The organism is bacterium (genome assembly GCA_035945995.1).
Lineage (GTDB): Bacteria > Sysuimicrobiota > Sysuimicrobiia > Sysuimicrobiales > Segetimicrobiaceae > DASSJF01.
The window spans coordinates 1-57077 of record DASYZR010000120.1; the positions used below are offsets into that span (position 1 = coordinate 1).

The window sequence follows — 57077 nt, forward strand, 5'->3', positions numbered from 1 at the left end:
CCTGTCGCGCCCGCGGCTGCGGATCGTCGTCCGTGCCGCAGACCGACGCGACGACGGCGAGCGAGCGGCCGGCGGCCTGCGCAGCCGCCCGCGCCTCCGCGATCACAGGCGCGAGCGCTCCGGCGGGGTCGGCATGCACCCCGAGTCCAAGCACGACGTCGAGGAGCACCACCGCCACCTCGGGATCCGCCGCCTCCTGCCGCAGGCGCGCCGCGCGCAGCGTCATGTCCAACATCGGGTGCAGCCTGCCGACCGTGAACACGTCGGCCCCGAGGTCCAAGACCGTGTGGCCGCGGCTCGGGCCGATCCCGTCACGGTGCTCCGCGACGCCGGCTGAGACGTTCGTGGAGAGCGGGCGCAGCGCGTGTTCGAGCAGCGTCACGGCCTCCGCGCACAAACTGCCGCCGCTCATCAAACCGCGCAGGTAGCGCTGCGCCGGCGCGAGGCGCGCGACCGCGTCGCGGGCTCTCGCCGTGATCCGGTCGAGCGCGCGCCGGTCACCGGCAAGCGTGACGCCGGCATCCGGATGGCCGTCCGCCGGCCGGGCCGCGCCGTGTACGTCCCGCGCTCCGAGCGCGACCGCGAGACGCGCCGCGTCTTCCAGCGTGCCGGCCTGACAGACCGGCGTCCCGGCCGCGACCGGGGCCGCGCCGAGGAAGACCGTGACGACCGGCTTGCCGAGGGACGCGGCCTCGGCCGCCAGGGCGGCGGCCACCGACGGCGCCGGCGGCTTGGACACGAGCACGACCACACCCGTGTGCGGATCGCGGCCGAGCATCGCGAGCCCCTGCCGCGCCGTGATGCCGCCCACCTCCGCGGACAGATCCCGCCCCCCGGTGCCGAGCGCCTGCGAAACGCCGCCGCCGAACCGGTGCACGAGCGTCGCGATCTCCTGGATGCCGGTCCCCGACGCGCCGACCAGGCCGACCGCGCCGCGCCGCACGCGGTTCGCGAACCCGAGGGCCGCGCCGCCCAGCACCGCCGTCCCGCAGTCAGGCCCCATCATCAGGCGGTGTTCGCCGGCCGCGGCGTGCTTGAGGCGCACTTCATCGGCAAGCGGCACGTTGTCGCTGAACAGCATGACGTGCAGTCCGGCGCCGAGCGCCTCACGAGCGACGCCGGCCGCAAAGCGGCCGGGCACGGAGACGAGCGCGAGGTTCGCCCCGGCGAGATGGCGCGCGGCCGCAGTCACGGTCCGCGGCCGGTACTGTCCGTCCGCGCCCGCCGGGCGGCGGACGAGCAGTCCGTCCACGGCATCGAGCGCGGCCTGAACCTGCTCCGACCTGGCCCCGCCCACCATGACCACGAGATCGTTCGGACCGGCGGCGGTTCCAGCGGCCGGGGCGGTCACGGCAAGACTCATCGGGTCGAGGCCGGCGTCGCGGAGCATTTCCAGGTTCGCGGGGGTCGCCATGACCACACCCGCCTCCTGAACTCCGGGAAATTCGCGCAGCGCCTGTTGCACCTGCATCAGTGCCGCGGAGTCGAAGTAGGCGCTCCGCCGGATGGTGCCGCGAACGATCATCGGAAAATCGGGCGAACCGGAAGCATGCGCATCGCTCGGGTGTGTTTCGACACGGGTGACACGCAGCCTCCGCCCCTGCTCCCACCCTGTTCGAAACCGGTTGACCAGGGTCAGCGCGTCGTGGCGCGCCGGAGATCGACGCGCCCAAGGCCGGCCGTGGACGCCGGGACGCGGCCGGCGATGGCGATCCCGGAGACGACGAGCAGCGTCCCGCCAATGAGCCGCGGGCTCAGCGGCTCGCCGAGAAGCCCGACGCCGAGCAACAGGCCGAAGAACCCAGGAGGCCAAGCCAGGCAAGGGCCCGCCACGTCACCGGAAGATGTTGGCAGCCGCCGGCGGTGCGACCGCGGGAACAGCGAGCTCCAGCATCGCGTCGGCCATGCATACGGCGAGGGTCGCCTGCAAGATCAGCGGCCGTCCGCGCAGGTGCCTCCGGGCAAACGTCGCGGCAGGCGCATAACTGACGGAGGCGGCGAGAACCGCCGCCTGTCCCCAGAGGCTGTTCCACGGTGTCGCCGCCCCCAGGCTGCCGCTCACGAGGACGACGACGCCCGTGAAGCCGGGCGCGACGCCGCCGGCGCGCCACGGCGTCATCTTCTCGTCACGAAGCCAGAAGTGCGCGATGACAAGGGTGAACCACCCGTTTTCTATCCGGTATCATCCGTCAAACCGGGAATGGGCGTGCGACCGTCTCCATGCGCTCTCCACATCGCCTCCATCGCTGCTCCATACCGCGGCCTCACACTCAACCAGAACCCCGGAACCGAGAGCCGCGATCTTGCGACGGCCAAGGAAGGAGCGTGCCGCTTGTGAAACTCAACCACGTCGATTTGCAGGTATCGGACGTCGACGCCGCGCGCGAGTTCTTCGAGCGATTTTTCGGCCTGCGGTGCACGTACCAGCGGCGCGGAGAGATCGCCATGCTGGAAGACGAAGCCGGATTTTCGCTCGGGGTAAGCAACCTGCGCCACTCGCCTCCGCCGGTGTACCCGCCGGATTTCCACGTGGGCTTCGTGCTGGAGCGCACGAGCGAGGTGCGCGAGGTGTACGATCGCCTGCGGAGGGCGGCGTCGCCATCGCGCGTGACCTGCAGCAGGGCGGGCCCAACGTGTACTTCATGTGCGTCGGACCCGATTCCATCCCGGTGGAAGTCCGGTCGCCACGGGACACCCCGTGAGCAACGGCGGAGGTGGTTGATGAGCGCCTATGTGCTCTTGCAATGGATTCACGTGCTGATGGCGATCACCGCGTTGGGGGCCAACATTACCTACGGTGTCTGGCTCACGAGGGCGGCCCGGGAACCGCAGCACCTCGCCTTCGCGCTCCGCGGCGTCAAGATGCTGGACGATCGGATCGCCAATCCGGCCTACGGCCTCCTGCTGATCACGGGCATGGCCATGGCGGGCATGGGGAGGATCCCGCTGACGACGCCCTGGCTCCTCACGGGCCTCATCCTCTACGTCCTGCTCGTAGTGATCGCGATCGTCGGGTACACACCGACGCTGCGGCGCCAAATCCAGGCGCTCGACGCGGGCGGTCCCAATTCACCCGCGTACCAAGCGCTCGCGGCGCGCGGCACGCGCCTCGGGATCTCACTCGCCATCATCGCCGTGATCATCGTGTACATGATGGTGGCCAAACCGGCGTTGTGGGGATAGGCCTCAATAGCGAGGAGCCCGGTGTGACCCGGACGCCGGTCCGCGGCAGGGCCTACCGGACCTGGATGCCGAGCAGCGTCACCCAATACTGGCACGACTGCAGGGCGAACCCGACGAGCAGAAGCGCAGTCCCCAGCACGCCGAGCCGCTGCGACGGCAGCGTGTCGGCCCACCACTCGACGTACGGGCTGACCGTCGCGACCACGGCGCCGACCGCGGCGACGACGAGCCCGATCTCGAACCCGAACTCGACGCCGCGGGCGCCTTCGTGGGTCAGGCGCCCGGCCACGGTCCCGGCGAGACCGATGACCGCTCCCCGAGATCCAGGACGACTCCACTCAGGCTGATCGCCGCGAGGACGTGGCTGCCGATCATCGCACCGGGAGTCCCGCGCGTGCCGGAGCAGACGTGCGGCGCTCGGCGACGTTACGGCTTTCGCAGGAACTTAAACGCGTTGTTCCAGTTGTGGGAGGCTGACCCCGCGAGCACCCACACCATGCACATGGCTTCGAGGTAGTGGGCGGCGGCGATGCCGCCCACGTCGACCGTCTCCCAGCCAAAATCGCGGCAGATATCCGCCACACGCGCCTTGGCGCGCGCGTCGTCGCCGCAGATGAACATGCTCGGCGGTCCCCCCGGCAGCTCGGGCCGAAACATCAGCTGGTTCCCGACGGTGTTGAAGACCTTGACGACCTGCGCGTCCGGCAGGAGCCGCTGGTGCCGCTCGCCCCCGGAGTCCCCCACCCCGCCGGCGAGCCCCGGGGGCGCCCCCTTCGAAAAGTCCAACGGGTTGGTGACGTCCATCACGAGCTTGCCGCGGAAGTGCTCGGGACCGGCGATGCGGATCGCGTTCTCTGTTGCCGCGCCGAGCGTCGCGAGCAGGACCATCTCGCCGAACTGCGCGGCCGCGGTGAAGGAGCCGGCGGATGCGCGCGCGCCGGCCGCCTTCGCCCACGCCGCCGCCTTGGGATTCTCCGGCTCGCGGGAGCCGAGCATCACCTCATCGCCGAGCGCGAGAAATCCCCGCCCGAGTGCCTGGCCGACCTGGCCGCTCCCTAAGATGCCGACCTTCATGGCCACCCCCCTGGTCACGCGGTGTGCCGTCGGGAGTCCCGCGCCATCACGCGGCCGCGGGCCGGTCTCCGATCGTCACCTGCACGTCCTGAATCTGTCCGGCACGCACGAGCCGGACCGACTCCGTCGCGCCGATCCGGTCTTCCGTAAGGAGCCCCATCAATTCATCCGCCCGGTCCACGGACCGGCCGCCGATGGCGAGCACCAGATCGCCGACCAGCAGTCCGGCGCGCTCCGCGGGGCTGCCCGGCTCGACGCCGTGCACGAGGAGCCCGGCGCGCTGATTGACGGTTTGCGCCAGTGCCGAGGGCACGGGCACTGTTTGCGCGGCGACGCCCAGGTATCCTCGTCTAACACGCCCGTGGGTCAGCAGGGCGTCCATCACGCGGCGCACCGTGGGCGTTGGAATGGTGAGTACGAGCCCCCGCCTGAGTCCCGCGGTATTCACCCCGATCACCCGGCCGTCGGCGTCGAGCAGCGGACCGCCGGAGACGCCGCGGACGGGCTCGATGTCGGGCTCCAGATAGCGATCGACTCGGGTCCCACCCGGAATTTGCCAGTCCTGCCCGGCCGCGCTCAAGATGCCCAACCTCGCCCGGACCGTCCGCCCGGGGCGGCCGAGGGCCAGGACCAACTGACCGACCTTCAGGGCTTCCGGGTCCCGCCACGTGAGAACCGGCAGCGCGCTGGCCTGAACTCTGAGGACGGCGAGATCGGTACTCGGATCCCGGCCGACAACCGTGGCCGCGAGTTCGCGTCCGTCGCCCAAGACGATCGTGATATCCTCGTCGCGGCGTAGCATGTGCTCCGTGGTCAGCACAATTCCATCCGCCGACCAGACAATTCCGGTAGACGGGCGGCGCCCGCCCGAGACGCGGACGACCGACGGAGCGGCCGCCTCCACCGCGCCCGCCAGGGCGTCGGAAAACGTCGTGAGTGCACTCATGACCGTGTCACCTCGTTTGCGTGTGATGTGTCTACAACCTGAGGGTAGCGTGGCACGACAGGCCCGACATCCATCGTTCGATCAGGTCCCGGGGGTCAAATCGTGATAAGACCCAGGCGGGCGGCACGGACAACCGCTTCCGTCCGGCTCTGGGTGCTCAGCTTGCCGAGGATAGTATGGACGTGGAACTTCGCGGTGTGCTCCGTAATGCCGAGGCGCTCGGCAATCGCTTTGTTCGCGAGTCCCTCGGCCATCAACCGCAAGACCTCGCGCTCGCGGCGGGTGAGCGTCTCCACGGGGAAGTCCGCCTCGGGGTCTCGGGCCGCGTCCCCAAACCCGGCGACCGAAGGGTCGAGCGCGAGGAGCCCTCCCGCCACCGTCCCGGCGGCGAGGATCACCCGCTCGGCGTCGGCCGCGCGCGGCAGCAGCCCCGCGGCGCCCAGCGCGAGCGCCCGGAACCCGTCGCGCTCGTCCTGAACCACGGCTACGATCGGCACCCGCAGCTCCTGCGCTTCGGAGAGGCGCAGGAGCGACGTTTCGGGATCGTCGCCCAGATCCCAAATGATCGCGTCGGGGTCCGCGGCCGCCGCGGCCGCGGCGAGATCGTCGTCGGTGCCAAACGGTCCGACGACCGTGCATGCGGGATGCGCGGCCAGGCGCGCGCTCATCTCGGATCGCGCGCCGGGATCGTCGATGACCAGCATCAGCGTGAGGGAAGCAGCGACCATACAGCGACCTCGTCGCTGCGCCGAACGCCGCCGAGAGCAGCGTGATTCCCCGGCTCCTCAATGAAGGTCCGCGACAGGCGCTGCGCCACGCCGCCTACGAGCAGGGGTTGTTCGGGTCTTTGTGCCGGCGCAACGCAGATGCCGGGAACAACGGCGACGTCGCGGCGGACTCAGTGGAGATGCGCCACCGGATGCCATATCTCGGCGAAGACGCCAAGGCCGACCAGCACCACCAAGACCGCCGTGCCCGCCGCCAGCGCGCGCCGCCGGCCTCTCCATCCCGGTCTGCGCTCACGATCCAGGATCGGGACGGCGAGCAGCCAAAGGAAGAACACCAACGCGCCCCACAGGCCCTGCAGCCCAAACAGATTCTCCAGCCCGTACAAGGGCAGGAGGAGCCATGGTGGCTTTGTCACCTCGATGCCCGCGACGGGAGCGGCGCCTTCGCCGGGCGGCATGATGACCCCCAGCGCGAGCGCGAGGCCGAGCATGATGCCGCCGTACCCGGCCGCCTTCTTGAGGTGGTGGGCAAACGTGTACCGGGGCTCCGCCGCCGCGGGCCGGGTCAGGTGCGGCGAGATCCCGTGCTGTCGGACCAGGTAGACGTGAGCCGTGAGCAAGATGAAGAGCACAAGCGGGAGCAGGCTCACGTGCGCCATGTACAATCGGGTCAGGAGCGGGACGTGACTCGAAAATGTAGGCGAAAACCAACCGCCGAATATGCCCAGCAACGCGGTGAACGCGACGTTGTGCTCGAGCGCTTCGGCCGCCTCCTGGTCCCATCGCAGCACGGTCCCGGTGTAGAACAAAGCCAGCATCGTCGCGAGCAGCGCGACGCCCACAACCCAGTTGGCCTCGCGCGGGAACCGGTAGGCGCCGGTTGCGTAGACGCGCATCAGATGCAGGAGCAGCACCACCATGGTCAGATGCGAGGCCCAGATGTGGATGCCGCGGATCGCCTCGCCGCCGGGGACTTGGGCGATAATGATCCGGATGCTCTGGTTCGCGGCGCCGGGATCCGGAGCGTAGAACTGGCCGAGAAGGATACCGCTGGCAACCAGGATCACCAAGCCCGCGAGCGTGACCGCGCCCAGGACGTACGGGAACGTGTTGGCGTAGGCAGGGACTTCGTAGAGGAAGTTGTGGAGCACCAGCCGCGCATCCAGCGCGACCCACAACCGCCTTACACGTGAAGGAGAACTCATCCGCGCACGACGAGTACCCCGGCCAGGGCCAGCAGCGCGGCGGCAGCCAGCAGGGCGCACGCGCTCGGCGTGGCGGCGAAGCGCGGCCGGACGGGGATGAGGAGCGTCATGTCGATTCTCGCGGAGCCGGCTTGCGCGGGGCGCAGAGCGTCCATGAGGTCGGCCGCCGCGCCCGTGGGGTTCTCCTCGCCGAGCGCGTGGGCCGCGTTCTCCACACGGCTCATGTCCACTCCGCGCCGATCGGGTGCGAGCAGCGCCAGAATGACCTGTCGCGTGGCCGCGTCAAGGTCGGGCGGGGTGACCTCCAGGGCGGCCAACGCCCGGCGGACCAGGGTGAGCGCATCCTGAGGATTGGCTCCGGCCTCACCGGACCCAGATCCCGAAAGGGCCGCCAGGCCGAGAATGAGGGCGGCCGCGGCCGCCCCAGCGGCGGCCACTACCGTGGGGCGGCCCGGCGCCGCGTGCATGAAAAGGGACTAGAGGACCACTACGAACCCCTGCATCGCGATCGGAAAGTGAGGGGCGCCCTTCTTGGCCGCCGCCAGTCCGAATTTCGGGTTATACGTCGCGCTGCCCTCGTCGTAGAAAAAGTAGATTCCGGGGGTGGCAAACGTCACCGAGTGGCTCTTCCCGGCCGCGAGATCGAATTTGGGCCGGCCGGCCTGGACGAGTACCGGCGTGTGGGTGCGCGTGTCATCGTTGACCCAAGTCACCTTCCCTCCGGCGCGCACCACGGCGACGTCCGGGCCGTAGGCGCCTCCGGAGATCGTGACGGTTGCGGCGGGTGCGCCCGTGAAGCCGGGACCTTTGACCACAATCAGTCCTTCCATGGCCAAGGGGAACGCATCGGATTCTTTCCTGGCGGCGACCCGCCGGCTCGCGGTGTTGAATGTCGCGTGATCCAGGCAGTAGTACGGGTACACCCCGGGCTTGGTGAATTTGAATGACACCGGCTTCCCGGGCGCATGGACGAGCGTGAACGCCTGGGGCGTCCCGGGGACGGTCGTGGTGACGTGCGGGTCGGAATCTTTGTTGATCCATGTGACGGTCTGCCCCGCCTCGATCATGACGGCCGCGGGGGCATAGTTATCTCCCGGGATTGTGACCAGAACCCCGGCGGCGGCCTGGACCGCCCCGCGGTGGATGAGTGGACTGAGCATCGCCGCGCCCGCAAACAACAGAACCGCGATCGTCGTGTACACTCGCCGCATCCTCTGCGCCTCCCTGGTGTCTCGGACCGACTACAGAACTGCGAACGACAACAGAGACGGGGCCCGTGGCACTACGGGCTCGTCGCCGCACGGCAGTATTACGTCAATGCGTGTTCCCGCTCCTGGAAGGGTGGACGCGCTCACCTGCCCGCCGATGGCGGCGGCTCGCTCCCGCATGGCGAACACCCCGATGGCCCGCCCCTCGCCGCCGTGCGGGCTCATCGCGGGTTCGAACCTTGCGCCGTTGTCGGTGACCATGGCGCGCACGGTCAAACCGGCGCGCGCGATGGTCACCCCGACCCGGGTGGCGCCGGCATGTTTGGCGATGTCCGTGAGGGACTCCTGGAGGATGCGAAAGAGCACCACTTCCACCTTCGGCGGCAGGCGCGTCGCGAGGCCGTCGGTTTCAATGTCGACCGATATCCCGGCCGGTCTCAGTACCCGGTGCGCGTGAGCGGAAATGGCGGCCAGGAGCCCGAGCTCGTCGAGAAGCGTGGGCCGCAGGTCGCTGACGATCGCACGGATCTGGTCCAAGGTCTTCTCAGCCACGCTCCGTATGTACGCGATCTGCCGGGTCGTCTCCGCGGGCGCCTCGGCGAGGAACGGTTCGGTGCCATCCAGCGACATGATGAAGGCGGACAGCATCTGTCCGATCTCCTCGTGGAGCGCCCGGCAGATCCACCGGCGTTCGTCCTCCTGCGTGGTGAACACCCGCGCCAGCAGCGTCCCGCGCACGGTGTTGAGCAACGTCAGTTCGCGAACCCGTTGATTGGCGCGCAACACGATCCCGGTCCCAAAGAGCAGCGTGAACACGCCCGACGCCAGCGCTCCCGGCAGCGGGGCCACCGGCCGCAAGAGCGGGTAATCCAACGCATGCAGACCGGTGAAGACGAGCCCCCAGAAGAGAAGGACCGTTCCCCACTGCCGCACGCCGCGCTCGGCCTGCCGGAGGAAGTACGCCGAGGCGAGGAACGCGGCCGCCGCGAAGACCGACGGGGGCCACACCGTGATCCACCAGGTCCCGGCACCCGCGCCGAGTGCCGACGCCGCAAGCACGAACACGGCGGCTCCGCCCGCACCGGCCAGCAGTTGGCGCCGTGTCAGCCCCCGCCACGCCGCGGCCACGCTCGAGAGCATCACCAGCGAGGCCGCGACGAATGCCGTGTTCCGGGCGAAGAAGAGCCAGGGCTGCGCCGTGCGCATCGCCGCCGCTTCGGCCACGACGTGCAGCGTGAACAGGACATAGGCGCCCGTCCACCACAGCACAATCCGCTCGCGGCTCTCGAGGTAACGCAGGAACAACAACAGCGTCACCGCGGCGTGGGCGCCGATCCCCAGGGCCAGCCAGTCGAGCGTCTCGATCGATACCGTCGGCATCGTCAGGCCCTCAACGCGATGCGAAACGCAGGAGGGGCAGGCGCGCGACCGGCCGGGACCTCTCGTTCCGCCGGCCGATCAGCGGCATGCCCCGTCAACCCCTGAGCCATCGCCCTGTGTGCTGCATTACATTACGTCTGGCTTGTCGCGTACCGGGCCCCCTGCGTTACGGCGGTCGGGCCCGTCGTGGACAGTACCGCAGCCGGTTGCGCGGCGAGGTCGGCCGCCATGCGCATCAGGCAGCAGTAGCGCGGCCGCTGATCGTCCCACAGTTGGTTGACGGCCATGCCGGCGACGCCGCCCGATAGTCCGGGGAACCGCCGCACCAGCTCGGCTTGGTACTCCGCCCGCGCATGCAGCGGCGACCCGCCGAGTTGCGCCGTGCGGCCATCGACGGAGCACGCCCAGAGGAGTTTGAACCGCCGTCGCAGCGTGGGCGTCATGATCAGGTCTTCCGGGACGTGACCGTACGCGAACTCGTCGTCGAGGATATCGGCGACGTGTCCCAGCTCGTGACGGAGGAACCGCGTCAACCCGAGCGGATCGGCAAAGCGCGCCGGAAGAACGGTCAAACTAAGCGTGACGCCATCTGCGCCCACCTCCGCGCCCTCTTCGGCCGCGGCCCAGGCCGGGCTCAGGCGCACCTCGGTGAACCGGTCGGTGAGCACCGAGATGGCCTCCCGTACCGTCGCGTCAAATCTACCGACTCCCTCGCGCCGTGCGAGCGCGCCCTCCAGCTCCGGACTGTAGCTGATCCGCGTTGCAGCCATGACCGCGCCTCCCAACGTTCGCGCAACGAGCGCCTCAGTCTCTACGATAGAGTCGGCGCGGGCGCGGCGGTAGAGCCGTTGGCCCCAAGACTGAGGGCCAAAGGTCCCGGGACCTTTGGCCCTTCGGTAGAGCCGCCGCGCGCGGAGGCTAGGACAGTTTCTGCTTGGCGGCCAGCGCCGCGGCCGCCGCGCGCCGCTGCACGTGCAGCTTGCCGAGCAGGGTGCTGACATAGTTCTTGACCGTCTTCTCGCTCAGGTGCAGCGCGGCGGCGATCTCTCGATTGGTCTTCCCGTCCCCGACCAGCGCCAGCACGCGGCGCTCCTGTTCCGTCAGCGCCGCGACGGGATCGCCGCCGGTCCCGGCCAGGCGCCTGAAGCGCGCGAGGAGTTGATGGGTGACCGTGGGATCGAGCAGCGATTCCCCGGCGGCCACGACCTCAATCGCATGGATCAGCTCCGCGCTGCGGGTCTGCTTCAGCAGGTAGCCCGACGCTCCGGCCATCACGGAGGCATCGACGGCTTCCTCATCCGCAAACGACGTGAGCATCAGCACGCGGGTGTCGGGTCGCGCCGACCGGATCTCCCTGCAGGCTTCGACGCCGCTTCCATCCGGGAGGCGCACGTCCATGATCACCACGTCGGGCGCCGCCCGCGCCGCCTCCTCCACCGCGGCCGCCGCGGTCGAGGCTTCGCCGACGATCGTCATATTGGACCGGTGCCCCAGCAGCATCCGGAGCCCGGCCCGCACCACTTCGTGGTCATCCACCAGCAGGATGCGCAGCGGCTTCTCCATGGTGCACCTCCACCTGCGCGCGGGTCGGCCGTGGGACAGAGACTTCGACCGTTGTCCCCGCGTCCGGGGCGGCCGTAACCCGAAGCCGCCCCCCGATCGCGCGGGCCCGTTCGGCCATACTGCCGAGGCCGAGGCCGTAGCGCGACGACAGCCCGGCAGGATCGAATCCACAACCGTCGTCCCGCACCCGGAGCGTGAGCGTGTCGTCTGCCGCGGACGCGTGGACGGTCACGCGTGCGGCCTGCGCGTGGCGGGCGGCGTTCGCGAGCGCTTCGCGAACGATGAGGATCAGTTGATTCCGCATCTCGTTGGGCAGCGCCGGCACTGCGTCGGCGCCTTCGAGGTCCAGGGTGACGGGGAGCCGGGAGTGCTCCTGGAACTCTCCGGCAACGGCCTCCAGAGCCGTCCGGAAGGTCCGCTCGGCCGTCTCGGGTGGACGAAGGTTGTGAACGTAGCCGCGAATCTCCTGAATGATGCGGGTGTGGATATCCAGCGTCTCGGCCAGCCGCCGCTTGGCGTCACCCGGGTCTTCGTCGATCAGTCCGGCGGCGTATTCCAGCGCAAGGTCGACGCCGTACAGGGCCTGCATCGTATTGTCATGGAGATCACGGCTGATGCGATCCCGCTCGCTGAGCACGGCAAGTTGTTGCACCTGCTGGTGCAGCTCGTTGCTCCGGACGGCCAGGGCGGCCAGGGCGGCGAGCGCGGAGAGCAGATTGGTGTCGTCCGGCGTCACGCGGCGGGGCGTGCTGCTGGCTACGCACAGTGTTCCAAGGGTGCGATCGCCGATTTGCACAGGTGCGACGGCGTGCGCGCGGTTGTAGCGGGCGTCGACAAATGGACACGTGTGGCCCGTGGAGCACACTAACGGGTCTCCCTGCGCCAGGCCGCCGGAGCCGTTGGAATGCTCCGGCAGCCGCGCGTCGGGCGGTCCGCTCAACTCCCCGAGCACGATGGGGCCGCCGTGTTCGGTGAACAGGCATAGCGCGCCGACCTCCATGTGGAGCAAGCGCCGCGCGTGCTCGGCGATGGCCGCGAGGATCGTCTGGAGGTCGGTGAGCGCCAGAATCTCGCGGCTGACGGCGTACAGTGCCTGCGCCTCGTGCTCGCGCCGGGCCCGTTCCGCGAGCGACGTCTTCAGGCGGTCGCGCATCGTATCGTAGGCGTCGGCCAGGCTGCCGATCTCATCGTGTCGATCAACCCGCACCACCGTCTCGAGGTCGCCGCCGGCGATGCGCTGTGCCGCGCCGGCCAGGAGCCGCAGCGGCCGCACTACGGTGCCGGTGTCCCACCACGCGAACAAGAGGGCCAGGATCAGGGCGGTCGTGCCGATCAAGAGATTACGGTTCCGCACCGCGACGATCGGGGCAAAGGTTTCGGCTTGAGTCTGCCCCACACTCACCCCCCACGCCGTCTGATACAGCGGGGCAAAGGCCATGATGTGGTATCCGTGGACCTGCCCTCCTTCGACCACCGCGGCGCGGCCGACCCCCGCCCGATGGCCGGCCATGAGCGCGTGATGGAACAGAGGGTGTTCGTTGGCCTGGAAGGCCTCGGCGTCTTCGGTGGTGGCCAGAACCTCTCCGTGCGCATCGATGATCAGCGCGTGCCACGTGGTGCCCGGCCGGCGCGTCGCGCTGTACTCCGTAATGTAGGGCAAGAGCTGCTGCCGGCGAAGGTCGACGGCGGCGCACAGTCCTCCGGCACGAATCGGCAATGGCACACAGAGCAGGACGGCTGGGACCCGGCCGGCACCCAGGACCTCGAGATTCGATGCCGCCGCGGGCGCGCCGCCGAGAACTTTCCCCAGGGCCGCATCGTTCCGGAAATTGATCGCAAAATCCCCCGGATGGGCGGGTTCCGCGATTCTGAGGCGCCCTGTCGCATCCACGAGGTAGAAGCCGTACGAAGCAAGCGCAATTTGGGACCGCATCTGACGAAGCAGTTCCCGTTGGCGGTCCGCGGCGGCGCCCGAAGCAGCCATTGCCGGCGAAGACGCAAGCGCCTGCAACTGCCGGAAGGATTGAGCCAGCGTTCCGTCCAGGAGCTCCGCCGTAGCCTGCGCTGATCGGAGCCGCTCTTGGAGTAGCTGGTCGGTCAACTGCCGTGCCATCTGGTAGCTGTCAACGCCCATGACGACCAGCAGAACCAGAATGCCGACGGCGACGACCACCATGATTCGCGCCCGCAGGCTTCGCCCAGAAGACCACCCGCGCGCTGTGTCGGCGATCCGCTGTCTCCACGCAAACCCGTGGTGAGGCGCGTCCATCTCTGGTTCCTTTGCCCTGGCTTCGGAGCCGGGCGGGTATTTCTATCAGGATAACGCGAGAATACAGGGAGGGAGTATCGGGCGGCGGCCCGTATGTGGCATCAGACCTTCGCCGTATGGGGGCTGGGGGACCCGGCGAAAGGGGAAAGACCCTATCACGAGGTCCCATGCCACGCATGCGCCCTGCCGCCCGGAACCCCCACCCGTGAACGTCCAAGGCGCCCGCGTCCGCCGCCGGCTCGCACGCGGAGCGCAGGCCGTGCTGGCGTGCGCCATGGTCTTGACGTTGCCCGCATACGCCGGCGCTCAGGCCCCGCCCGACAGCACCGCATTGGCCGTCCCCGTCAGCGGGCGCATCGTGATTACCGACATGGGGAAGGCCCAAACGCATATCGTCCCCACACCGGTGGTCAGCAGCGGCAGCACCAGCCAGCGCGAGGATCTCGACATCAGCCTACCCGTGCTCGGGGTCCCGCTTCGCGGACCGGCGTCGCTGGTGATGGAAGCCCACATGACCTTGGTCGTCGTGAGCGCGACGACGACCGCGCAGGGCAAGGCGGAGCGCGTCGTCCTTCACGGGCCCGCGGGCGACGCGGTCGTGTCGCTCCTCATTAACCAACCCGTGCAAGGTATGGGAGGCTACGATCCGGCCGAGGCCACGGTCCACATCCGCGGCACCGGCGGCACCGGGATGTTCGAAGGCGTGCGAATCCAGGCCGATCTCAAGGGCGCCTTCAAACCCGCCGGCACGCTCTACCTCGGGTACCCGTCGGCCGACGCGGCGCTCGCGGCCGCCGGGCGCGGTCTCGCGCAGAATTCCGCCCTGACCGACCCGCAGCGGGCCGCGATCTTGAACCAGGTGCGACAAGCCCTCGCCGGCGCGACCGTCGACATCTTCCCGCCCGACCAAGGCGCCGGGCCGGCCGGCCGGCCCGGGAAGGCGCCGGCAAAAGCGATCGTGACGTCGGCGGTCCGGCCGGCCGGCCCGCAAACGCAGGTGATTGTGCGGATCGCCGTTCCTCAAGGCGACGCGCACCAACCCGTGAAGGTCCTCGCCGTTCAACCGGACGGAAGCCAGCGCACGGTCTATCTGGCCAACCACGCTCCGGGAGACGTCGTCTCCACGTCGGCCTCCGGGACGCCCCCGTTTGTGGTGCTGGTGTACGTGGCGGGCGAGATGGTACGGCAAATCGACGTCCCGGCCCCGTAGGCCTGTCCGCCCGGCGCGACAGGACGGCCGGCCTGCCCGGTGGAAGGTGGACGGCGTGACTGACGCGGGATCGGCGCTCAGCGGCGTCCGGGTCGTGGACCTGACCCAATTCGAAGCCGGCACCTCCTGTACGGAGACGCTCGCCTGGCTGGGCGCCGACGTCATCAAGGTGGAGCCGCCGGGGAAGGGTGAACAGGGCCGGGCGGCGTCGACCGATGTCCCCGGCCTCGACTCCTACTATTTCCTCCTCCTCAACGCCAACAAACGCTCGGTCACCCTCAATCTCAAACACGCCGAGGGCAAGCGGCTGCTCGGCCGCCTGATCGAACGGGCGGACGTGTTCGTCGAGAACTTCGCTCCGGGCATCATCGAGCGGCTGGGGTTTGGCTACGATGACGTGCGGCGGCTCAATCCGCGCGCCGTCTACGCGCAGGTCAAGGGGTTCGCGCCGGACGGCCCCTTCGGAAATTATCCGGCATTCGACATGATCGCCCAGGCGGCCGGCGGCGCGATGAGCCTCACTGGGCGGCCGCAGGACCCGCCCCTCAAGCCCGGGCCGACCATCGGCGACACCGGGGCCGGCCTTCATCTGGCGGTCGGGGTCCTCGCCGCGCTCGTCCAGCGGCAGCGGACCGGCCTCGGCCAGCGCGTCGAAGTGGCGATGCAGGAAGCGGTGATCAACTACTGCCGGATCTCGTTCGCCCGCCAGTTGCTCACGGGGCACGCGGCGGAGCGGTGGGGCAATCAGAGCCAGCTCGGCATGACGGCGCCGAGCGGCATCTACCCGTGCACGCCGGGCGGCCCCAACGACTACGTGTTCATCTACACCAGCCGGGCGGCCAACCACCAGTGGGAGCGCCTGCTTGATGTGATCGGCCGTCCCGATCTGAGACACGATCCGCGGTTCGCGAACCCGGTGCAGCGGGCCGCCCATGCGGACGTGATCGACGAGGCGATCTCGGCGTGGACCCGCCAGTACACGAAGCGGGAGGCCATGGAGCGTCTGGGCACGGCCGGCGTGCCGGCCGGCGCGACCTTCGATACCTTGGAGTTGACCGGGGACGAGCACCTGAACCGCCGTGAGGCGATCGTGACCGTCGACCATCCGACGCGGGGACGCCTCAAGATGCCGGGCTGGCCGGTAAAGATGGAGCGCTCGCACGTACCGGTCGCGGCGGCGCCCCTGCTGGGCCAGCACAATCGCGAGGTCTACGAGGAGCTTCTCGAACTGAGTGGCGAGGAACTCGCCCGTCTGCGCGAGCAGGGCGTCATCTAAGGGGAGCGAACCGTGACCGGCAACGAGATCCTGGCGCGCTGCCTGAAAGACCACGGGGTGGACGTGATTTTCTTCCTCATGGGCGGCCCCATGATCGACTGCGAGAATGCCTGCCTGCGGCAGGAAATCCGGATGGTCGACGTGCGGCACGAGCAGGCGGCCGCGATGGCGGCCAACGCCTACAGCCGGCTCCGGCGGCGGCCGGCGGTCTGCATGGCCTGCAGCGGTCCTGGTTCGGCGAACCTCGTCACCGGGGTCGCCAACGCGTTCGTCGATTCCGCACCGGTGATCGCCATCGGCGGGTCGAGCCCAGTCTCCCATGCCGGGATGGGCGCCTTCCAGGAGACCGACCAGGTGGCGCTCTTTCGCCCGATCACCCGCTGGGCCGAGCGCTGCTACGATCCGCGGCGCATCCCCGAGCTGGTCGGCACCGCCTTCCGCCACGCCTTCGGCGCCCGGCCCGGACCGGTCTACCTGGACATGCCCGGGGACGTCCTCTACCGCGAAACACCAGATGATCAGGTCCGCAGGGTCCCGGCCGAGGCGGAGCGCCGGCGGCCGCCGGGAGACCCCCGGACCGTGGAGCGCGCCCTCGCGCTCATCGCCGCGTCCGAGCGCCCGATTCTCATCAGCGGCAGCGGCGTGCTGTGGGCGGAAGCGGAGGGCGAGTTGCGGTCGCTCGTGGAGCGGGCTCAAATTCCCTTTTATACGACGCCCCAGGGGCGCGGGGTCATTCCCGAGGATCATCCGCTCTGCTTCTTGGGGGCGCGCGGCGCGGCGTGGCGGGAGACCGACCTGATCGTCTTGGTGGGCACGCGCCAAAACTACGTGATCGGATACGCCCGGCCGCCGCGCGTGAATCCCGAGGCCAAGCTGATCCAGATCGACATCGACCCCGAGGAGATCGGCCGCAACCGGCACGCGCACGCCGGCATCGCCGGAGACGCCAAAGCCGTCCTGGCGCAGATCCTCGACGCCGGCGGCGAGGCGTTCCACCCCGAACGGCGGACCGGCTGGGTCTCATACCTGGCAGGTCAGGACGAAGAAAGGCGGGCCGAGCAAGAGGAGCGGATGTCCTCGGACGCACGCCCCATCCATCCGCTCCGCCTCTGCAAGGAAGTCCGCGACTTCCTGCCGCGGGACGCGATCCTCTGCGTCGACGGGCAGGAAATCCTCAACTACGCCCGGGGCTCGATCCCCTTCTACGCCCCGCACAGCCTCAATTCGGGGCCGTACGGCTGCATGGGGGTGGGCCTGCCGTTCGGGCTGGGCGCGAAGGTGGCGATGCCCGACAACCTCGTCGTGGTCCTCCACGGCGACGGCTCCTTCGGCCTCAACGCCATGGAGATGGACACGGCCCTCCGGCACCGCCTGCCGGTCGTCTGCGTGATCTCGAACAACGGCGGCTGGACCGCCACCGACCGATTCAAGACCGGCCGCGACCTCGGCTTCACGCGCTACGACCTCATGTTCGCGGCCGCCGGCTGCCACGGCGAGTACGTCGAGGACCCGGGCCTCATCAGGCCGGCCCTGGAACGGGCGGCGGCCAGCGGCAGGCCGGCCGTCGTCAATGTGGTCACCGACCCTACCGCGCGGGCCCAGACCGCCCGTTTCGCCGATTACTCGACGTGAACCCGAGGTAGCCGCCCGGCATCCGGTCCCGGCCCGACCTCCACAATCGAATCGGTGCCGTATTGGCGCCTGGCCCGGCGCGCCATCATACTGAAGGGACAAGCAGCAAGAACGCCGACTCGCGCATGGGGGTGTCTGTACGGCCACCGTCCCCGGCACACCGCGCCTGACCCGCAGGCCCCCGGCCCGATCGCTCGGGCTTCAGGCCCGGATCACGCTCAGCGTGGCGGCGGCCACCGCCATCATTCTCACCGTGTTTGCCTTTATCGCGTTCCGGGCCGTTCAAGAGAGCACGTCGACCGTGCTGCAGCAGCGGCTGCAGGTCGGGACCGCGCTTGCCGACCGGATTGCCGCCACCCTTACGGGTTACCGAAACGAGCTGGAAGATCTCGGGTGGGAACTATCTCAGGAAAGTGCGCCCGAACGTCGCGCCGCGGTCCTCGAAGACTCCGAGTGGGCCCGCAGGTTTTCCGCGCTCGCGATCATTGGCCCGGACGGCCGCGTGATCTGGTCCCAGCCGGCATCGTGGTTTGCCTCGATGCGGCGAGGTCTCCCCCTGGCGGTTTTGACGGCAGCGTCCGGTGGCGCGGCCGTGCTTCCTCCCCTCGCCATAGCGCCGAACGTGCATCTGACGGCCCTCGCCGTCCCTCTCGCCGATCGCGGCGTTCTTCTGGGCGCCGTGGACCTCGAACGCCTTGCCCTCAGGGGCATCTTCGACGGCCCAGTGGGGGCATCGTTCGACTTCGAAATCATGGACGCGCAGGGCATCGTCCGCGCGTCGGCCGTCCTCGCCGAGGTCGGGCGGCCGAGCGAGCATCTCCCCATCCTCGCCCCGGTGGTTCGGCCGGGAAGGCAGGCCATTGTGTACCACAACGTTCCACGGCGCCCGCACTACGTCGTGTACACACCGCTCGCCGAGTACCCGGGGTGGTCGGTCAACTTCGAGGAGCCCAGCGACGTTGTGCTCTCGCTGCCGCATGCGCTTCGCAACGGCCTGCTCGCGCTCGGAGCCGTTATCATGGTAGGGATGTCCACTCTGGCCTTTTTCGACACAAAGGGCATGCTGCGGCCGCTCGCCCGGCTGCGGAAGGCGGCGGAGCATATCGCCGGCGGCAATCTGGACGACACCGTGGACGTCGAACGCCGCGACGAGGTCGGCGCGCTCGCGCAGGCTTTCGAGGCGATGCGGGTGAAGCTGCGCGCCTCGCGTGACGAGATCGCCGCCTGGAACCGCGAACTCGAGGACCGGGTCGCCAGCCGCACGCGGGAGCTCAGCGCGGCCCATGCCCTGCGCCGCCAGCTCCTCGAACGGATCGTGCTCGCCCACGAGGAAGAGCGCCGCCGAATTGCCCGAGAGCTGCACGACGAGATCGGCCAGGGCTTGACCGCCCTCGTGATGCAGCTCGGAACGGCGGAGGGCGCCCTGGAGCCCGACGCGGATGGGATCCGGCCGCAGCTCCAGGCCGTCCGCGAACAGACCTCCGAGATGATCGAGAACGTCCGGCGGCTCATGCTGGACCTGCGCCCGGCGGTCCTGGACGATCTCGGGCTCGTCCCGGCCATTCGCTGGTACGCCGAATCCCATCTGCCTGCGGCCGGCATCGACGCCCAAGTGTCGATCTCGGGCCTCGACGAGCACGAGCGGCTCCCGCGGCGCCTCGAACTGGTGGCGTTCCGTCTCGCGCAGGAGGCTGTCACGAACGTGATCCGCCACGCGCAGGCCAGGCGCGCCGTCATTTCCTTGGCGCGCGTGGCGGGCGGGCTCGAGATCTCGGTCGAGGACGACGGCCGCGGCTTCGACCCGGAGGCGGCGCCCCCCACCGGACGCCGCGGGTGGGGCCTCGCCGGGATGCGGGAGCGGGTCGCCCTGCTCGGCGGCACGCTGTCCGTCACGTCCCACCCGGGGTGCGGCACGCGCGTCGCGGCCAGGATCCCCGTCGAGGAGACGCCGGATGCCGATTAGGGTGCTGGTCGCCGACGACCATCGGATCGTCCGCGCGGGAATCCGGTCGTTTCTGGAGGGCCAGCGGGACATCGCCGTCGTGGGGGAAGCCGGCACGGGCGAAGAGGCGTTGGCGATGGCCCAAACGCTGCGGCCGGACGTGACGGTCATGGATCTCAATATGCCGGGAATGGGCGGGCTCGAGGCCATTCGCCGTATCAAAGGCGAAATCGCGGAGGTCCACGTCGTCGCGCTGACCATGCACGCGGACCAGCGGTTCTTTCTCGAGGCCCTCGCCGCCGGCGCCGAAGGCTACGTGCTCAAAGGCGCCGACCCGGCGCAGTTGCTGGCCGCGGTGCGCGCGGCGGCGGCGGGCACCGCGTATCTGACGCCGGAACAGGCAAAGCGCATGCTCACCGAATACCGCCGCGCCGGCGAACGCCAGGCCGAGGGAGCCGGCGCCGGGCTCACCGCGCGCGAGCGCGAAGTGCTCACGCTCATCGCCGAGGGGCTGACCGGCAAGGCGATCGCCGAGCAGCTCTGCCTGAGCCCCAACACGGTCGAGCGCCACCGCACCAACATCATGAACAAGCTCGGCCTGCACAACCGCGCGGAGCTTGTGCGGTTCGCCATCCGCGAGCGGTTGATCGACGACGAGCCGCCGTCCCCGTAACCACCCCCGTCGATACTCGACTCAACCCTGCGGCGGAGCGGGGTCACGGCGCAGGGCCAGCACCAGCCCGCACGCCAGCGCAAGCGCAAGCCCGGCGGCCACAATTCCGGGCAGGCGGTCGACAACCACCGGCAGTCCGTCGACGCGCACCGACACCGCGCCTCCGGCAGACACGGGGCCGCCGGACCACCGCCCGTAGTGGCGCCCGCGTTCCGCAACGATACCGCCGGCACGCAGTGCCGTACCGGACACCCGGATGTTCGGGTCCGCCAGGAGCTCCAGGTCGGTCGCGCCGTAGGGGAACTCCCACCCCAGCGTCGCCGACCGGGAGCGCGGCTCAACCCCGAACGCGTACGCGACCTGTGTGGCGCCGGGCATCACGGGGATCGCATCCGTAATCGTGCGGTCTCGAATGTGCGGATTGCGCCATCCGTCGACGAACTCGACCGGCTCGGCCGCCCGCGGCGCCGGGGACACCAGCGGCAACGGGAACACGAGGGGATCCCGGTCCGTCACCGCCACGACTCGATCGGTCGCGTTGTGGAGCTGCTGGATCACGCTCACGCGAAGTGCGTCGTGCACGAGCTCGAGGACGACGAATACCACCGTCCCGTGCACGGCGGCCCGGTCGGGCGTAGCGGCGAATACGGACAGCGGCACGTTGCGCACGGGGGCGGCGGCGGTCAGGACGATCCGGGCGGTATACGGAACTCCGCCGTATTCCACGTGCACCACGAACACCCGAGGTCCGCCGCCGACCGGTAGGCCGGGGAACGCGAAGCGGCCCTGAGCGTCAGTCGTCGTGACCCGCGTCGAGCTGAAGGCGGGCTCGACGATCTCGAGACGCACCGCCCGCCCCGCCACCGGGTGCGCCGGAGCTGTTTGATCTGCCACGCTGCCCCGGATCTCGCCGACCATACCCGCGGCGTACGCGGTGGTGCCGGTGCCGAGCGCGGCACAGACGATGAACGCGGCCCAGGAGCGCGCGGCCCGGCTAGAACGCCCACCAGGTGAACAAGAGAAGGTTGTTGTTGTCGTTCGCGTTGCGTCCGAACCCATCGTAATTGGTCGTCCCGCCGTTGAACTTCAGATAATAAGTATACTGCAGTGCGATCCGCACATTGAGCCATGGGTAGCCCGCGTGGGTGGTGTCGTTGCCAAAGGGCGTCCAATCGATTTGCGCAACGATCGCCTGCGAATTCGGGTATCCGTTTGCGCTCCCGGTCAGCGACGCGGGCGCGTACAGCGTCGGGTCCGCACTTCCAAAGGTGCTGGCATAGGCCAGCGTGACTCCATAGGTGTTGCGCCAGTAATAGGCCGCGGCGATGCGGAACTGCGTCAGATCGTTGGAAAGATTGCTGGACAGGCCCGCCGCGTTGGACGCCGTCAGTGTTTGCGTCTCAAACAGGATATTGCTGGTAATCGCGAGGGTGTCCGGCCCGAAGGTATGCTGGTACGTGGCGTCGAGACCCCAATCGATGTACCGATTTTGGTCCGACGGGGTTACGGCGCCCGGGACTTGCTGGAGCGGGATGTCCATGTACACCCCGCCGACTTCGAGGAAGTTGCTGCCCCACGAGTGCTGGTAGGCGAGCCGGAAATACGGGGCGGTGCCGGAAATGACTCCCAGGCTCGACGGACTGATGTTCATGGTGCTGAGCGTACTCGCGCTCCATGATTGGTAGAGCCCGCCTTCGATATAGAGCTTGTTGTCGTACAAGGCCGACAGACTCAGGCCATATACCGTCGTACCGAGGGCACTGATCGCCGGGCTCGCGCTCGGCGCAGGCCCGATGAACGGCGTCAAATACGGGAACTGAAAGCCATTGTACAGCGAGTTGTAGGGATCGCTCCCCGACGGCGTATTCGTGAGATCGAACCCCAGCAAGAGCGAGTGATTCCCGATCGTCAACGGTTTCGTGAGCCGAAGATCCGACGTGGCTTCTACCGCGGTGACCGATCCCCCGGGGACGCCGCTGAACCCAATTTGTTCAAATCCGCCGATGCCAAACTTGCCGTTGAACGAATACCCGCCCGTGATAAAGATGCCGCTGCCGCTCCCCAGGAGATTGAAAAAGTTATTCGTGCCGTACCCTGCGGGCGCCGCCGGCAGGGCCTTCGCGTCGATTTGGAGGCTCGGTGTAACGAGGATGTTGATCGGAATATTCGCCCAGGGGCCGGTGCCGCCACGCCAGGTATATCCGTTCGCTCTGAAAGCGATACCGAACGGCGTCAGTTGCGGCCCGAACCCGCCGATGTGGCAGGCGCTGCACGGTGCCCCTGTTTGTCCGGCGAAACTCGGCAGGGCATCGGCGCGCGGAGTCCACCAGAACGCGATGGCGAGCGCCAGGATACCGAAGACCGCGGCGCGCAGGCCGCCAACCACACGCACCACGTCGATGGAAAGCGCGCCCCGCGTCCTCAGGCACAAGCCACGTCCCGACCTGCTCGCCACCCCTGTTCCCCCCTCTTCTCGTCGTGCTCTCACGACCGCGCGCTCTTTTCTCGCCCCGGTCCGCGGCACGCCGAGCCCCGTTCTGAATTTCCGATTTTCGTCCCTGGACTCCTCCGGCCGGCGGGACCCGTCCGGTCTCGGCCGCTAGGGAGGCGTCACGATTAATCGTCCGAACATCGTCGCGTGCCGCACCCCGCAGTAGGTCGTGCACATGTACAGGTATGTGCCGGGTTTGGGAGCGGTCACCGTCAGCTCGATCGATTTCCCCGGAATCAGTTCGGTGACTTGCGCGTCCAGACCCAGGATTTTGAACCCATGCACGACGTCCTCCGACTCGAGCCGGATCCGGAGCGGCACCCCCGCGGTCGCGTGCAGAACGTTCGGCGCGTACTGCCACTGGGTCGCGTGGACCACGACCACGTGACGATCCATCCACCGGCCGTACGCGAACACCGTGGCCGGCCCCACCACGAGCACCGCCGCGGCGACGCCGAGCGCGGCCAGTTCACCCGCTCCGACCGCGCGGACGCGCGCCGCCGCCGCCCGCACCGCGGCCAGCGTGCGTCGTCCCCGTGTCGATAGGGCGTTCACGTGGGTTCGCATCTTGGGCCTCCTATCCCACGAACAGCCAGAGGAATGCCGCCGTAATCCCGCCGAGCAGCACGATCTGCGGCATCACCGCGCGGGCCGCCGCGGCCGGCGCGGGAAACGTCTGCCGGGCGATCTTCCAGGCCACGTCGAGCGAATACACGAACCCGAAGAGGAGGGCCGCGGCCTGCAGCGCCGGCAGCCAGCTCGTGAGGATCGGCGTCCAGGCGAAATGCGCGGTCCCGAAGAGATTCCAGCCCCAGCCGAAGGGGTCGGAGATGATCCGCAGCACGTACGACCCGTTCGGCAGCAGGATCGCGAAGCTGAACCCGATCCACGCCAGCAGCCCGATCGGCACCAGGTGATAGGCGAAGTTCGTGAACACGCGGCGAAACGGCACGGTGCGCCCCGCAAGCCGCCAGGACAACCAGGCGGAGGCGCCGTGCAGCGCCGGCAGCACGCCGGCCAGGACCGTGACGAGCCCCGCGGCAAACAACGCCCACCCGCCGAGCGACCGGAGGTTCGCCCAGTCCTTGAGCGTGCCCCACGGCCCCATCATCGTCGCCGAGTAGACGGCCGCCGCGCCGAGCATGATGAACGCCTTCCACGACTCGTCGAGACCGCGGTGCGACTCCACCAGGAGATCCGTCCCGAACGGGCGGACGTACAGACCCATGTTGTCATGCGAGCAGCAGCGGAAACATTCGAGGCAGAGCCCGCAGTAGGTGTTGCGTTTCAGGCTGGTCGGCTGCTCGAGCCACGGGCAGCCGTGGCCCGCGGCGCTGCCGAGGATGCACTCCTTGGACTTGTGGCCGACGCAGACCGGCGTGCTCTTCGGCCGGATCTCCAGCGCCGCGAAATTAGCGTACAGGCCGAGGAAGCCCCCGACCGGACAGAGGTAGCGGCAGAACGTCCGCCGCTCGTAGACGAGGAAAAGGCCCGTGCCCAGGACCATGATCGAGCCCAGGAGCGCCACGGTCGCCCACGGCCGCGTCGTGATGATCCCGCTGAACGCCGCGACGCCCAGAAACACGCCGTTCACGAGCCACATGCTGCGCAGCTTCTTGGGCCATTTCAGCGACAGGCCGAGCGGCCGGCGCCAGCTGCGCCGGACGAGGGAGAGGCGCTGCAGCCACTCGCCCAGCACGGGCAGGGGGCACATCCCGCACCAGAGGCGGGACGCGAACGGGACGAGCACCAGCATCAGCGCCGACCACCACAGGATCCAAATGAACACGATCGCGATGTTCGCGTTGCCCACAGGCGTGCCGACGATGCCGGCGGCGAGGATGACCAGGAACAGGAAGAGGTTCAGCGCGGTCGGCAGGAAGGTCGTCCAGCGGCTTCGCAGCAGGCGGCGCAGCCACGGCGCCTTCGTCAGCTCGAGACGCGCGTCCACGGGCACGAGGCCGAGGAAGACGTCGCGCGGTCGGGCGTTGCCGGCCGCGGTTCCGCCGGCCACGGCCGTCGCGGTGTCCGCCGCCACCCGATCCACCGCACTCATGGCTTCCGTCCCTCCTCCCACGCGGCGTAGAGCACCGTGGCGCCGATCGTGCCGAGCGCCAGCAGACCCAGCCGCAGCGTGACATTGGGCTGAACGCGCAGCCAGCCGATCATGTACGGATGGAACGGTCCGCACGTGACCGCGCACCGGAACATCCATCGTCCGCTCCGCGTCGCCACGAACCGCGCGGTGACCGTTTGGCCGGGCACCACGGTTTCGGTGACGTTGTAGCCGTCGAGGTAGAATCCATGGGTCACGTCGTCGGCCTTGATGATCAGGGTGACCGGGTCACCCTCGTTCACGGTCACGATGCCCGGCGTATACCGCCACTGCGACGCGGTGAGCGTAATCGTCCGCGGGTGCGGTAGCGGCGACGCGCCCAGGCGCACCACGAAGACGCCGGCCGCGAGGAGCACCGCGCCCGCCACCACGACCAGATATCGTCGGCCTCTTATCATGGTCGCCTCCCGTCGGCCGGATGCGCGAGGCCCGGCCTGCGCCGGGCTCGCGTCGTCGTTCGGCTGCCAACCCTTAGTTCGCACCCGCGACGAGCGACGCGGCGCCCGCCGGAGCGACACTCGGTGCCTGGGCCGTGGGGGAGACGACCAGTTTGTCCCACATCCCGGCGACTGCGTGTCCCGAGACGCCGCAGATCAACTCGTACGTCCCGGCCTTGCTCGCCTCGAAGGTGAATGTCTCCTTGGCGCCCTTGGGGAGTCCCGTTGCGGGATCTTTGGTCGTCGCACCCGAGAATACCGGGGCGGCCGACGGCGCCGGCTGCTGGTTCGCGCCGGAGGGCAACACCGCCAGGCTGTGGGGGAGGTCGTTGGCGTTCACAAAGTGCACGACGACCCGCCAGCCGAGGGGCACGGTAATCGTCATCCCGCCGCGCTGGTACCCGTTGAAATCGAAGCCCCCGCCGGCCGCGTTCTTACCCGCCACGATCGACAGTTCAACCGTGTGCGCCGCCGCGGCCGAGCCCGCCGTCCCCGGCACCATTGCCGCGAGGCCCCCGAGGATCCCGACCGCGAGCGCCCGCCACGCCGCTCTTGTCAGGTTGGATGTCATTGTCTCCCACCTCCGCTTGCGTTTTGTCGGCACCGTCCTTACCCGCACTGTAACCCGGCGCGGCTGCACGACCATCCCCATACGCCGTCATGGGCCAATGGCGATTTCCCGTCATTCGGCCTCGGATCGTTGCCCGATGGCGGGATCGGGCGCGGAGACGAGGCCGCTAGGGCGGGGGAATTCAGGGCCGCATGGAGAGGCGGCCGGCGCACAGAAATACCCGGGTATGGAGACTCAACGGATCGGATTTGTCGGCCTGGGCCGCATGGGGCGCCCGATGGCCCGGCGGCTCGTGCAGGCCGGCTATCGGGTGACCGGATACGACCTCAACGACGACGCCCTCGCGGCGGCGCGGCGCGACGGGGCCGCGTCCGCCTCGAGCGTGGCGGAGGCGGCCGGTGAGGCGGACGTGATCATCACCATGCTGCCGGACGGACCGGCGGTCGAGCACGCCGCCTACGGTGACCGCGGACTCGCCGCCGCCGTCCGGCCCGGGCAGACGCTGCTCGAGATGACCTCGTCGCACCCGGCCGTCACCCGGCGGCTCGCCGCCGATCTGGCCGCCCGCGGGGTCGGGGTGCTCGATGCCCCGGTCTCCGGCGGCGTGCGCGGCGCGGAACAGGGCACCCTCTGCGTGATGGTCGGCGGTCCCGCCGCCCTCATCGAGTTGCAGCGGGCCGTCCTCGAGTGCTTCGGCGGGATCGTCCACGTCGGGGATGCGCCGGGAGACGGCGACGTCGCCAAGACGATCAACAACCTGATGTCGGCGACGACGATCTGGAGCGCCGTCGAAGCCGTCGCGCTGGCGCGCCGCGCCGGCGTGGACCCTGTGCGGATGCTCGACGCGGTGAACCGCTCGACCGGCCGCAGTTACACCACGGAGCACAAGGTCGCGCAGTACATGCTGCCCCGGCGGTTCACGGCCGGCTTCACCGTCGCCCAGTACCTGAAGGACCTCGACATCTGCCTCGACGTCGCCGGCGGTCTGGGCGTCCCCATGGTGCTCGGGGAAGTCGTCCGGCAAGCGTGGCGGGCGGCGGCCGAGTCGGGCCTGGCGGGCGAGGATCACACGGCGCTCATCACGCTGGTCGAGCGGTGGCTGGGACCAGCCTAGCGAGGCCGGACGGGGTGCTCCGGCGCGCGCGCGTCGCGCGGCTGGCGACGGCCGACCGGCAGGGCCGGCCGAGCGTAGTACCGATCTGTTTCGCGGTTCGCGGCCGCCGGCTCTATTCGGCGATCGACGAGAAACCGAAGCGCGCGGCGCCCCGGCGCCTCAAACGGGTCCGCAATATCGCGGCGAATCCGCACGTCGCCCTCGTGGTGGACGCGTACCGGGAAGACTGGCGCCGCCTTTGGTACGTCCTCGTCATCGGCACGGCCGAGGTGATTCAGCCTGGCGCGGCCGAGCATGCCGCGGCGCTTAGAGCCCTCCGCCGGAAGTACCGTCAGTACAGAACGATGCGGCTTGAAGAGCGCCCCGTGCTCGGCATCACGCCGGGCCGCATTGTCATGTGGACGGCGACCTGACGACGCGGAAGCGGAGATTCGTCAGCTGCCCTGACCGGGTTATGCTCGCCGTTTCCAAGTCGATCGGCAGGGTCCAAGGTCCGCCGTACAGCCGGACGCCCTCGCCGAGTAAGACCGGCGCCAGACGAACGAGGATCTCGTCGACAAGGCGTGCGTGGATGCACTGCTGCGCGACGTTGGCGCCGATCACAACCACATTTTTGCCCTTGGCGGCGCGAAGGGCCGTGGTGACGGCGCGATGGATATCCCCTGAGAGGAATGTGATCGTCGGATCTTCGGGAACGTCCGGGGCGCGGTGGGTGAGTACGAATTGCGGTCCGGTCCAGGCTCCGCCGTAGACTGTGCTGAATTCGGCGCGCTGCCCGTTTCTTCTCCCGGTGTCGTAGCTGCGCCGCCCCACCAGCACCGCACCGGTTGTGCTGACGACCTCGTCGGTGATCGCCCTCATGGCGGACGCCTCGTGCGGTCCCGAATATCGCAAGATCCGGTCCATAACGTCGCCCGGGCCGGCGATGAAGCCGTCTAAGGACATCGTCACATGCCAAAGGACTTTGCCCGCCGTGCTTCCATTGCGTCTCAACGTACGTCCCATGAGAACCTCTTCTCTCCCCGCCCGGACCGGGGACGGTCCTTCTCTCACACTAGATAGTCGGACGGACGGCTTCGAAATCGACACGACCGGCGTCTCTCATGAACGTACGATGCCCTTGTGGGCACGCCGTGGAGGCGCAGTGGCGAGGTTGTGGAGGTTTCCGTTCTCGGCGGCTGAGCGGCTCGCTCTGGTGGTACGGACGGAGACGTTCGCGTAAAGCGTACGTCCGCTCGCCGTCAGGCGCGCTCCATCGGAGACCTCGCAGCGCTCTTTCACCCGGATTGTCCCTGTCTACTTCTTCTTCCTCATGACGTCGCAGAGCATGTCCGAGTGGATGTTCAGACCGATATTTGTCATGTTGTAAATGTGCTCGCTGGCGACAAGCCACACGATCTCGCAGATTTGGCGGTCGGAATAATAGGCGGACATGCGGGCAAAAGTGTTCGGGTTCACCTTTTTGTCCCTTGTCAACTCCGTCACATAGTTCAGAGCGGCACGTTCTGCATCGGTAAAGAGTGAGCTGGTCTGATAGTGCTCCAGGGCATCGAATTTGGCTTCATTCATCGCCGCTTTGATCACGGCCGCGCGGGCAGCATCGATGCAGAAAAGGCAGACGTTGATACGCGCCACCTGTACACGGATGAGCACCGCCGTTTCCGGCGGCAGCGACAGCTTCTTATCCAGCGCGCTGACCTTACCGTAGAACACGCCGAATGCAAGCGGCAATCGGGCGGAATACACCGTCAGCGGTGTAAGCACTTTGCCAAACTGCCGGCGTGTAAAGTAGAACACCAGCTTCATCATCACCCCCTTGGGGTTTTCGATGGGAGGAAGAAATGTGCCCTGGGCGTCGGGAACTGCTGGCACTGGGTTTTTCACACTTGCTTGCATGGCTGTCTCCTTCCACAATGCGTTCATATCCGCTCGACTTCCCATTGTCACATCGATTGGGCTTCATCCGTCATAGTGATGACGGATCGCAAGGAGGAAACGTGACCGTGGGCGGGAGCGACTGGCTGGCGGGACGGTTCGAGGCCCACCGGACCCACCTAAGAGCGGTGGCCTACCGAATGCTGGGCTCGCTGAGCGAGGCGGACGACGCCGTCCAGGACGCCTGGCTGCGGCTCAGCCGCTCCGGCGCGAGCGGCGTCGAGAACCTCGGGGGATGGCTGACGACGGTGGTCGCGCGGGTGTGCCTCGACATGCTGCGCGCGCGCAAGTCGCGGCGGGAGGAGTCCCTGGGCGTGCACGTGCCCGACCCGATCGTGGGCCGCGAGGATCGGTTCGACCCCGAGCACGAAGCGCTCCTGGCCGACTCGGTCGGTCTCGCGCTGCTCGTGGTGCTCGAAACGCTCGCTCCCGCCGAACGGCTCGCGTTCGTGCTGCACGACATGTTCGACGTCCCCTTCGATGAGATCGCGTCCATCGTCGGGCGCTCCCCGGTTGCGGCACGGCAACTCGCGAGCCGCGCACGCCGCCGGGTGCGGGGCGCGGCGACCGTTCCCGACGTCGATCTCACCCGCCAGCGGTCAGTCGTCGACGCCTTTCTCGCGGCCTCGCGCGGCGGTGACTTCGATGCGCTGCTCACGGTGCTCGACCCAGACGTCGTGCTCCGAGCCGACCGCGGCTCCGCGGCTCCGGGAGCATCGCGGCTGGTCCGCGGTGCGCGGGCCGTGGCCGAGCAGGCGCTCACTTTCTCGCGGCTTGTCGCGTTCGTACGACCGGTACTCGTGAATGGAGCCGCGGGAATCGCGTCCTGGCTTCCGGATGGACGGCTGCTTTCTGTCATGGGCTTCACGATCGCCCGCGGGAAGATCGTCGAAATTGACGTGCTCGCCGACCCCGAGCGCCTCCGCCGGCTCGACCTCGGCGGTTAACTACGCAATCTGCCTCTGCCGCCGGCCTTGTTGTGGGCGACGGCGGCGCGCACCAGATGGTACCCCAGTTCCACTCTTCGGTAATGCCGGGGGCGGCCATACTGGATGCCACTGCCCCTGTAGCCAGATGTTCTCCGGGCAAGGATGAAGTCCACGCGTCTACTCCCTGCCGCCCATGAGCTCGACCCCTGGGCCGCATCGAGGTGGACACGAGTGGTGACTACGCATCCCGGTTCCGGCTTTCTCCGTAGGGCGCGAACTCCAGCACGCTGAGGCCACGGTTGCGATCGATCGCGTAGACCAAGCCGCGCGCGTCCACAAAGATGTCGTTCGTCTGCGGCGCGGCCTCGCCCGCCGGCGTCGGCGGCACGTAGTAGCCGGCCTCGCGCGGCGCGTACGGATCCGAGACGTCGACGGCCCGGACGCCGCCGCTGAACCACGCGAGGAAGACGAGATTGTCGGGTCCGACATGCTCCCACGGCTGATGTGCACCGAAGCGCCGGCCCGGGACGGCGAGCCCCTCGGGGCTCGCCTGGTACGTCGCCACCGGCACCGGCCGCGCCTCGTTCGTGATATCGAGCACCCACATGAACGCCGGCGGATCCTCGAGGACGTCGTCGGTGACGTCTTCGTCGGTGACGACCGCGAACCGGCGGCCGCGGATCGCGTGCGGCAGCGGCAGAAAGGTGTGCGTCGGACACGTGTACGGCGGGTTCCAGGCCGCGGCCCCGACCGTGCGCGGCGCGCGGAGATCCGTGATGTCGACGATCACGGCGCCGGCACGTCCGCACGCGGCGTACGCCCGCTCGCCCCGGGCGAGCGCGAGATGGACCCAGTAGTGCCCGCCGGCCGGGGGCTCCTCTCCCGCCGCCGTGTGCTGCCCCGGCAGCCACCACCGGCCGATCAACTCCGGATGCGCCGGGCGGGCCACGTCGACGATCGCCAGGATGTTGGTGGAGAACCCGTCCCACTCCGTCGAGAGAAACACGCGGGTCCCGGCGAGGTCGAAGCGGTGGACGCCGCGGGCGACCGTCGGGAACCGGCCGATGAGGCGTGGCTGCGCCCGATCGGCGATGTCGTAGAGCACGAGACCGACAGCCGGACCATCCGCGCCCGCGCCCCCCCGGGCGGGGTAGCGTTCGTGGTTCACGAGCATCAGGTCGCCGAGCACCCGCACCTTGTGCGAGTGGATGTCTTGGGGCACGGAAATTTCCGCGACCAGCCGCGGTGTGCGCGGGTTCGAGACGTCGACGATGCTCGTCCCGTGCGGCGGCGCCATGTGGCCGACGTACGCCCACGGCCCGTCGACGATGACCTGGCCGCCGCCGGGGATGTCGAGGTAGCCGATGCGGCTGAACTGCGATGCGCGGACAGACTGACTCAACGGGGGAGCCTCCTCGCCATGGCCGTGAGCGGAATTCGACGACTGCCGTGCTCTTGAATGGTACGCCGGGCGCGGCACGACATCCTCGCTCCGGGCGCACTCATTGCTCAGCGGCCCCCCGGCATCCGATGCGCGTGTGATTCGTTTCACACCGCACCTGTGTGTGACCTCATCGCCGCTGTGGAGCTGAAGGCCTACGTTTGACGTGACCACACTGCCGACGTCGGGGGGCGGATGATGGGGCCGGACGTGTTTGATCACAAGCGGCATGCCATCGTCATCAGTGTGTTGGCGGCTGTGTTACTTGCCGTCGCGATGAAACCCGCCGCCGGTCAGCCGCTTGATCCTCCGCGTGCCGGAATCCTCGACGTGGGCATGGCGCGGCAGTCCCTGCGGATCACGATGGCAACGGAGGGGCTGGAGGGCTCCCAGGCCGATCCCCCAATTGTGACCGTATCGGTTTGGCTGGACGGTGTGCCGATCCGTGCGGCGCTGCCATTGATTCACATGCCGTCCCGTTTCGCGATGGACATTGATCTCCCCGCGGGCGTCGTCCGCGTCGGCGGCGTCGCGGTCGGGCGCTTCGCGCCCGTGCCCCCGTTCAGAGAGAATCTGCGATTCCCGGTCGAGGTGACGGTCCGTCGCGGACCGCTCGTCGCCACGGCCCGCCGGACGGCCACGATCCTCCTGCCGACCGTCATCGTGCCCGGCTATCTCAACGAGGAGGACGGGCCGAGTCAGGCGGTGCTGACGGTCTTTCGCGGGCATGGCTATACCGACACCGGCGCGGCTCGGAACGTGTTCTGGTTTACCTATCCCTCGCGGCAGATCACGCTCCCGGAGGGTGCCCAGGCCCTCGCCGCGTATGTGCGCCGCGTCGTGCTGCCCGCGACCTACGCCGCGAGCGTCAACATCGTCGGGTACAGCCTCGGCGGCCTCATGGCCCGGTGGAACGTCGCCTACGACGTTGACGGCTGGGACACGCTGGTCAACCGGCTCGTGCTGGTCGGCGTGCCCAACGAGGGGACGGTCATAGCCTACTTGGGGAGCCACGCGCCGTCCGCGCTGCCGGCCTCGGGCCTCGGGCGAACGCCGGCGGCCCGGTCGTTCATGCCGACGTTCCCCTTTTGGCGGGCCGCACCTACGCTCCCATGGAGCATGCCGCCGGACGCGCAGAATGCCCTTCTCGCCGGGCTCAACGCCCGCGCGATTCCGCCCGACATTCGCATCTATCTCTTCTACGGGAGCCATGATCCCCGCGACGCTGCCGGACCGCAGACGTCGGCGGGGATCACCGGCGTCTTGCCCGGCGCCACGCTTTCGTATGGAGCCGGGGATGGGATGGTTCTTGCGGCCAGCGCCCAAGGGCTGCCGATCCGCGGGGGGAAGGGTGTGCCCGGCCTGATCGATCGGGCCGTGCTTCGCGTCGACCTGGGCGCCGTATATCATACGCGACTCCTCGACGCGGCCGCCGACAGGATCGCCGGAGCATTGCTCGACCGGTTCGCTCACCGGGTGGATGATTGGACGCCGCATTCGCCTTGACCTCACGCGCAGCGGCTGTGTTGAAGCGGACCTGCCGCCCCTCGTTCTCGGCGAAGATCCCTGGGGTCAGGGGACGAGCGTGGCGCATTCCCACTCCGCGCCGGACCGGCAAAACAGCCGGCGGTCGTGCAGTCGCTCCTCCGATCCGTGCCAGGTCTCGATCTCGCGGGGCACCACATAGATGCCCGCGAGGCTCGGCGGCGCGGGTACGGCGTCGCCGTCCGGATAGCGGTGCCGCAGCTCCCCGATCCCGGCCAGAAACTCCTGTCGCGAGGCGATCCGTGCGCTCTGGGGCCGGAACTCCGTGTAATAGTGCTCCAGCAACTTGGATCCGTGACTCTTGCGCCGCCAATACGCGTCGACCTGCTCCGGCTCCATCGTCGCGACGCCGCCCCAAATCCGGTACTGCCGACGGACGCTCGGCCAGTGAATCAGGATGGCCGCCGTCCCGGCGCCCCGCAGCTGCCGCCACTTGGGGCTGGTGCGGTTGACGAGGACGCCGACTCCGCGCTCGGTGACGTCCCGCAACGTCAACGCGCGCCCTTCCGCCCGCTCGGCCGAGGCCACGGTCACCAGATAACAGACGTCGGTGAGCGGGTCGCCCAGCGCTCTGGCTCGTTCGCGCTCTTGGATGATCTCCTGGATCGGGTCGGCCATCGCGTGAGACTCTTCGGACCGGCCGCGATCAGTCCTCCGATCGTCGGATCGCGGCGCGGGTGCCTCAGCGCCCCAGCCATGGTGCGGCCCACATCGCGACGCCGGAGACGAGCATCGCTACGCCGGCCAGTCTCCCGATAGGCGGCCCGTGGGGAACGACGTTCTCGATGAAGATCACCGCCGCCAACAGCGCCATCCACCCGAGGTTCATCAAGCCTACGGCAAACAATACGCACATCAAACCGGCACTGCACCCGACGCACCGTGCGCCGTGAGCCGCGCCCGATCGGAACGCACCAGCTGCGCCCTCCCGCCATTCTTGTTGGAGACGAGCAAGCCGCGAGCGGCAGTGCTCGAGGCAAGACCGCTTCAGGGAGCTCCACTGGTAGAGTCCGGCGACGATCAAGATGAACCCGCCGATGAAGGGACTGGACGTCCGCAGCCCGGGCGCCGCCATGCGCACGTCCGGCACGACGAGCGAAAGCATATAGATCCCGGCACCGACGAGGCCCCAGATCGCGAGATATCCGAGGAGGAAGAGCGAGGTCGCCGCTCCGCGCGGGCCTGCCCGGCGGCGGTCTTGGCCCATCGTCGCAAAGACTGTCGCCGTTGGGGCTACCGAGGGGAACATCATCGCCACCATCATCGCAAGCCAGCCCGACAGGAAGGGCACAGCGGAAGACGGTGGAGGCGGCATGTCGGGTATGCCGCCCATACCGCCCATGCTCCGAGCCTGGAAAACCATCACCGCCCACGCAACGGCGGCCAACCCTAGCAACGCCGCCCAGACGGCAATCGGGGTGAACGGTGACGGTCCCGAGGATGTCCGCGGGGGCCGGTACGGCTCTGCCGTCGACGGGTGGACGTTACTCATACCTGTCGTGATGATGCACCCAGTCGGTCAGGTTGTGCCGGGGGCCCGTCTCGTTGCGGCCCTTCGGCGTCAGGTCGAGCCAGTGGTAGGTGCCGAGCAGCATGTCGCCGCCGCGCGCGTAACTGGAGTAGCTGTGGAAGATGTCGCCGGTCTCGGCCTTGCAGAACACGCTGATCCCGAATATCTCGTCGGTCGCCCCAATGCCCTGGAAGTCGAGCACCCCGTAGTTGTAGTAGACCTTGCCCGCGGCCATCTCGTCGTTCGTGAACGTGACGTGATAATCGTAGTTGAAATCACTTCCGTAGGACGACACCCACTTGAAGCGCCAGCCCATCCGCTTCTTGAAGGCTTCGATCTGGGGCAGCCGCGCGCGCGAGACTGCCAGCCATGTCACGTCGCGCTGCGCCAGGTGCGCCACCGCGCCGTCCATATGGTCTGCCAGGAACGAGCAATACGGGCACCCCTCCTCCCAGTCCGGGCCGAGCATGAAATGATAGACGATCAACTGGCTTCGGCCGTCGAACAGGTCGGCGAGCGTTTGCTTGCCCTCGGGCGTGTCGAACACGTAATTTTTCTCGACCTTGACCCAGGGAAGCTCGCGCCGCTCCCGGCTGAGCGCGTCTCGCTGCCGTGTGAACTCCTTCTCTCTGGTCAGGTGCGCTTTGCGCGCCTCGAGCCATTCGTCCCTCGAGACGATCGTGTGGCCGATATCGAACGCCTTCATGGCGTTGCCTCCTGTTTGATGGCGCTGCACCTGCTCGCTCATCGGCGACGCTCTGCCCCTTCACGAACCTTGGCGAGAATGTAGCTCCACCCTTGGCCGACGCCCTCTCGATGGGCGGGTGTGATCGGTCCGATCGCCCGATGGACCAATGTGAGGCGCGTGTGGCGGCCCTCGGCCGTCAGCCGGTATTGGACGTGGGAGACGGCAGGATACGACATGAACAGCGGCCCGCTGATTTCGAGAAGCGTGGGCGGCTTGATGACCTGGACATGCCCCCAGAAGTGCCCTGTGTTCTGCCCGAGATCCCGGTACCACCGGCCGCCCGGCCACGGCTCGAGCGTCATGGGCATCGGCGACCCCGGCCCCGTCTCGTTGAGCGGCCCGAGATGCTCCAGGAGCGTCTCGAACACGACCTCGATGGGCGCCGCGATCTCTTCCTCCTTTGTGATCTCCAGCGTGTGCACCGCCTGCTCTGACGTGCTAGTCACCATGGTTACCCCTCCTCGTCTCTGGCTCGTCGTTTTCGCGAGCCGATCGCTCCGTCATCTTGCGCTCGGCCCGCTCCTTGATTCGGCCGAGCTGCCGGGTCCAGAAGTGCTCAAACCTCTTCACCCAGTCGTGCACCGGCCCCAGCTCCCTCGCGTCGTGGCCGTGAGTGGCATCGCCTAGCATTATATTCCCATATAGGAATATGTCAAGAGGCAAAAACCGGTGGGGGGGAACCGGCGCTTGTCGACCTTACCCCTTCATGAGAGCGGCGTTTCCGCCCCGGCGCCCGGGAGCCACCGTCCCCACCCCGGCTCTCCGACCGGCCGCCCGTCGCGGGCGACGAGGCGGCCGCGCACAAACGTCATCACCGGGGTCCCGATCACCTCGCGGCCGGCATACGGCGTCCAGCCGGCCTTGCTCACGACGTCGGCGTCCGCGAGGCGGCGCCGGCGGGCGGGATCGATCAGCGTGATGTCGGCGTCGGCGCCCGGCGCGAGCGTGCCCTTGCGCGGATAGAACCCGTACAACCTGGCGGGCTGCTCGCAGAGCACGTCGACGACGCGTTCGAGCGTCACCCGGCCCTGCGCGGCGGCGGTCAGCATGAGAGACAGTGTGGTCTCGACGCCCGGCAGTCCGAAGGGACACGCCCAGATGTCCCCGCGGCGTTTCTGCTCCCGGGTGGCCGGCGCGTGGTCCGTGCTGACGTGGGTGATGGCGCCCGACGCGAGCCGCCGCCACATCGCATCCGCGTCGTCCGGCGTGCGGATCCTCGCGGGCGGCGTGAACTTCCGAAACGGGCCGTGCTCCAGCACCTCGCGCTCCTCGAGGTAGAAGTACTGCGGACAGCTCTCGACCCACAGCCGGCCGCCCATGGCCCGCGCGGCCGCGATCGCGTCCACGACCGGCGCATGGCTGGTGTGGGCGATCACCACCCGCGCGCCGGTGAGCCGCGCCAGGACGGCGACTTCGTCGACCGCGACGGCCTCCGCTTCACGCGCCCGCCACTCCGGAATGACGCCGCCGTCCTGGCGGCCGGCCGCACGCAGAGCGTCGGCACGGTCGCGCGTGATCGCGTCGTCTTCGCAGTGCGCCAGCACGACCCCGTCCCACCGCGCGACCTCCCGGAGGGCGCGCAGGAGATGCCCGGCGGGGACGGCGGGCACGCCGTGGGTCTCACAGGTGAAGATCTTGAGGTACGCGGGCCCCGCGGTCCACAACTCACCCAGATGGGGGACCTGGTCCGGCCAGACATGCGCGGCGAGGGCAAAGTCGACGAAGGAGCGGCCGGCGAGGTGCGCGACCTTGCCGCGGAGGTCGCCGGCAGTCCGCACCGGGGCAGCGTGTGTGTGCTCGACGACCGTCGTCGTGCCGCCGGCCGCGGCGGCGGCGCTGCCGGTGATGAAATCTTCGCGGTCGGTCTCGCCCGGATCCATGAAATGAACGTGACTGTCCACGACGCCGGGGATCGCCATGAGTCCGCCGGCGTCCACGACGGTTCGCGCCGGAGTGTCCAGGGTGCCGAGGGCGACGATCGTGCCGCCGGCGACCTGTAGGTCCGCCCGGTACCGTCCCCGCGGCCCGACTACCGTCGCCCCCCGGACTGCGAGATCGATCACCCAGCCTGCCCCGCCTGCCCCGCCTGCCCCGCCTGCCCCGCGCCAGACGGGGCGCCAGACGGGGCGCCAGACGGGGCGCCAGACCCCGCGACAAACGGGGCGACCCGGACGACGACGCGGCCGGTCACCCGGTCCTCTCGGACCATCGCCAGGGCGTCGTTGACGCGCGCGAGCGGCACCTCCTCAGCGACGATCGGCCGCACGAGCCCGCGCGATACCAGGTCGAGCGCCCGGCGCAATTCCCGGCGGGTCACGTACCGGGAGCCGACGACGCTGATCTCCCCGAGCGCCAGCCGCTCGCTCGGCACCGGCGGATAATCGGCGGCGACGACTGTGTACCCGACGAGCACGATGCGCCCCCCGGTCCGGACCAGGTCGGCCGCGGCGAGGAGCGACCCATGGTGGCCGACGGTGTCCACGACGACGTCCGCCCCGCGGCCGTCCGTGGCCTGCCGCACCGCGTCCGCCGCCCCGTCCCCCGCGAGAAACGCGCCGTCGGCGCCGAGGACGCGCGCCGCGTCCAGGCGGTGGCGTTGCAGGTCAACCGCGAGGGCGCGCGCCCCCGCGGCCCGCACGACCTCGACCGCGTGCAATCCGACGCCGCCGGCGCCGAGGATCGCTACGGTCTCACCGGCCCGGACGCCCGCGCGCGTGACCACCGCGCGGTAGGCGGTGCCGAGCGCGCAGGACAGCGGACCGCCGTGCTCGGGCGGCACGTTCACCGGCAACGGCAGCACGCAGTCGCCCGGGACGACGAGGTATTCTTGGAAGCCGCCGGGAGAGGTAAAACCCGTCCATCCTTGGAGCCGTTCGCACAGGTTTTCCTCGCCGGCTTGGCAGCGCGCGCACGTGCGGCAGCCCCAGTAGTTGTAGACGACGACCCGATCGCCGGTGTGCACGCCGGGAGTGGCCCCCGGACCGCCGTCTTGCGCCGGGGGGCCGAACGCGACGATCTCTCCGGCGATCTCGTGCCCCGGCACGTGGGGCAGCCGGAGCGTCGCGGAAAACGGCATCGCGCCGTCGGCGATCTTGAGGTCGGACCGGCACACGCCGCACCCAAGCACCCGCACCAGGACCTGTCCCGGCCCGGGAACCGGCTGCGGCAGGTCGATCGGCCGCAGCGGCTCGCCGTATCGCTCCACCGCCATCGCGCGCACGCGATCCCTCCTTCAAAATGCTCTACCGTCGATCGCGATCGCCCCGCGTCCGAGGAGCGTGCCGGCCCGCAGCATCGCGTGCAGCGCCTCCGCGTCGGCGAGCGGGCGCACGCCGGACACGACCGGCGCGATCCGGCCCTCCTGCACGAGCCGGGCCGCCGCGAGCACCTCGGCCCGCGAACAGTAGCGCGATCCCATGATCGTCAGCTCGCCCATCACCATCCGGCGGGTCGCCACGTCGAGCGCGGCGCCTTCCGCGGTGGTGAGCATCACCATCCGGCCACCGGCCCCGAGCAGGCCGAACGCCCACGCGAGGGTCTCCGGACCGCCGACGAGATCGATCGCCACGGTCGCCCCGCCCGCGAGCGCCGTTCGTGCGCGATCCTCCGCGTCCGGAGCCCGGAAGTTCACCGCGGCCTCGGCGCCCGCGCGGCGGCAGTGCTCGAGCTTCGCCTCGTCCACGTCCACGGCCACGACGCGCCCGCCGAACAGCCGCGCCATCTGCACCATGTGAATGCCGACGCCACCACCCGCGCCGATCACGAGCACGCGATCCCCGACCCGGACCGCCGCCCGCGACGCGCAGACGTGATACGGCGTCGCCACCGCGTCCGGAATCACCGTCCCGTCGACGAACGGCACGCCGTCCGGCAGCGGCAGCACGTTCGCCTCGGGCAGGCAGACCAGTTCCGCGTACCCGCCGTCCCGATGCACCCCCACGTACCCGCCGTGGTTCCGGCAGAGCGGCTCGCGGCCGGACCGGCACCATTCGCAGCGCCCGCAGGTGAGGTAGAAGTAACTCATCACACGGTCCCCGGGGCGGAGGCCGGTCACGCCCGGCCCCGCCTCGACCACGACGCCAGTGAACTCGTGGCCCGGCACCCGCGGCAACGGCTCCGGGCGGCCGAGCCGCCCGGCCATGTAGTTGACCACGGTGAGCCCGACGCCGCACGCCCGAACGGCAACGAGCACTTCACCCGCCCCGGCGACCGGGTCGGGGTGGTCCGCGTAGACGAGCGGACCGCCCCACGCCCGCAGCAGCTGGGCCTTCACGGGGTCCCGGCGGGCACCCCGCGGAACAGCGTCAAGATCTCATCGGTCTGCAGGACCCAGCCCAGGCAGCGCTGGACGTTCTCGAGTCCCAAGACGTGGAGATCGTCGCCGTACATGCTGGCGACGGCGTCGGACGCGACGATCACCCGCAGGTCGCGGTTGAACGCGTCGAACGCGGTGCACAGCACGCACGTGTTGGTGTTGATGCCGCAGATCACCACGGTATCAGCGCCGAGCGCGCGCAGCAGCGTGTCCAGTTCGGTCCCATAGAACGCGCTGAGCCGCTTCTTGCTGCGGATCACGTAGTCGCCCGGCTGCGCGGCGAGCTCCGGCGGCAGCTCGGTCTGCGGCGAGCCTTCCTGGTTGTGGTGCACGATCGTGCTGCGCCGCCCGGGCGTCATCGACTCCCGCGCCGCCTCGACGGCCTGCCAAAAGGGATTGCCCATGCTCTCGAGCCCGGGCGGGGTCGTGCGGCGGTACGTCAGTAGGACATAGATCACGGATACCGTGGCCGCCCGCGCGCCTCCGAGGAGACGCGTCACCGCGGCGCGCACCCGCCGCGCGTCCTCCGGCGCCACGGGCATCGTCGCCACGTCGGGATCGAGATGGCCGCGGTGAACATCCACCGCGAGCACGACGGTCTTCGCGGGATCAAGGTACAACTGCGCGCGGATCGCCCCGAGAAACGCGCGGCGATCCGGAGGCGCTACACCGGCCACGACGCGCTCCCCGTCACCCGGTCACCGGCCGCACCCGTTGCAGGGCGGGTACGTGCGCGAGTAGACGGGGTGCGCGAGAAACTCCTCCGGCTTGTAGGTCCAGAACTGCGAGACGCTGTGGTACGTGTAGATGATCACGTTGGCCAACTCGCCGTTGACCTGCTCGACCTTCCGGACGTACACGTTCTGCACGGGGTTGCCGTAGGCGTCGAGCCGCACGGGCCCCCGGGGCGCGTCGGGAATCGTGATCCCGCGCATGAGCGTGGCGAACGCGGCGCCGTCCGTAATGTCGCCGTGGACGGCCTGGAGCGCCCGGTCGAGGAACATCATCCCTACGTAAGTCCCGTCCGCGTAGTAGGACGGGACGTGTCCGTTCGCCGCCTTGTACGCCGCCACGAACGCCTTGTTCGCCGGCGTGTCGAGCGTCGCGCTGTACTGCAGCGCCGTGATCGTCCCGATCGCCGGCGTGCCGGTCGCCGCGAGCGTACTCTCGTCGGTGGCGTTCCCCTGGCACACCAGCGGCATCTTCAGGCCGAAGGCCCGGTACTGCCTGAAGAACGCGATCGCGGTCGACCCGGAAAAACTGCAGAGCACGGCATCGACGTCGCGCGGGATCTGCGAGAGGTAGGCCGAGAAGTCGTTCGTCGTCTGCGGCGTCCAGATCTCCTTGACGACCGTGCCGCCGTCCTGCTGGAAGGTCTGCACGAACCCGCTGATGCTCTGCCAGCCGAACTCGAAGTCGTAGGCGATCGCGGCCACCTTGCGGTAGCGCAGGGTCTTGTAGGCGTAGTCGCCGAGCGGCTGCGTGGGCTGGCTGCTCGTCCAGCCGGTGCGGACGATGTAGGGGCTGCGCTTGCGCTGCGTGAGGTCGTCGGCGGAGACGATCGGGTAGACGGCCGGGATCTTGTGCTGGTCGATGTACGGCACCAGCGCCGAGCCGACCGCGGCGTTGAGCGGTCCAAAGAGCACGGTCGCGCCGTCCTGCTCGACGAGCCGCCGCGCCTGGGTCAGGCCGACCGACGGATTGCCGGCTGTGTCGCCGATCACGACCTGCACGTCACGGCCGCCGAGCTTGTTGCCGTGCTGCTTCAGGTAGAGCTCGAATCCTTCGCGCATGAACTTCCCCGGCGCCGCGAGATAGCCGGTCTCCGGGATGATCACGCCGATCTTGAGCGGCGCCGGCATGGCCGCCGGCCACGCCGCACCCGAGACGCCGAGCACCAGCAACAGCACGAGCGACGCGCTGAGTCGCTTCACGCCCCTACCCCCCATCGTGACATCCTCCCGAATCCGTCCTTCGCTGGCCGCGCCACGCCCTCCCGCGCGTCACACGCCGAGGTGGCGCCGGCGAATTTCGTCGTCCTTCGCGATCTCGCCGGCGGAGGCCTGATGCACGACCTGTCCCCGGCTCAGCAGATAGCAGGTATGCGCGACGGCGAGCGCGAGCGGCAGGTTCTGCTCGACCAGCAGGATCGCGAGGCCCCCCTGCGCCAGCTGCGCGATCGCGTCCTTGAGGTCGCGGACGATGAGCGGCGCCAGCCCCTCGGACGGCTCGTCCATCAACAGCAGCGCCGGGTTGGTCATCAGCGCGCGCCCGATCGCGAGCATCTGCTGCTCGCCCCCCGAGAGCTGCCCGCCGAGATGCCCGCGCCGCTCGAGGAGCCGGGGAAAGAGGCCGTAGACCCGGTCGAGGGTCCAGCGGCCGTCGCCGTGGGCGACCACGCGCAGCTGCTCCTCGACGGTCAGGGACGGAAAGATCCGGCGTCCCTGCGGCACGAGCCCGATCCCCTGCCGCGCGATCGCGTGGCTCGGCAACCGCTGGATCTCCCTGCCGGCGAAGACGATCCGGCCCCGCCGGGGCGGGGTGAAGCCGATCACCGACCGGATCAACGTGGTCTTGCCCATCCCGTTGCGGCCGAGCAGGGCGGTGACCTCGCCCGCGGGAACGGTGAGGGTCACGCCGTGCAACACGTGGTTGTCGCCGTAGTAGGTGTGGATGTCCGCCAGGGAGAGCAGGGCGTCCGCGGTCACACCACGCCTCCGAGATAGATCTCCTGCACGGTCGCGTCGGCGCGGATCTCCGCCGGCGCGCCCTCGGCCACCACCGCCCCGTGGTGCAGGACCGTGATCCGCTCGACGATGTCGAACACGACGTCCATGTCGTGCTCGATCAGCACGATCGTCACGTCGCGCGGGTAGGTGCGGAGCATCGCGGTGACGAGCGTCGCGTCGCCCGGCGCGAGGCCGGCGGTCGGCTCGTCGAGCAGCAGCAGCGTGGGCCGCTGCGCGATGGCGAGCAGGATCTCGACCTGCCGTTGCTCGCCGTGGCCCAGCATGCGCACCGGCCAGTCGGCCCGCTCGTCGAGCTGCACCTGCGCGAGAAGCCGGAGGGCCTCGTCTCGCAGGTCCGTATACCGTTCGAGCGGCACGAGGCACTGGTAGCGGACCGGACGCAGCGCGGCGAGCGAGAGCATCACGTTGTCGACGACGCGCAGCCGCGGACACAGCATCGTCGTCTGAAACGTCCGGGCGATCCCGAGCCGCGCCCGGCGATACGGCGGAAACGACGTGATGTCGCGTCCGAGGAGCCGTACGGCCCCGGCGCTCGGCCTGACCTCGCCCGAGATCGCGTTGAAGAGCGTGCTTTTGCCGGCGCCGTTCGGGCCGATGATTCCCCGGCGTTCGCCGGCCATCACCGTCATCGACACGTTGTCGAGCGCCCGCAGACTGCCGAAACGGACCGAGAGGCCACGGACGTCCAACGACGGCACCGCGGTCACAATTTCACCCCCGTCTGACGCCCCGTCTGGCGCCCCGTCTGGCGCGGGGCTGGCGGGGCTGGGCGTCGCCCGGCGGCGCTCCACATCCGCCGGGCGACGCCCACCAGGCCGTCGCGGGCGTAGAGCAAGATGACGACGTACATTGCGCCGAGGATCAGCTCCCATCGCTGGGTGAGGTTGCTGAGCGCGTTGCTGACGAAGACGACCACGCCGGCCCCGGCGAGCGGTCCGAGCAGTGTGCCGGTCCCGCCCAAGATGACCATGATGAGAATCTGCACTGTCGTCTCGAGACTGAGGTTGACGGGGCCGACGAACTCATTGTAGTACGCGAACAGCACGCCCGCGACACCGGCGAACGCCGCGGCCATAACGTAGGCCGCGTAGCGGAACCGGTTGACGGGATAGCCGAGCGCCGCCATCCGGCGCGGCCGCTCCCGGATGCCCCGCAACACCAGCCCGAACGGCGAGCGGACGATCGTGACGAGGAGCGCGACACACACGACGAGCACGGCCAGGCAGAACAGATAATAGGCCGGGGTCGAGGCGAGATTCATCCCCGCGATCACCGGCCGGGGGAAGCCGGCGATCCCGTTGTCGCCGCCGCTCATGTCCACCCACTGATAGGCAAGGCCCCAGATGATCTCGTTCAGGGCGAGCGTGATGATGATGAAGCTGACGCCTTCGCCCCGGAAGGCCAGGAGGCCGAAGACCCCGGCGAGGGCAGCGGCGCCGAGCACCGCCAGCGCCGGCACCGGCCAGAACGCGGCGACGCCGTACCGCGTGAGGAGCAGCGCGACGATATAGGCGCTCGTGCCGAAGAACGCGGCGTGGCTGAAACTCACGAGGCCGGTGAACCCGACCAGCAGGTCCAGGCTCATCGCGGCGATGCCGTAGATCCACGTCTGCGTCAGCAGCGACACGTAATACTGCGGCAGCCCGAACGACGGCACGAGCGCCGCGAGCGCGATCGCGGCCGCCACGATACCGGCGAGCAGCGCGCGGCGGCGGGTCACCGCTTCCGTCCCAGGAGGCCCTGGGGGCGCAGCGCCATGATCGCCGCCACGGGCACGAAAATCGTGAAGTAGGAGAGCTGCGGGAACAGCGCCTTGCCGAAGGTGCCCACGAGCCCGATGACGAGGCTCCCGACGTACGCGCCCTCGAGGCTCCCGATGCCGCCGATGATGATTACGGCGAACGCCAGCGGCAGCAGCTCACCGTCCAGACCGGGGTAGGCGCCGGTGATCGGCCCCCCGAGCAGGCCCCCGGCACCGGCGAGGAACGCGCCGATCCCGAAGACGATGAAGAACGCGCGATCGACGTCGATGCCGAGCCCGCGGATCATCTCCTCGTCGTCGACGCCCGCGCGGATGACCGCACCCAGCATCGTGCGGCGCTCGACGAAGGCGAGTGCTGCGCCGATGAGCAGGCTGATGCCGATCAACGCGAGCCAGTACGACGGAAAGATCAGCGTGCCCACCTGCAGCGAGGACGCCAGCATCGCGGGCGGGGCCACCGATTGCGGGTCCCCGCCCCAGACCGCCAGCGCGCCGTCGTCCAACATCAGCGTGAAGCCGATGGTCAGCAAGAGCGCGGTCAGTTCGTCCGCGTGATACGGATGCAGGACGCGGTAGATGGCGAGACCGATCACGGTGACCGCGGCGCCGGCCAGCGGCACCGCGGCGAAAAACGGCACGCCGTGGTTCGTGAGCATCAGGCCGACGTAGACGCCGATGAGGAAAAACGCCGTCTGCGCGATGTTGACGACCCGCATCAGGCCGAAGATCAGGGTGAAGCCGGCCGCGATCAGGAACAGCAGGCTGCCGTACGCCAGCCCCCCGAGTGCGTTCTGCGCGTAGAACGTCGTCATCGGCCGGACCCCCGCGCAAGGCGCGGGGCAGGCGCGGCGCCTGCCCTGCCCCGCGCTCTGCGCGGGGCCGATCGAGACCGCCTACCCCCGCGGGCAGGCACTCACTTGGCGATGCCCTGGAACGTGTTGGAGTACACCGGCTGTTTGAGGTATTGCGCCGGATTGTAGGTCCAGAACTGGGAAACGCTCGGATATGTCTTGATCACGACGTTCCACGTCTTCGCGTACGCCGCGTACTGGGGGGGGACGCGCTGCACTTCCCGGATGTACACGTTCTGCACCGGCGCCCCGTACGGATCCAGGCGTTGCGGCCCGAAGGGCGAATCGGGCACCGAGGCGGTCCGGACGGCGTTCAAGAACTTCTGCTGGTCCGTCGCGTCGCCGTGGACCTCCACGAGCGCCCTCTGGATCCACTCCGCCGCGGTATAGAAGCCGGCCGCCATGTAGGACGGCAGCGCATGGTACGCCTTGGCGTAGGTGGCGATAAACCGCTCGGTCGCCGGATCGCCGCGGCCTTCCGCGTAGTGGGAGAAGGCGATGATGCCGACCACATCCTCCGGCGGGAGCGTGCGGATGCTCGACTGGTCGGTGACCGTCTCCTGCACGATCAGCGGGACCCTGCCTTTGAGCCCAAACGAGGTCCACTGCTGCAGGAAATGGACCGCGTCCGCGCCGACGACGCAGACCATGACCACGTCGGGGCGCTCCGCTTGCACCTGAGAGAGGTAGGGGCTGAAGTCCGTCGTGCCGAGCGGCACCCACAGCTGCTTGGTCACCTTGCCGCCCTTTTCCGTGAACGTTTGCGCGAACCCGCCGACGCTCTCGTACGCGAAGGCGTACGCGTCGCCGAGTGTGACGGCCTTCCGGTACCCCTTCTCGACCGCCCAACCGCCGGCCGGATGCGTCGTTTGGCTCGAGGACCAGCCGGCCACCTTGATCACGAACGAACTGGCCTTTCGCTGCGTCAGATCGTCCGCCGAGACCGTCGGCAGAAACAGCGGCGTCTTGTGCTCTTCCGCGTACGGCGCCACCGCGAGGCCCTCGTTGGCCAGGTAGGGGCCGATCAGCAGCTGCACCCCGTCCTGCTCCACGGCCCGGCGCGCCTGCGTCAGCGCGGTGTTGGGATTCGACGCCGTATCGTAGTAGGTGGTGTCGATCGTCGTCCCGGCTACGGCGTCGCCGTGCTGGGACCACCACAACTTCCACCCGTTGATCATGTCGTGGCCCGGCGCCGCCGCCACGCCCGTGGTCGGGGCCAGCAAACCGACCTTCAACCGGGCCGGTGGGGCCGCCGCGGCGAAGCGCGCCGGCCCCCCGCCTGGAAGGACGGCACCCGGCCCTGACCCGACCGTCACGAAGACAATGGCGATCGCCGCGTTCCTGAGTATTCGCGTCATGACCTGCCCCCTTCGGTCATTCTGTCGTGCTCCGTGTGTACCGTACCGGCGCCGGTGAGCCCCAAGAGCCGCGCGCCGTTGTCGCCCAGGATGGCCCGTGTCTCGTCCGGACCCAGCCCCAACCGGTTCACCCGCTCCACCGGCCGCTCGTCCGCCATGTCGTACGGCAGATCGGTCCCGAGCAGCACGCGCGCCGGGCCCGCCGCCTCGACGAGATACCCGAGCGCGCGGTCGCTGTGGGTGATCGTGTCGGCATACATGCGGCGCAGGTAGGCCGACGGAGGTGCGGGGATCGCGTCCCGCACCTCCGCCCGGACCGCGTAGGTGTGGTCGAGCCGTCCCAGCAGAAACGGCAGGCTCCCCGCGCCGTGGGCGAGGACGAGCCGCAGCTCGGGATACCGGTCGAGCGTACCGGACAGAATGAGCCGCGCCGCGGCGAGCGCCGTTTCGCCGGGGTTGCCGACTGAGTTGCCGAGATGCCACCCGCTCATCCGGTCCTCGCCGGCGTTGTTCAGCGGGTGGGTGAACACCGGCAGCCCGTGACGCACGGCGCAGTCCCACAGCGGGGCGAACGACGGATCGTCGAGATACCGGCCGTTCACGTTCGTGCCGACGTACAGCGCCCGGCAGCCGGCCCGGGCGGCCCGCTCGGCCTCCGCCACCGCCGCCCGGACGTCTTGCAGCGGCAGCGTCGCGAACGCGAGGAACCGGGGCGGATGCGCCCGGGCGATCGCCGCGACCTCGTCGTTGAACACCGCGGCCAGTTCGCGGCCTAGATCCGGCGGCGCCCAGTACAGCATCGGCGGCGAGAGCGACAACGCCTGCATCGTGATCCCCCAGCGGTCGAGCGCCGCCAGGCGTTCGCCCACGTCCCAGAAGACCGGGCCGATCGTCGCCCGCTGATGCGGGCTGCTCCAGACGATCCGGTCGCCCCCCCGCGCTTCAACTTTGGCGCCGTAGCGGCCGCCCTCCCGGTCCAGCGCCGCGAGAAACCGGTCCGGGAACACGTGGGCGTGCACGTCGAGGATCATGCGCGCCGCCACGGGCCCCCAGGCGGGGATATGCGGCTCATCGCGTACGATCTCATGCCATCATGTCGTCGGCATGCTCGCAAAGGGTGAACCGCTCGTGGCCGGTCTCTGTCACGACGATGTTTTCTTCGAGGCGCACCGTCTGCTCGAGGCCGGCGTGCCCCGCGAAGGTCTCGATCGCGAAGTACATGTTCTGCTTGAGCTCCGCCGGGTACTTGAGCGAGTAGGCGCGCGAGATCCACATCCCCTCGTACAGGCTGAGGCCGATGCTGTGCGCGAACTGCTGCAGGGAGACGCTGCCGTACTTATCGTCGTCGTAGACCGGGAAGTGCTTCGCGACGTCCGCGCTCGTCGCCCCCGCCCGGACGGCGCCGATCGCGGCGTAGAGGGAATCGTAACACTCCCGGTAGAGGTCCTTCTCCTTTTGGGTCGGCGGTGAGGCGACTTTCCAGCAGCGCACGAAGTCGATGAAATAGCCGCCCGGGCCGACGGCGTTGATGTCGATGATCATCAGGTCGCCCTGACGGATGATCTTGTCCGTGTGCCAGCGGCGGTACGGGCTCGTGTTGCCGCCAGAGGCGACGATGATGTCGTAGACGAAGTCGAAGCCGCTCCGGTACAAGTACTCGTTCACCTTGGCGCAGACCTCGGCTTCGCGCACGCCGGGCCGGGCCCACTCGTGCTTCGCCATGTACATCGCCGCGTCGCCGTGCGCGGCGGAGATCTTGTGGCACTCCAACTCGTCCTGCGTCTTGATGACACGCGCCTGCGACATCGCCGGCCAGCCGTTCACGATGTTGAGGCCCTCCTGGGTGAGCGCCTGATATGCCACCATGTCCATGATGTCGATGCCGATCTTTTCCTTGTGCACGCCGGCCTCGCGCAGCACGTCCGCGATCGACCCGGCCATCCGCGCCGCCATCTCGGGCTCCGCGCCCTCGGACCACTTCCAGGTGATCGCCGGCCGGATCTCCGTCAACCACGGCGCGTCGATCTCGGCGCAGACCATGTCGCTCCCCACCGTCTCGAACAGCACCGGGTCCCCTCCGCGCGGGAGGACCGCGTAGCGGATGAAGATGTTGTTCTTCCAGTTGCCCTGGTAGACGCCGGTCGTGTAGCGGACGTTCTCGCCGACGAACAGAATGAGCGCGCCGAGGTCGTGCTTGGCCATCATCTCCCGGGCGCGGGCCAGCCGCTCGCTCCGCAGCCGGTCGAAGTTGACACGGCCCTGCCAGTCGGTGCCCGAGGTGCTGAAGACACGCCGGGGTTGCAGTTCGTGCTGCCCGGCGAGGAACTGATGGTACGTCATCGATGCGACCCCCCTTTGCGTTCGCGTCGGCCGCCCCGCCCCGCGTAGCCGGGGTGCCCCGACGCAGCCGTCTTCTCGCGTCCGCGACGTGCGTCGTATGGGGCAGGTGCGGGAGCGCTACGCGAGCAGCGCCGCGCAGTAGGCACTTCGCGAAATCCGCCGTGACCCCGCTTCCGTCACGGCCACCATGTCCTCCAGCCGTACCCCTCCGCCGCCCCGCACGCCGGGCAGCCAGATGAGGGGCTCGACCGCGAATACCATGCCGGCTTCGAGCGGCACGGTCGCCGCGCCGGGAAACGCTTCGCCGATATACGGGGGCTCGTTGGACCCGCACCCGATTCCGTGGCCGATGAAGAGGCTGAGGAAACGGTCACCGAGGCCGTGGGATCCGGCGCGGGCCCGGATCACCGAAGCCACCTCGGCGTTGGTGGCACCCGGCCGCATCGCCTCGATGCCCGCCTGCAGGCCGTCCCACACCGCCCGGTAAATGCGCCGCTGCTCCGGCGAGGGCTCGCCGCAGACCACCGTGCGGCCGATGTCGCCGAAATAGCCGTTCCACATCGCGCCGATGTCGATGAAGACGAGATCGCCCTCGCGGATCAGTTTGTCGGTCGCGAGGCGGGTGGGCGGCGCCATCCGCTCGCCGCTCGCCACGAACGGCGTCGTGACGTGGGGCGACTCCCCGCCGAGCCGGTACAAGGTCCGGAGCGCTTCCCCCGCGACCTCGCACTCCCGCACCCCCTCGCGCGCGGCGGCGGTCGCGGTCGCCGTGACCGCCTCGGCGATCGCGGTCGCCTCTTCGATGAGCGCGAGCTCGTCCGCGGTCTTGATGCGCCGCGCCGCCTGCATCGCCGCGTCGCCGTCCACCCAGCGGATGTCGACGCACGTCTCCGCCAGCGCGTCCATCAGCAGCTTGCTCGCCAGGTCGATGCCGACGCGCGCGCCGCGGAGCCCCCGGCGGCGCAGCAGGCCCGGGATGATCTCCGAGGCGACGTGACGGATGAGGCCGGGCTCTTCGAGGATCGGAATCGTCTCCCAATCGCCCACCCACGGCATCGTGGCCTCGGCGCGGTCGCGGTCGCCGCCCGAGATGAGCAGCGCGACCGTGCCGTCCCGGGTGCACAGCGCGCCGTTCAGCACCCCGTTCTTGCCGGCGATGATCTGCGGCCGCAGGCTCGTGAGGTACCGGACGTTCTCTTCCTTCCAGACGAGCACGGCGTCGAGGTTCGCCGCCGCGATGGCGTGCCGCGCCCGCTCGACCCGCCCGGCGCGCAGGCGCGCCATGTCGACGCGCGCCTCGTAATCGGCGGCGCCGGCGCCGCGCGACCAGGTCAATACGCGACCTCGACGAGGCGGCCCTCGCGTGCCGATCGGACCACCGCGTCGGTCAACTGCACGCTGCGCAGACCGTCCAACCCCGAGGCGTTCGGCTCGTGATCCTGCTTGACGGCATCGTTGAACGCGGCCACCGACCGCACGACCGCGTCCTTGCTGGAATGCTTGGTGACCTGCTCGCCGGCCGCGGTGAGGACGCGGAGCTCGCCGTCACGGAAGGGCCGCGTGCAGTCGACGCCGAGGATGCGGCCCGCAGTACCGTAAATGTCGATGTCCGGCTGGAAGTTCGGCACCTTCTGGTTTGCGTTGACGTAGGCCATCGCGCCGTTCTGAAAGCGCAGCAGCGCGAGGACCATGTGCTCCAATTCGGCACCCCGGGCCACGTCCGTCATCGCCGTCACTTCCCGGACCTCGGACCCCAGCAGGTGGCGCACCAAATCGAAGGGGTGGACCGCGATGTTGTTGATCGAGCCCAGTCCGGCGAGCTGTGGGTCGGCGCGCCAGGACCGGAATGGATTCGCGCCGGAGCTCGCTTCGATCTGCACGAGGATCACGTCCCCGATCGCGCGCCGCTGCAGCAGACGCTTCGTCTCGACGAACGCGGTGTGATGGCGCGTCTGAAAGTGCGTGCCGAGCTTCAGGCCCGCCGCCTCGAACGCTTCGACCATGCGCCGCGCGTCACTCACCGAAAGCGCAAGCGGCTTCTCGCAGAGCACGTGCTTGCCGGCGCGCGCGGCCGCGAGGGCCTGCTCCGCGTGCTGGGCGTTCGGGGTGGAGATGTAGACGATATCGACGTCGCGGTCGCGCAGCAGGTCCGCGTAGTCCGTATACGCCCGCTTGGCGCCGTGCTGCGCCGCGAACGCGTCGGCGCGGCCCCGGTCGCGGCTGACCGCGGCGATCAGCGAGCCCTGATCGCCGAGCGCCTGGATCGCCGGCGCGGTGGCGCTGCCGGCGAAGCCGCCGGTCCCGATGATGCCCCATCCGAGTGACACGTGGCTCCCCTCCCCGGCCTCTTGGGGTATGGTGCGATCTTCCCTTCGATAACTATCGGTTCCCTACCCGCCCTACCATGCAATCGAAGCCGCGCCGGTCCAACGCGTCCAGGATCAGCCCCTTCGCGGCAACCTAGGAAACGGTCGCGGGCCGGGGGAAATCGACAGGTCAGAATGAAGACCGCATCTCGGCGTCGCGCGCCGAGCCTCGCGCTGGGCGCCGCTGGATTCTGCGCGAGTATCTCCTGGCAGGTCGTGCTCCCCATCCTCTCCCTCCATCTTGCGCACATCGGCTTCAGTTTCGCAGAGATCGGCATCGTGGTCGGCGTGTTCAGCCTGAGCATGGGACTGGTGGAGCTCCAGGCCGGCGTAATCGCCGCCGCGGTCGGACGCCGCCGCCAGTTGCTGGGGGCCTTCGCCGCGAACGCGCTCTGTCTTGGCGTCGCCGCGATCGGCCAGGCCCGCTGGCTCGTCGCCGTCGCCCTCACGGCGGTCGGCGCCGCACGGGGCGTGCTCGTCCCTCCGCTCCACGCCACCGTCGCGGACTCGTCGACGCCGGAAGACCGCGGGCGGGCCTTCGGCACCTTCTGGCTGTGCACGTCGTTCGCCGCGCTCACCGGTCCCGCGATCGGCGGCTTCGTGGCGGCGCGCACCGGCGAGCGCACGCCCTTCGTGCTCGGCGCGCTCTTCAGCCTGGCCGCGCTCCCGCTCATGGCCGGCTGGCCGATGCCCGGGCGCGCCGCGAATCGGGCGTCGTTTCGCGACTTCATCGCGTTTCTGTCAACGGCATCGGTGGCGCGCCTCGGCGTCGCCATTCTGCTCTGCTACAGCGTGGCCGGCATCTGGACGACGTTCCTGCCGCTGTACGCGTCGCGGCAGGGCGTCTCCGTCCTGTTCATCGGCTGGATCTTCGCGATTCAAGGCGGCATGTACGCGCTGATGCAGGTCCCGACCGGCCGGCTCGTCGCGCGGGACCACGGCCGGTGGCTGATGCTCGCCGCCATCGCCGGGACGGCCGGCACCGAATTCGCCATCCCGCTCGTCCGCGGCGTGCCGCTGCTGCTCGCCGCGGGCGCCGTTTACGGAGTGGCCTGGGGGATTATGCCGGTCACGTTCGCCATGCTCATGACGCGGCGCGTATCGGCCGACCAGTACACGGCGGCCATGAGCGTCTATAACAGCGCGATCGACCTGGGCTTGTTCGCCGGCCCGCTCCTGGGCGCGGCGGTGACGCGGTGGAGCCTGACGGTGCCGTTCCTGCTGGCGCTCCCGCTCGGGCTCGCGGCCGCCGCGATAGGCCCGGGGGCGTCGTCCCAGCAGGCCGGCCAAGGAATGGTCCCGGATCGAAGAGGATCGCCGCCAGCCGCTTGCCGTTGAGCGCCCGGATCGTGCGGCGGCCCTCGCCGCCGGCGACGACCCTCACGTCGCGCAGCACATCGAGCGCCAGGGCCTCTCTGTGACTGTCAGCATGCACCCCTCCGGACTTTAGCGCGCGTAGACTTCGGGATTGGCGACATTCGGCGGGCGGTCCCCGCGCAGCCACGCCTCGATGTTGTCGACGACCACGCCGGCGATCCGCTCGCGCGTGTCGCGGTCGGCGCTGCCGACATGCGGCGTGAGCACAACGTTGGGCAGGCCGATGAGGTCCGGCGCGACCCGCGGCTCGTGCTCGTACACGTCGAGGCCGGCCCCGGCGATCCGGCCTTCGCGCAGGGCGCGGGCCAGCGCGGCCTCGTCGACGAGCGGGCCCCGCGACGTGTTGATCAAGTACGCGGCCGGCTTCATGAGGCCGAGCTCGCGCGCGCCGATTAGATGGCGCGTCTCCCGGGTCAGGAGCGCGTTCACGGAGACGAAATCCGAGGCCCGGAGCAGGTCGTCGAGCGGCGCCCACTCGACGCCGAGCGCGCGTTCGTCCGGCTCCGGAAGCCGGCGGCGCTTCACGTACAACACCCGCATGCCGAACCCGTGCCCCCGGCGCGCCACCGCCCGGCCGATCGCGCCAAACCCCACGATGCCGAGCGTCTTGCCGTGCACGGTTCCGCCGACGAGGTGCATCGACTGGGAGCCCGGAAAGACGCCGGAGCGGAGCAGCCGGTCGCCTTCCACGATCCGCCTGGCCACGGCCAGCAGCAGCGCCATGTTCACGTCGGCCGTGGCTTCGGTTACGAGCGGCGGGATCACCGTCACCGGGATCGAGCGGGCCGTGGCCGCCGCCAGATCGACGTTGGCCGGGATGATGGCCATGCACGCCACGAGCCGGAGCCGCCCGCCGGCGGTCAGCACCTCGGCATCGATCCGGTCGTGGAGGAGACAGAACAGAACGTCCGCCTCGCGGACCCCGGCGAGCAGCCGGTCGCGCGGCGCGATCGTCAACGGGTCGTCGTGCATCTCGACCTCGGCCAGAGCTCGAAGACGCGCGAGCGCGCCCTCGGGAATCGGCTGCGTGAGAAAGATCCGCGGAGACGGCGCCATCGGGCTCCCCGGACGCGGCGGCCGTCACGGGCCGGCGCGGGATCGGAACGGTCACGTGCAGCTTTCGAAGGCGCGCGGATGCGGTCCTCTTGCGCGTTGCCGCCGGGCAGGCCATTCGGGCGCGCGGGCGAATATCATGAGCCCCATGACCTCAGACGGGCAGATCGCCTTGGTGACCGGCGCGTCACGCGGATTGGGCAGAGCCATCGCCCTGCGTCTGGCGCGGGACGGGGCGGCCGTGTGCGTGAACTACCGGACCCGGGCCGGCAAGGCGCAGGCGGTCGTGGACCAGATCCGCGCCGCGGGCGGACGGGCGATCGCGGTGCGCGCGGACATCGGCGACCCGAATCAGGTCCGGGAGATGGTGGCCCGAGCCGCGGAGGAGTTGGGGCCGGTCTCCGTCCTCGTGAACAACGCCGGGGTCGGTGTGGACGTCACGCTGGAAGACTTCGACGTGAGCCGTCTCGACGAGATGCGCCGCACCAACGTCGACGGGCTGATCCACGCGACGCGAACCGTGATCCCCTCGATGAAAGAACGCCGCTACGGCCGCATCGTCAACATCAGCTCGATCGCCGGCCACGGGACGACGCTGCCCGGCACCACGTTCTACGCCGCGACCAAGGCCGCGGTGTCGGTCTTGACGCGGCGATTCGCCATGAAGCTCGGACCGCACGGCATCACCGTCAATGCTGTCGCGCCCGGCTTCATCCTCACCGACATGGTCAGAGAGGACCGCACCGAGCCCGAGCTCCGCGACGTCGTGAAGAGCGTCGGCGAGCGCAGCATGGTCCGCCGGGTCGGCGACCCTGAAGACATCGCCCACGCCGTGGCCTTCCTCGCCGCGCCGGAGTCGGGGTTCATCACGGCGCAGATCCTGACGGTGGACGGCGGCCGCATGGACTACATTGGTCACCCGTAACCGGCGCCCACGCCGATTCCCGGGGCCGGCACAATGACGGCGTCCCAAGCCCGCTCCGCGCTCTCGCCGTCCGGTACCCTGCGCGCCGGCATCAACTACGGAAACTTCCTGCTCGCGCACCGTGACGGCCCCGGCGGGGAGCCGCGCGGTATCGCGCCCGACCTGGGGCGGGAGATCGCACGGCGGCTCGGCGTGCCCGTGGCGTTCGTGGCGTTCGACCAGGCCGGCCCCCTCGCCGACGCCGCGACCGAGGACGTGTGGGACATCGGGTTCCTCGGCAACGAGCCGCGGCGCGCCGCCGAGATCGCTTTTAGCCCGGCGTACCTCGAGATCCCCGTGACGTATCTCGTGCCGGCGGGCTCGCCGATCCGGACGCTTGCGGATGTGGACCGCGCAGGGGTCCGGATCGCGGTCTCGGGCGAGAGCGCCTACGACCTCTTTCTCAGTCGCACGCTCACGCACGCGACGCTCGTGCGCGCCCGGGGCATCGGGGCGTCATACCGCCTCTTCGTCGACGAGAAGTTGGACGCGTTGGCGGGCCTGAGGCCTCGGCTGATCGCCGACGCCGCGGCGCTGCGGGGGTCGCGCGTCCTCGACGGCCAGGTGACCGGCGTGCAGCAATCGATCGGGACGCCGCGCGCCCGCGGCGAGGCGGGCGTGAGCTACCTGCGGGAGTTCGTCGAGGAGGCGAAGGCCTCCGGGCTCGTGGCGCGGCTCATCGCGTCCCACGGCGTGCGCGGCGTGACGGTGGCGCCGATGGCGCCGGGGCCGTGAACGGGTCTGCCCCCTGCCGGGGGGCCAACGGCGCGACCTACTTCAGCGATTGGAGGTAATCGAGCAGCGCATGGAGGTCGGACGGGCCGAGCGTGGTGAACGCCGGCATGCCGTCTTTCCCGTGCGTGATCGTCGTCTGGATGTCCGTCCGGCCGAGCCTCGCGCCGACGTGCGTGAGATCCGGACCGACATTGGCGCCCACGCCGGCGATCGTGTGGCAATTGACGCATCCCTGGACCTGGAACTGCCGGGCGCCGGCGGCGGCCGCCGCCGGCGCGGCCGCGGGGGTGGGGACGGCGGTCGTGCGGGCGGCCGGCGCGGGAGCGATGATTCCGAGGTAGGTCAGCCCGAGGACGCCGACGACCGCCAGGCCCGCGCAGGCCGTGGCGATCGGACGGCGCAGAGGATGGCGCTCGGGGCTGCGGTCGAAGAACGGCAGCAGCAGAAGCAGCAGCACGACGCCCGTTACCGCGAGAAAGATCCACAGGGGCTCCCACTGTCCTTTGAGGTACCAGAGCAGCTGAAAGAAGTCGAGGAAGTACCATTCGGGGCGCGGGACGTAACTGGTGGTATTGGGATCCGCGGGGGTCTCGACCGGGCTGCCGACGGCCACCGCCAGCACGCCGATCGCAACAAAGAGGACCAGGGCAAAGAGTGCGTCCTTCTGGACCGCCAGGTAGAACGGATGGCCGGCCCGCTTCTCCATCGCGTACTCGCGCTCGTAGCGCTCGCGAAGCGGAAGCCCCTGCCCTTCCGGGCCGAGGGCGAGCGGCCGGCGTCGGGGCGGCGCGGCGATCCCCTGCCGGATCACCATGAAGAGGTGCACCGCGACAAACAAGAGAAGCGCGGCCGGCAGCAACCAGATGTGAAACGCGTAGAAGCGCTGCAACGTCAGTTCCCCGATCGCGGTACCCCCTCGGAGCAGGCGCAACGCCCACCCGCCGACGAAGGGCGCGGCCCCGGCGATGTTGGTCCCGACCACCGTGGCCCAGTAGGCCTTCTCATCGTAGGGCAGGAGATACCCGGTGAACGAAAACCCGAGCACCAACAGCAGCAAGACGACCCCGGTGATCCAGGTCGCTTCCCGCGGGTACTTGTAGGCCCCATAGAGGAACACCCGGAGCATGTGCAATCCGACGATGACCACCAGGAAGCTCGCGGACCATCGATGGACGCCGCGCACGAACTCCCCAAACGGCACGTCCTGGGTGATGAAGCGGACGCTCTGATACGCGTGATCGGCCGAGGGCGAGTAGTACACGGTGAGAAAGATGCCGGTCACAATCTGGACCGTGAGCAGGAACAGGGTGGCGCTCCCGAACACGTGGAACCAGCCGACGCCCCGAGGCACGGACCGGTCCAGGAACGCGCGCCACAGGGGAACGACGTCGAGGCGTTCGTCAAGCCACCCTACGAACCGCCTCACCGTCACGCCTCCCCTGGGGTCAGGTGTCCCATGTACAAGACCCCCTGCTCGACCCTGGTCGCGTACTGATCCAGCGGCCGCGGCGGAGGACCGGAGACGGCGTGTCCGGAGGCATCGAAGACGCCGCCGTGACACGGACAGAAGAACCGCTGCGCGGCGGCATTCCATCTCACGGCGCACCCCATGTGGGTGCAGTGGATGTCGAAGACGGAGGCCCGGTCGGGTCCCGTCGGATGGACGTAGACGGCGATGGGGGTGTCCGTCTGGATCCACCCATCCTGCACCGGCACGCTCACCTTCGCAAGCGTTGTCGTGCCGGACGGAAACGAGTCCATGGTCCCCACCCGCACCCACGGCTCTCGCGCGGCGAGGGTCGGAGCGATCGAGCGGCCGAGCCAGCGCCACGCGTACCGGCCGCGGATCGTCGGCCCGAAGAGGAACACGAACAGGGGGACGCCGAGGACGATCCCGATGAAGCCGGTAATCGCGCCCAGAAGGCGGATGACGGCACGGCGCCGGGTTAGGGTCTCCTCAGTTGGGGATCCGTTCATCCGTCGCCTCCGCTAGGGCCGGCTCTCGAGCGTGTCGACCTTCTTCACCCAGTAGAAGCCCGCAATCTCCCGCACCTGCGCCGCGGTCAACTGGAGCACGCGG

At 69.3% G+C, this 57077-nt stretch carries 58 protein-coding genes (1 of these 58 running past the window's edge); 13 read left to right on the forward strand and 45 right to left on the reverse strand.

What is annotated here, in order from left to right:
* From VGZ23_13905 to VGZ23_13915, 3 genes are all read right to left on the reverse strand, one after another.
* On the reverse strand, positions 1-1525 hold a 1525-nt coding region (locus VGZ23_13905; protein ID HEV2358682.1), incomplete at its 3' end, for a protein FdrA.
* Positions 1526-1635: 110 nt separating this feature from the next.
* Positions 1636-1833, reverse strand: a complete 198-nt coding sequence (locus VGZ23_13910; GenBank protein HEV2358683.1) for a hypothetical protein — start codon at positions 1831-1833, stop codon at positions 1636-1638.
* A 1-nt stretch (position 1834) separates the two neighbouring features.
* Positions 1835-2119, reverse strand: a complete 285-nt coding sequence (locus tag VGZ23_13915) for a hypothetical protein (protein ID HEV2358684.1) — start codon at positions 2117-2119, stop codon at positions 1835-1837.
* A 206-nt stretch (positions 2120-2325) separates the two neighbouring features.
* Here VGZ23_13915 and VGZ23_13920 point away from each other — a divergent pair, with 206 nt between their 5' ends.
* Positions 2326-3183: a DUF2269 family protein gene (locus VGZ23_13920; protein ID HEV2358685.1), complete on the forward strand. Its 858-nt coding sequence runs from the start codon at positions 2326-2328 to the stop codon at positions 3181-3183.
* A 52-nt stretch (positions 3184-3235) separates the two neighbouring features.
* On the opposite strand, the gene VGZ23_13925 is transcribed toward VGZ23_13920, so the two are convergent.
* From VGZ23_13925 to VGZ23_13975, 11 genes are all read right to left on the reverse strand, one after another.
* A complete protein-coding gene (locus VGZ23_13925) occupies positions 3236-3472 on the reverse strand; it encodes a hypothetical protein (protein ID HEV2358686.1) in 237 nt (78 codons plus the stop codon).
* Between the two features lie 137 nt (positions 3473-3609).
* Positions 3610-4257: an NAD(P)-binding domain-containing protein gene (locus tag VGZ23_13930; GenBank protein ID HEV2358687.1), complete on the reverse strand. Its 648-nt coding sequence runs from the start codon at positions 4255-4257 to the stop codon at positions 3610-3612.
* Between the two features lie 46 nt (positions 4258-4303).
* The gene (locus tag VGZ23_13935) at positions 4304-5203 is read right to left on the reverse strand and encodes a trypsin-like peptidase domain-containing protein (GenBank protein HEV2358688.1); all 900 of its coding nucleotides are present in this window, start codon (positions 5201-5203) and stop codon (positions 4304-4306) included.
* A 95-nt stretch (positions 5204-5298) separates the two neighbouring features.
* Positions 5299-5931: a response regulator transcription factor gene (locus VGZ23_13940; protein HEV2358689.1), complete on the reverse strand. Its 633-nt coding sequence runs from the start codon at positions 5929-5931 to the stop codon at positions 5299-5301.
* Positions 5932-6101: 170 nt separating this feature from the next.
* Entirely contained in the window at positions 6102-7109 is a 1008-nt protein-coding gene (locus VGZ23_13945; protein HEV2358690.1) for a cytochrome b N-terminal domain-containing protein, read from the reverse strand.
* A gap of 23 nt (positions 7110-7132) precedes the next feature.
* Positions 7133-7573 (reverse strand): hypothetical protein, encoded by a 441-nt coding sequence (locus VGZ23_13950; protein ID HEV2358691.1) that lies wholly within the window; start codon positions 7571-7573, stop codon positions 7133-7135.
* Between the two features lie 39 nt (positions 7574-7612).
* Positions 7613-8347, reverse strand: a complete 735-nt coding sequence (locus tag VGZ23_13955) for a plastocyanin/azurin family copper-binding protein (protein ID HEV2358692.1) — start codon at positions 8345-8347, stop codon at positions 7613-7615.
* Positions 8348-8377: 30 nt separating this feature from the next.
* The gene (locus VGZ23_13960) at positions 8378-9724 is read right to left on the reverse strand and encodes a sensor histidine kinase (protein ID HEV2358693.1); all 1347 of its coding nucleotides are present in this window, start codon (positions 9722-9724) and stop codon (positions 8378-8380) included.
* A 131-nt stretch (positions 9725-9855) separates the two neighbouring features.
* Positions 9856-10494: a hypothetical protein gene (locus VGZ23_13965; protein HEV2358694.1), complete on the reverse strand. Its 639-nt coding sequence runs from the start codon at positions 10492-10494 to the stop codon at positions 9856-9858.
* A gap of 148 nt (positions 10495-10642) precedes the next feature.
* A complete protein-coding gene (locus VGZ23_13970; protein HEV2358695.1) occupies positions 10643-11287 on the reverse strand; it encodes a response regulator transcription factor in 645 nt (214 codons plus the stop codon).
* A complete protein-coding gene (locus VGZ23_13975; GenBank protein ID HEV2358696.1) occupies positions 11253-13556 on the reverse strand; it encodes an ATP-binding protein in 2304 nt (767 codons plus the stop codon). The genes VGZ23_13970 and VGZ23_13975 overlap by 35 nt, the downstream gene beginning before the upstream one ends.
* 205 nt (positions 13557-13761) lie before the next feature.
* Here VGZ23_13975 and VGZ23_13980 point away from each other — a divergent pair, with 205 nt between their 5' ends.
* The 5 genes from VGZ23_13980 (at position 13762) to VGZ23_14000 (ending at position 20289) form a co-directional block, all read left to right on the forward strand.
* The gene (locus VGZ23_13980) at positions 13762-14766 is read left to right on the forward strand and encodes a hypothetical protein (protein HEV2358697.1); all 1005 of its coding nucleotides are present in this window, start codon (positions 13762-13764) and stop codon (positions 14764-14766) included.
* A 55-nt stretch (positions 14767-14821) separates the two neighbouring features.
* Positions 14822-16042: a CoA transferase gene (locus tag VGZ23_13985; protein ID HEV2358698.1), complete on the forward strand. Its 1221-nt coding sequence runs from the start codon at positions 14822-14824 to the stop codon at positions 16040-16042.
* Positions 16043-16054: 12 nt separating this feature from the next.
* Positions 16055-17674, forward strand: coding sequence for a thiamine pyrophosphate-binding protein (locus VGZ23_13990; protein ID HEV2358699.1), 1620 nt, complete (start codon positions 16055-16057; stop codon positions 17672-17674).
* Positions 17675-17897: 223 nt separating this feature from the next.
* Positions 17898-19637 carry a histidine kinase gene (locus VGZ23_13995; protein HEV2358700.1) on the forward strand — a complete coding sequence of 580 codons (1740 nt, stop codon included), beginning with the start codon at positions 17898-17900 and terminating at the stop codon, positions 19635-19637.
* Positions 19627-20289, forward strand: a complete 663-nt coding sequence (locus VGZ23_14000; protein HEV2358701.1) for a response regulator transcription factor — start codon at positions 19627-19629, stop codon at positions 20287-20289. The genes VGZ23_13995 and VGZ23_14000 overlap by 11 nt, the downstream gene beginning before the upstream one ends.
* 21 nt (positions 20290-20310) lie before the next feature.
* On the opposite strand, the gene VGZ23_14005 is transcribed toward VGZ23_14000, so the two are convergent.
* From VGZ23_14005 to VGZ23_14030, 6 genes are all read right to left on the reverse strand, one after another.
* Positions 20311-21183, reverse strand: a complete 873-nt coding sequence (locus tag VGZ23_14005) for a hypothetical protein (GenBank protein ID HEV2358702.1) — start codon at positions 21181-21183, stop codon at positions 20311-20313.
* Positions 21184-21283: 100 nt separating this feature from the next.
* A complete protein-coding gene (locus VGZ23_14010; protein ID HEV2358703.1) occupies positions 21284-22720 on the reverse strand; it encodes a hypothetical protein in 1437 nt (478 codons plus the stop codon).
* A 168-nt stretch (positions 22721-22888) separates the two neighbouring features.
* Positions 22889-23347 (reverse strand): cupredoxin domain-containing protein, encoded by a 459-nt coding sequence (locus VGZ23_14015; GenBank protein HEV2358704.1) that lies wholly within the window; start codon positions 23345-23347, stop codon positions 22889-22891.
* A 10-nt stretch (positions 23348-23357) separates the two neighbouring features.
* Complete coding sequence (locus tag VGZ23_14020) at positions 23358-24836, reverse strand: 4Fe-4S binding protein (protein HEV2358705.1); 1479 nt, start codon at positions 24834-24836, stop codon at positions 23358-23360.
* Positions 24833-25294 carry a cupredoxin domain-containing protein gene (locus VGZ23_14025; protein HEV2358706.1) on the reverse strand — a complete coding sequence of 154 codons (462 nt, stop codon included), beginning with the start codon at positions 25292-25294 and terminating at the stop codon, positions 24833-24835. The genes VGZ23_14020 and VGZ23_14025 overlap by 4 nt, the downstream gene beginning before the upstream one ends.
* 73 nt (positions 25295-25367) lie before the next feature.
* The gene (locus VGZ23_14030; protein ID HEV2358707.1) at positions 25368-25904 is read right to left on the reverse strand and encodes a sulfocyanin-like copper-binding protein; all 537 of its coding nucleotides are present in this window, start codon (positions 25902-25904) and stop codon (positions 25368-25370) included.
* A gap of 226 nt (positions 25905-26130) precedes the next feature.
* On the opposite strand from VGZ23_14030, the gene VGZ23_14035 reads away from it, so the two are divergent.
* Complete coding sequence (locus tag VGZ23_14035) at positions 26131-27018, forward strand: NAD(P)-dependent oxidoreductase (GenBank protein ID HEV2358708.1); 888 nt, start codon at positions 26131-26133, stop codon at positions 27016-27018.
* Positions 27019-27032: 14 nt separating this feature from the next.
* Complete coding sequence (locus VGZ23_14040) at positions 27033-27431, forward strand: TIGR03668 family PPOX class F420-dependent oxidoreductase (protein ID HEV2358709.1); 399 nt, start codon at positions 27033-27035, stop codon at positions 27429-27431.
* On the opposite strand, the gene VGZ23_14045 is transcribed toward VGZ23_14040, so the two are convergent.
* Entirely contained in the window at positions 27412-28023 is a 612-nt protein-coding gene (locus VGZ23_14045; GenBank protein HEV2358710.1) for a dihydrofolate reductase family protein, read from the reverse strand. The two genes, VGZ23_14040 and VGZ23_14045, sit on opposite strands and share 20 nt — an antisense overlap.
* Positions 28024-28314: 291 nt before the next feature.
* Entirely contained in the window at positions 28315-28914 is a 600-nt protein-coding gene (locus VGZ23_14050; protein HEV2358711.1) for a carboxymuconolactone decarboxylase family protein, read from the reverse strand.
* 107 nt (positions 28915-29021) lie between these two features.
* On the opposite strand from VGZ23_14050, the gene sigJ reads away from it, so the two are divergent.
* Positions 29022-29900: an RNA polymerase sigma factor SigJ gene (gene sigJ, locus VGZ23_14055; GenBank protein ID HEV2358712.1), complete on the forward strand. Its 879-nt coding sequence runs from the start codon at positions 29022-29024 to the stop codon at positions 29898-29900.
* A gap of 220 nt (positions 29901-30120) precedes the next feature.
* On the opposite strand, the gene VGZ23_14060 is transcribed toward sigJ, so the two are convergent.
* Positions 30121-31284 carry a hypothetical protein gene (locus VGZ23_14060; protein HEV2358713.1) on the reverse strand — a complete coding sequence of 388 codons (1164 nt, stop codon included), beginning with the start codon at positions 31282-31284 and terminating at the stop codon, positions 30121-30123.
* 249 nt (positions 31285-31533) lie between these two features.
* Between VGZ23_14060 and VGZ23_14065 the strand changes: the two genes are divergently transcribed.
* Positions 31534-32829: a hypothetical protein gene (locus VGZ23_14065; GenBank protein ID HEV2358714.1), complete on the forward strand. Its 1296-nt coding sequence runs from the start codon at positions 31534-31536 to the stop codon at positions 32827-32829.
* 66 nt (positions 32830-32895) lie between these two features.
* Here VGZ23_14065 and VGZ23_14070 read toward each other — a convergent pair whose 3' ends face one another.
* The 18 genes from VGZ23_14070 to VGZ23_14155 form a co-directional block, all read right to left on the reverse strand.
* Entirely contained in the window at positions 32896-33486 is a 591-nt protein-coding gene (locus VGZ23_14070) for a pyridoxine 5'-phosphate oxidase C-terminal domain-containing protein (GenBank protein HEV2358715.1), read from the reverse strand.
* Positions 33487-33550: 64 nt separating this feature from the next.
* Positions 33551-34201: a DUF2182 domain-containing protein gene (locus tag VGZ23_14075; GenBank protein HEV2358716.1), complete on the reverse strand. Its 651-nt coding sequence runs from the start codon at positions 34199-34201 to the stop codon at positions 33551-33553.
* Positions 34202-34352: 151 nt separating this feature from the next.
* Positions 34353-35084 (reverse strand): thioredoxin family protein, encoded by a 732-nt coding sequence (locus VGZ23_14080; protein HEV2358717.1) that lies wholly within the window; start codon positions 35082-35084, stop codon positions 34353-34355.
* Between the two features lie 38 nt (positions 35085-35122).
* Positions 35123-35575 (reverse strand): SRPBCC domain-containing protein, encoded by a 453-nt coding sequence (locus VGZ23_14085; protein ID HEV2358718.1) that lies wholly within the window; start codon positions 35573-35575, stop codon positions 35123-35125.
* A 255-nt stretch (positions 35576-35830) separates the two neighbouring features.
* The gene (locus tag VGZ23_14090; protein HEV2358719.1) at positions 35831-37189 is read right to left on the reverse strand and encodes a dihydroorotase family protein; all 1359 of its coding nucleotides are present in this window, start codon (positions 37187-37189) and stop codon (positions 35831-35833) included.
* The gene (locus tag VGZ23_14095; GenBank protein HEV2358720.1) at positions 37186-38337 is read right to left on the reverse strand and encodes an alcohol dehydrogenase catalytic domain-containing protein; all 1152 of its coding nucleotides are present in this window, start codon (positions 38335-38337) and stop codon (positions 37186-37188) included. The genes VGZ23_14090 and VGZ23_14095 overlap by 4 nt, the downstream gene beginning before the upstream one ends.
* A 21-nt stretch (positions 38338-38358) precedes the next feature.
* Positions 38359-39399 carry an alcohol dehydrogenase catalytic domain-containing protein gene (locus VGZ23_14100; protein HEV2358721.1) on the reverse strand — a complete coding sequence of 347 codons (1041 nt, stop codon included), beginning with the start codon at positions 39397-39399 and terminating at the stop codon, positions 38359-38361.
* A complete protein-coding gene (locus VGZ23_14105) occupies positions 39396-40118 on the reverse strand; it encodes an isochorismatase family cysteine hydrolase (GenBank protein ID HEV2358722.1) in 723 nt (240 codons plus the stop codon). Before VGZ23_14105 ends, VGZ23_14100 begins: the two co-directional genes overlap by 4 nt.
* A 21-nt stretch (positions 40119-40139) precedes the next feature.
* Positions 40140-41375, reverse strand: a complete 1236-nt coding sequence (locus VGZ23_14110) for an ABC transporter substrate-binding protein (protein ID HEV2358723.1) — start codon at positions 41373-41375, stop codon at positions 40140-40142.
* A gap of 69 nt (positions 41376-41444) precedes the next feature.
* Positions 41445-42149 carry an ABC transporter ATP-binding protein gene (locus tag VGZ23_14115; protein HEV2358724.1) on the reverse strand — a complete coding sequence of 235 codons (705 nt, stop codon included), beginning with the start codon at positions 42147-42149 and terminating at the stop codon, positions 41445-41447.
* The gene (locus tag VGZ23_14120; protein ID HEV2358725.1) at positions 42146-42898 is read right to left on the reverse strand and encodes an ABC transporter ATP-binding protein; all 753 of its coding nucleotides are present in this window, start codon (positions 42896-42898) and stop codon (positions 42146-42148) included. Before VGZ23_14120 ends, VGZ23_14115 begins: the two co-directional genes overlap by 4 nt.
* Positions 42895-43911, reverse strand: a complete 1017-nt coding sequence (locus tag VGZ23_14125; protein ID HEV2358726.1) for a branched-chain amino acid ABC transporter permease — start codon at positions 43909-43911, stop codon at positions 42895-42897. Before VGZ23_14125 ends, VGZ23_14120 begins: the two co-directional genes overlap by 4 nt.
* Positions 43908-44765 (reverse strand): branched-chain amino acid ABC transporter permease, encoded by an 858-nt coding sequence (locus VGZ23_14130; protein HEV2358727.1) that lies wholly within the window; start codon positions 44763-44765, stop codon positions 43908-43910. The genes VGZ23_14125 and VGZ23_14130 overlap by 4 nt, the downstream gene beginning before the upstream one ends.
* Positions 44766-44866: 101 nt before the next feature.
* Positions 44867-46162 carry an ABC transporter substrate-binding protein gene (locus VGZ23_14135; protein HEV2358728.1) on the reverse strand — a complete coding sequence of 432 codons (1296 nt, stop codon included), beginning with the start codon at positions 46160-46162 and terminating at the stop codon, positions 44867-44869.
* Positions 46159-47193, reverse strand: coding sequence for an amidohydrolase family protein (locus VGZ23_14140; protein ID HEV2358729.1), 1035 nt, complete (start codon positions 47191-47193; stop codon positions 46159-46161). The genes VGZ23_14135 and VGZ23_14140 overlap by 4 nt, the downstream gene beginning before the upstream one ends.
* Before the next feature lie 52 nt (positions 47194-47245).
* The gene (locus VGZ23_14145; GenBank protein ID HEV2358730.1) at positions 47246-48502 is read right to left on the reverse strand and encodes a Xaa-Pro peptidase family protein; all 1257 of its coding nucleotides are present in this window, start codon (positions 48500-48502) and stop codon (positions 47246-47248) included.
* 117 nt (positions 48503-48619) lie between these two features.
* A complete protein-coding gene (locus VGZ23_14150; protein ID HEV2358731.1) occupies positions 48620-49837 on the reverse strand; it encodes a Xaa-Pro peptidase family protein in 1218 nt (405 codons plus the stop codon).
* Positions 49834-50829 carry a Gfo/Idh/MocA family oxidoreductase gene (locus tag VGZ23_14155; GenBank protein ID HEV2358732.1) on the reverse strand — a complete coding sequence of 332 codons (996 nt, stop codon included), beginning with the start codon at positions 50827-50829 and terminating at the stop codon, positions 49834-49836. The genes VGZ23_14150 and VGZ23_14155 overlap by 4 nt, the downstream gene beginning before the upstream one ends.
* A gap of 174 nt (positions 50830-51003) precedes the next feature.
* Between VGZ23_14155 and VGZ23_14160 the strand changes: the two genes are divergently transcribed.
* Positions 51004-52206 (forward strand): MFS transporter, encoded by a 1203-nt coding sequence (locus VGZ23_14160; protein ID HEV2358733.1) that lies wholly within the window; start codon positions 51004-51006, stop codon positions 52204-52206.
* Positions 52207-52314: 108 nt separating this feature from the next.
* On the opposite strand, the gene VGZ23_14165 is transcribed toward VGZ23_14160, so the two are convergent.
* Positions 52315-53301, reverse strand: coding sequence for a D-glycerate dehydrogenase (locus VGZ23_14165; GenBank protein ID HEV2358734.1), 987 nt, complete (start codon positions 53299-53301; stop codon positions 52315-52317).
* A gap of 136 nt (positions 53302-53437) precedes the next feature.
* Here VGZ23_14165 and VGZ23_14170 point away from each other — a divergent pair, with 136 nt between their 5' ends.
* Both VGZ23_14170 and VGZ23_14175 read left to right on the forward strand, forming a co-directional pair.
* A complete protein-coding gene (locus VGZ23_14170; GenBank protein ID HEV2358735.1) occupies positions 53438-54223 on the forward strand; it encodes a 3-oxoacyl-ACP reductase family protein in 786 nt (261 codons plus the stop codon).
* Between the two features lie 33 nt (positions 54224-54256).
* Entirely contained in the window at positions 54257-54997 is a 741-nt protein-coding gene (locus VGZ23_14175) for a transporter substrate-binding domain-containing protein (GenBank protein ID HEV2358736.1), read from the forward strand.
* A 37-nt stretch (positions 54998-55034) separates the two neighbouring features.
* Here the strand turns inward: VGZ23_14175 and VGZ23_14180 are convergent, their stop codons facing one another.
* The 3 genes in view from VGZ23_14180 to VGZ23_14190 are tightly spaced (at most 12 nt apart) and all read right to left on the reverse strand, a layout consistent with a single transcriptional unit that may run on beyond the window.
* Positions 55035-56423: a cytochrome b N-terminal domain-containing protein gene (locus VGZ23_14180; protein ID HEV2358737.1), complete on the reverse strand. Its 1389-nt coding sequence runs from the start codon at positions 56421-56423 to the stop codon at positions 55035-55037.
* 2 nt (positions 56424-56425) lie between these two features.
* Positions 56426-56974 (reverse strand): Rieske 2Fe-2S domain-containing protein, encoded by a 549-nt coding sequence (locus tag VGZ23_14185; protein HEV2358738.1) that lies wholly within the window; start codon positions 56972-56974, stop codon positions 56426-56428.
* A gap of 12 nt (positions 56975-56986) precedes the next feature.
* Positions 56987-57077, reverse strand: partial view of a hypothetical protein gene (locus VGZ23_14190; protein ID HEV2358739.1) — the 3' end only. The gene runs 242 nt beyond the window's last position; only the last 91 of its 333 coding nucleotides appear in the window; its start codon lies beyond the right edge, outside the window — the gene reads right to left on this strand; its stop codon occupies positions 56987-56989.

Excerpts from the sequence above, each read along its gene's own strand:
- VGZ23_14015 (HEV2358704.1), bottom strand. The coding sequence starts at position 23,347 with ATGCGAACCCACGTGAACGCCCTATCGACACGGGGACGACGCACGCTG.
- VGZ23_14165 (HEV2358734.1), bottom strand. The coding sequence starts at position 53,301 with ATGGCGCCGTCTCCGCGGATCTTTCTCACGCAGCCGATTCCCGAGGGC.
- VGZ23_14160 (HEV2358733.1), top strand. The coding sequence starts at position 51,004 with ATGAAGACCGCATCTCGGCGTCGCGCGCCGAGCCTCGCGCTGGGCGCC.
- VGZ23_14075 (HEV2358716.1), bottom strand. The coding sequence starts at position 34,201 with ATGGGCGGCATACCCGACATGCCGCCTCCACCGTCTTCCGCTGTGCCC.
- VGZ23_13970 (HEV2358695.1), bottom strand. The coding sequence starts at position 11,287 with ATGGAGAAGCCGCTGCGCATCCTGCTGGTGGATGACCACGAAGTGGTG.
- VGZ23_14025 (HEV2358706.1), bottom strand. The coding sequence starts at position 25,294 with ATGATAAGAGGCCGACGATATCTGGTCGTGGTGGCGGGCGCGGTGCTC.
- VGZ23_13940 (HEV2358689.1), bottom strand. The coding sequence starts at position 5,931 with ATGGTCGCTGCTTCCCTCACGCTGATGCTGGTCATCGACGATCCCGGC.
- VGZ23_14185 (HEV2358738.1), bottom strand. The coding sequence starts at position 56,974 with ATGAACGGATCCCCAACTGAGGAGACCCTAACCCGGCGCCGTGCCGTC.
- VGZ23_14035 (HEV2358708.1), top strand. The coding sequence starts at position 26,131 with ATGGAGACTCAACGGATCGGATTTGTCGGCCTGGGCCGCATGGGGCGC.
- VGZ23_14045 (HEV2358710.1), bottom strand. The coding sequence starts at position 28,023 with ATGGGACGTACGTTGAGACGCAATGGAAGCACGGCGGGCAAAGTCCTT.
- VGZ23_13975 (HEV2358696.1), bottom strand. The coding sequence starts at position 13,556 with ATGGACGCGCCTCACCACGGGTTTGCGTGGAGACAGCGGATCGCCGAC.
- VGZ23_13955 (HEV2358692.1), bottom strand. The coding sequence starts at position 8,347 with ATGCGGCGAGTGTACACGACGATCGCGGTTCTGTTGTTTGCGGGCGCG.
- VGZ23_14140 (HEV2358729.1), bottom strand. The coding sequence starts at position 47,193 with ATGATCCTCGACGTGCACGCCCACGTGTTCCCGGACCGGTTTCTCGCG.
- VGZ23_14050 (HEV2358711.1), bottom strand. The coding sequence starts at position 28,914 with ATGCAAGCAAGTGTGAAAAACCCAGTGCCAGCAGTTCCCGACGCCCAG.
- VGZ23_14020 (HEV2358705.1), bottom strand. The coding sequence starts at position 24,836 with ATGAGTGCGGTGGATCGGGTGGCGGCGGACACCGCGACGGCCGTGGCC.
- VGZ23_14175 (HEV2358736.1), top strand. The coding sequence starts at position 54,257 with ATGACGGCGTCCCAAGCCCGCTCCGCGCTCTCGCCGTCCGGTACCCTG.
- VGZ23_13960 (HEV2358693.1), bottom strand. The coding sequence starts at position 9,724 with ATGCCGACGGTATCGATCGAGACGCTCGACTGGCTGGCCCTGGGGATC.
- VGZ23_14130 (HEV2358727.1), bottom strand. The coding sequence starts at position 44,765 with ATGACGACGTTCTACGCGCAGAACGCACTCGGGGGGCTGGCGTACGGC.
- VGZ23_14095 (HEV2358720.1), bottom strand. The coding sequence starts at position 38,337 with ATGGCGGTGGAGCGATACGGCGAGCCGCTGCGGCCGATCGACCTGCCG.
- VGZ23_14000 (HEV2358701.1), top strand. The coding sequence starts at position 19,627 with ATGCCGATTAGGGTGCTGGTCGCCGACGACCATCGGATCGTCCGCGCG.
- VGZ23_14070 (HEV2358715.1), bottom strand. The coding sequence starts at position 33,486 with ATGGCCGACCCGATCCAGGAGATCATCCAAGAGCGCGAACGAGCCAGA.
- VGZ23_13965 (HEV2358694.1), bottom strand. The coding sequence starts at position 10,494 with ATGGCTGCAACGCGGATCAGCTACAGTCCGGAGCTGGAGGGCGCGCTC.
- VGZ23_14080 (HEV2358717.1), bottom strand. The coding sequence starts at position 35,084 with ATGAAGGCGTTCGATATCGGCCACACGATCGTCTCGAGGGACGAATGG.
- VGZ23_13915 (HEV2358684.1), bottom strand. The coding sequence starts at position 2,119 with ATGACGCCGTGGCGCGCCGGCGGCGTCGCGCCCGGCTTCACGGGCGTC.
- VGZ23_14135 (HEV2358728.1), bottom strand. The coding sequence starts at position 46,162 with ATGACGCGAATACTCAGGAACGCGGCGATCGCCATTGTCTTCGTGACG.
- VGZ23_14030 (HEV2358707.1), bottom strand. The coding sequence starts at position 25,904 with ATGACATCCAACCTGACAAGAGCGGCGTGGCGGGCGCTCGCGGTCGGG.
- VGZ23_14085 (HEV2358718.1), bottom strand. The coding sequence starts at position 35,575 with ATGGTGACTAGCACGTCAGAGCAGGCGGTGCACACGCTGGAGATCACA.
- VGZ23_13930 (HEV2358687.1), bottom strand. The coding sequence starts at position 4,257 with ATGAAGGTCGGCATCTTAGGGAGCGGCCAGGTCGGCCAGGCACTCGGG.
- VGZ23_14145 (HEV2358730.1), bottom strand. The coding sequence starts at position 48,502 with ATGACGTACCATCAGTTCCTCGCCGGGCAGCACGAACTGCAACCCCGG.
- VGZ23_14170 (HEV2358735.1), top strand. The coding sequence starts at position 53,438 with ATGAGCCCCATGACCTCAGACGGGCAGATCGCCTTGGTGACCGGCGCG.
- VGZ23_13935 (HEV2358688.1), bottom strand. The coding sequence starts at position 5,203 with ATGAGTGCACTCACGACGTTTTCCGACGCCCTGGCGGGCGCGGTGGAG.